This window comes from Bacteroidota bacterium (assembly GCA_020402865.1).
Lineage (GTDB): Bacteria > Bacteroidota > Bacteroidia > Palsa-965 > Palsa-965.
Genome location: JADBYT010000008.1, coordinates 1 through 57671, shown reverse-complemented (window position 1 = coordinate 57671; position 57671 = coordinate 1). Strand labels below are relative to the sequence as shown.

General features: G+C 49.4%; 52 protein-coding genes (1 of these 52 running past the window's edge). 33 read left to right on the top strand and 19 right to left on the bottom strand.

Annotated features, from left to right (window positions below):
- The 9 genes from pcaF to IM638_06055 all read left to right on the top strand — a co-directional run.
- Positions 1–583, top strand: partial view of a 3-oxoadipyl-CoA thiolase gene (gene pcaF, locus IM638_06095; protein ID MCA6362589.1) — the final stretch only. It extends 623 nt beyond the left edge of the window; the window shows 583 of its 1206 coding nt (coding positions 624–1206); its start codon lies beyond the left edge, outside the window; it ends in the stop codon at positions 581–583.
- 206 nt (positions 584–789) lie between these two features.
- On the top strand, positions 790–1083 hold the full coding sequence (locus IM638_06090) for a type II toxin-antitoxin system HigB family toxin (GenBank protein MCA6362588.1): 294 nt from the start codon (positions 790–792) through the stop codon (positions 1081–1083).
- Between the two features lie 206 nt (positions 1084–1289).
- Complete coding sequence (locus IM638_06085) at positions 1290–1643, top strand: helix-turn-helix domain-containing protein (protein ID MCA6362587.1); 354 nt, start codon at positions 1290–1292, stop codon at positions 1641–1643.
- A 16-nt stretch (positions 1644–1659) separates the two neighbouring features.
- Positions 1660–2016 (top strand): hypothetical protein, encoded by a 357-nt coding sequence (locus IM638_06080; protein ID MCA6362586.1) that lies wholly within the window; start codon positions 1660–1662, stop codon positions 2014–2016.
- Positions 2017–2119: 103 nt separating this feature from the next.
- The gene (locus IM638_06075) at positions 2120–4159 is read left to right on the top strand and encodes a T9SS type A sorting domain-containing protein (GenBank protein MCA6362585.1); all 2040 of its coding nucleotides are present in this window, start codon (positions 2120–2122) and stop codon (positions 4157–4159) included.
- Positions 4160–4376: 217 nt separating this feature from the next.
- Positions 4377–6542, top strand: a complete 2166-nt coding sequence (recQ, locus tag IM638_06070) for a DNA helicase RecQ (protein ID MCA6362584.1) — start codon at positions 4377–4379, stop codon at positions 6540–6542.
- Positions 6543–6785: 243 nt separating this feature from the next.
- Positions 6786–7334, top strand: a complete 549-nt coding sequence (locus IM638_06065) for a transposase (GenBank protein MCA6362583.1) — start codon at positions 6786–6788, stop codon at positions 7332–7334.
- Between the two features lie 246 nt (positions 7335–7580).
- The gene (locus IM638_06060; GenBank protein ID MCA6362582.1) at positions 7581–8243 is read left to right on the top strand and encodes a CBS domain-containing protein; all 663 of its coding nucleotides are present in this window, start codon (positions 7581–7583) and stop codon (positions 8241–8243) included.
- 89 nt (positions 8244–8332) lie between these two features.
- Entirely contained in the window at positions 8333–9742 is a 1410-nt protein-coding gene (locus IM638_06055; GenBank protein MCA6362581.1) for a hypothetical protein, read from the top strand.
- A 393-nt stretch (positions 9743–10135) separates the two neighbouring features.
- Here the strand turns inward: IM638_06055 and IM638_06050 are convergent, their stop codons facing one another.
- The 5 genes from IM638_06050 to IM638_06030 all read right to left on the bottom strand — a co-directional run bounded on the left by IM638_06050 (position 10136) and on the right by IM638_06030 (position 15160).
- Positions 10136–10729: a YihA family ribosome biogenesis GTP-binding protein gene (locus tag IM638_06050; protein ID MCA6362580.1), complete on the bottom strand. Its 594-nt coding sequence runs from the start codon at positions 10727–10729 to the stop codon at positions 10136–10138.
- A 33-nt stretch (positions 10730–10762) separates the two neighbouring features.
- Entirely contained in the window at positions 10763–11635 is an 873-nt protein-coding gene (locus IM638_06045) for a sterol desaturase family protein (protein ID MCA6362579.1), read from the bottom strand.
- An 87-nt stretch (positions 11636–11722) separates the two neighbouring features.
- Positions 11723–12658 (bottom strand): GNAT family N-acetyltransferase, encoded by a 936-nt coding sequence (locus tag IM638_06040; protein MCA6362578.1) that lies wholly within the window; start codon positions 12656–12658, stop codon positions 11723–11725.
- Positions 12658–13518: a 1-acyl-sn-glycerol-3-phosphate acyltransferase gene (locus tag IM638_06035; protein ID MCA6362577.1), complete on the bottom strand. Its 861-nt coding sequence runs from the start codon at positions 13516–13518 to the stop codon at positions 12658–12660. The genes IM638_06040 and IM638_06035 overlap by 1 nt, the downstream gene beginning before the upstream one ends.
- Positions 13519–13654: 136 nt before the next feature.
- Positions 13655–15160 (bottom strand): hypothetical protein, encoded by a 1506-nt coding sequence (locus tag IM638_06030; protein MCA6362576.1) that lies wholly within the window; start codon positions 15158–15160, stop codon positions 13655–13657.
- A gap of 615 nt (positions 15161–15775) precedes the next feature.
- Between IM638_06030 and IM638_06025 the strand changes: the two genes are divergently transcribed.
- The 16 genes from IM638_06025 (at position 15776) to IM638_05950 (ending at position 34487) form a co-directional block, all read left to right on the top strand.
- Entirely contained in the window at positions 15776–16255 is a 480-nt protein-coding gene (locus tag IM638_06025) for a division/cell wall cluster transcriptional repressor MraZ (protein ID MCA6362575.1), read from the top strand.
- Complete coding sequence (gene rsmH, locus IM638_06020) at positions 16239–17153, top strand: 16S rRNA (cytosine(1402)-N(4))-methyltransferase RsmH (protein MCA6362574.1); 915 nt, start codon at positions 16239–16241, stop codon at positions 17151–17153. The genes IM638_06025 and rsmH overlap by 17 nt, the downstream gene beginning before the upstream one ends.
- Positions 17150–17578, top strand: coding sequence for a hypothetical protein (locus tag IM638_06015; protein ID MCA6362573.1), 429 nt, complete (start codon positions 17150–17152; stop codon positions 17576–17578). Before rsmH ends, IM638_06015 begins: the two co-directional genes overlap by 4 nt.
- 6 nt (positions 17579–17584) lie before the next feature.
- Positions 17585–19702, top strand: a complete 2118-nt coding sequence (locus tag IM638_06010; GenBank protein ID MCA6362572.1) for a transpeptidase family protein — start codon at positions 17585–17587, stop codon at positions 19700–19702.
- Complete coding sequence (locus IM638_06005; GenBank protein ID MCA6362571.1) at positions 19699–21159, top strand: UDP-N-acetylmuramoyl-L-alanyl-D-glutamate--2,6-diaminopimelate ligase; 1461 nt, start codon at positions 19699–19701, stop codon at positions 21157–21159. Before IM638_06010 ends, IM638_06005 begins: the two co-directional genes overlap by 4 nt.
- A 1-nt stretch (position 21160) precedes the next feature.
- On the top strand, positions 21161–22441 hold the full coding sequence (locus IM638_06000) for a phospho-N-acetylmuramoyl-pentapeptide-transferase (protein MCA6362570.1): 1281 nt from the start codon (positions 21161–21163) through the stop codon (positions 22439–22441).
- A 29-nt stretch (positions 22442–22470) separates the two neighbouring features.
- Positions 22471–23808: a UDP-N-acetylmuramoyl-L-alanine--D-glutamate ligase gene (gene murD, locus IM638_05995; protein MCA6362569.1), complete on the top strand. Its 1338-nt coding sequence runs from the start codon at positions 22471–22473 to the stop codon at positions 23806–23808.
- 21 nt (positions 23809–23829) lie between these two features.
- Complete coding sequence (locus IM638_05990) at positions 23830–24345, top strand: hypothetical protein (GenBank protein MCA6362568.1); 516 nt, start codon at positions 23830–23832, stop codon at positions 24343–24345.
- A 26-nt stretch (positions 24346–24371) separates the two neighbouring features.
- On the top strand, positions 24372–25562 hold the full coding sequence (locus IM638_05985; GenBank protein MCA6362567.1) for an FtsW/RodA/SpoVE family cell cycle protein: 1191 nt from the start codon (positions 24372–24374) through the stop codon (positions 25560–25562).
- Positions 25525–26658 (top strand): undecaprenyldiphospho-muramoylpentapeptide beta-N-acetylglucosaminyltransferase, encoded by a 1134-nt coding sequence (gene murG / locus IM638_05980; protein ID MCA6362566.1) that lies wholly within the window; start codon positions 25525–25527, stop codon positions 26656–26658. Before IM638_05985 ends, murG begins: the two co-directional genes overlap by 38 nt.
- Positions 26655–28085 (top strand): UDP-N-acetylmuramate--L-alanine ligase, encoded by a 1431-nt coding sequence (locus IM638_05975; protein ID MCA6362565.1) that lies wholly within the window; start codon positions 26655–26657, stop codon positions 28083–28085. Before murG ends, IM638_05975 begins: the two co-directional genes overlap by 4 nt.
- A complete protein-coding gene (locus IM638_05970) occupies positions 28082–28906 on the top strand; it encodes a hypothetical protein (protein ID MCA6362564.1) in 825 nt (274 codons plus the stop codon). Before IM638_05975 ends, IM638_05970 begins: the two co-directional genes overlap by 4 nt.
- Complete coding sequence (gene ftsA / locus IM638_05965) at positions 28896–30170, top strand: cell division protein FtsA (GenBank protein MCA6362563.1); 1275 nt, start codon at positions 28896–28898, stop codon at positions 30168–30170. Before IM638_05970 ends, ftsA begins: the two co-directional genes overlap by 11 nt.
- An 869-nt stretch (positions 30171–31039) precedes the next feature.
- Positions 31040–32623, top strand: coding sequence for a cell division protein FtsZ (gene ftsZ / locus IM638_05960; GenBank protein MCA6362562.1), 1584 nt, complete (start codon positions 31040–31042; stop codon positions 32621–32623).
- Positions 32624–32646: 23 nt separating this feature from the next.
- The gene (locus IM638_05955) at positions 32647–33093 is read left to right on the top strand and encodes a GatB/YqeY domain-containing protein (protein MCA6362561.1); all 447 of its coding nucleotides are present in this window, start codon (positions 32647–32649) and stop codon (positions 33091–33093) included.
- 278 nt (positions 33094–33371) lie between these two features.
- Complete coding sequence (locus IM638_05950; protein ID MCA6362560.1) at positions 33372–34487, top strand: T9SS type A sorting domain-containing protein; 1116 nt, start codon at positions 33372–33374, stop codon at positions 34485–34487.
- A 225-nt stretch (positions 34488–34712) separates the two neighbouring features.
- On the opposite strand, the gene IM638_05945 is transcribed toward IM638_05950, so the two are convergent.
- The 4 genes from IM638_05945 to IM638_05930 all read right to left on the bottom strand — a co-directional run bounded on the left by IM638_05945 (position 34713) and on the right by IM638_05930 (position 36909).
- Positions 34713–35306, bottom strand: coding sequence for a T9SS type A sorting domain-containing protein (locus IM638_05945; protein ID MCA6362559.1), 594 nt, complete (start codon positions 35304–35306; stop codon positions 34713–34715).
- A gap of 97 nt (positions 35307–35403) precedes the next feature.
- Positions 35404–35718, bottom strand: a complete 315-nt coding sequence (locus tag IM638_05940; GenBank protein ID MCA6362558.1) for a superoxide dismutase — start codon at positions 35716–35718, stop codon at positions 35404–35406.
- A gap of 101 nt (positions 35719–35819) precedes the next feature.
- Positions 35820–36686 (bottom strand): hypothetical protein, encoded by an 867-nt coding sequence (locus IM638_05935; GenBank protein MCA6362557.1) that lies wholly within the window; start codon positions 36684–36686, stop codon positions 35820–35822.
- A 37-nt stretch (positions 36687–36723) separates the two neighbouring features.
- Complete coding sequence (locus IM638_05930; GenBank protein MCA6362556.1) at positions 36724–36909, bottom strand: hypothetical protein; 186 nt, start codon at positions 36907–36909, stop codon at positions 36724–36726.
- A 275-nt stretch (positions 36910–37184) separates the two neighbouring features.
- Between IM638_05930 and IM638_05925 the strand changes: the two genes are divergently transcribed.
- Positions 37185–38453: a transglutaminase domain-containing protein gene (locus IM638_05925; protein ID MCA6362555.1), complete on the top strand. Its 1269-nt coding sequence runs from the start codon at positions 37185–37187 to the stop codon at positions 38451–38453.
- A gap of 55 nt (positions 38454–38508) precedes the next feature.
- On the opposite strand, the gene groL is transcribed toward IM638_05925, so the two are convergent.
- The 9 genes from groL to miaB form a co-directional block, all read right to left on the bottom strand.
- Positions 38509–40137, bottom strand: coding sequence for a chaperonin GroEL (groL, locus tag IM638_05920; GenBank protein MCA6362554.1), 1629 nt, complete (start codon positions 40135–40137; stop codon positions 38509–38511).
- A 37-nt stretch (positions 40138–40174) separates the two neighbouring features.
- Positions 40175–40453, bottom strand: coding sequence for a co-chaperone GroES (locus IM638_05915; GenBank protein MCA6362553.1), 279 nt, complete (start codon positions 40451–40453; stop codon positions 40175–40177).
- A 202-nt stretch (positions 40454–40655) separates the two neighbouring features.
- On the bottom strand, positions 40656–41036 hold the full coding sequence (gene secG / locus IM638_05910) for a preprotein translocase subunit SecG (GenBank protein ID MCA6362552.1): 381 nt from the start codon (positions 41034–41036) through the stop codon (positions 40656–40658).
- A 14-nt stretch (positions 41037–41050) separates the two neighbouring features.
- On the bottom strand, positions 41051–42742 hold the full coding sequence (locus IM638_05905; protein ID MCA6362551.1) for a hypothetical protein: 1692 nt from the start codon (positions 42740–42742) through the stop codon (positions 41051–41053).
- Positions 42743–42757: 15 nt separating this feature from the next.
- Positions 42758–43279, bottom strand: coding sequence for an LptE family protein (locus IM638_05900; protein MCA6362550.1), 522 nt, complete (start codon positions 43277–43279; stop codon positions 42758–42760).
- Positions 43279–44529, bottom strand: coding sequence for a sigma-54-dependent Fis family transcriptional regulator (locus IM638_05895; GenBank protein ID MCA6362549.1), 1251 nt, complete (start codon positions 44527–44529; stop codon positions 43279–43281). Before IM638_05895 ends, IM638_05900 begins: the two co-directional genes overlap by 1 nt.
- 72 nt (positions 44530–44601) lie before the next feature.
- Positions 44602–44940: a DUF86 domain-containing protein gene (locus IM638_05890; protein ID MCA6362548.1), complete on the bottom strand. Its 339-nt coding sequence runs from the start codon at positions 44938–44940 to the stop codon at positions 44602–44604.
- 2 nt (positions 44941–44942) lie between these two features.
- Complete coding sequence (locus IM638_05885; GenBank protein ID MCA6362547.1) at positions 44943–45227, bottom strand: nucleotidyltransferase domain-containing protein; 285 nt, start codon at positions 45225–45227, stop codon at positions 44943–44945.
- 13 nt (positions 45228–45240) lie between these two features.
- Positions 45241–46677, bottom strand: a complete 1437-nt coding sequence (gene miaB / locus IM638_05880) for a tRNA (N6-isopentenyl adenosine(37)-C2)-methylthiotransferase MiaB (GenBank protein ID MCA6362546.1) — start codon at positions 46675–46677, stop codon at positions 45241–45243.
- Positions 46678–46921: 244 nt separating this feature from the next.
- On the opposite strand from miaB, the gene topA reads away from it, so the two are divergent.
- From topA to gldN, 7 genes are all read left to right on the top strand, one after another.
- Complete coding sequence (topA, locus tag IM638_05875; GenBank protein MCA6362545.1) at positions 46922–49354, top strand: type I DNA topoisomerase; 2433 nt, start codon at positions 46922–46924, stop codon at positions 49352–49354.
- Positions 49355–49461: 107 nt separating this feature from the next.
- The gene (locus IM638_05870) at positions 49462–50649 is read left to right on the top strand and encodes a formimidoylglutamase (GenBank protein MCA6362544.1); all 1188 of its coding nucleotides are present in this window, start codon (positions 49462–49464) and stop codon (positions 50647–50649) included.
- Between the two features lie 133 nt (positions 50650–50782).
- Positions 50783–51775 (top strand): type IX secretion system membrane protein PorP/SprF, encoded by a 993-nt coding sequence (locus IM638_05865; GenBank protein MCA6362543.1) that lies wholly within the window; start codon positions 50783–50785, stop codon positions 51773–51775.
- 207 nt (positions 51776–51982) lie between these two features.
- The gene (locus IM638_05860) at positions 51983–53392 is read left to right on the top strand and encodes an SUMF1/EgtB/PvdO family nonheme iron enzyme (GenBank protein ID MCA6362542.1); all 1410 of its coding nucleotides are present in this window, start codon (positions 51983–51985) and stop codon (positions 53390–53392) included.
- 109 nt (positions 53393–53501) lie between these two features.
- The gene (gldL, locus tag IM638_05855) at positions 53502–54329 is read left to right on the top strand and encodes a gliding motility protein GldL (GenBank protein MCA6362541.1); all 828 of its coding nucleotides are present in this window, start codon (positions 53502–53504) and stop codon (positions 54327–54329) included.
- A gap of 51 nt (positions 54330–54380) precedes the next feature.
- Entirely contained in the window at positions 54381–56033 is a 1653-nt protein-coding gene (gene gldM / locus IM638_05850) for a gliding motility protein GldM (protein ID MCA6362540.1), read from the top strand.
- 25 nt (positions 56034–56058) lie between these two features.
- Complete coding sequence (gene gldN / locus IM638_05845; protein ID MCA6362539.1) at positions 56059–56922, top strand: gliding motility protein GldN; 864 nt, start codon at positions 56059–56061, stop codon at positions 56920–56922.
- 92 nt (positions 56923–57014) lie between these two features.
- On the opposite strand, the gene IM638_05840 is transcribed toward gldN, so the two are convergent.
- A complete protein-coding gene (locus IM638_05840; protein MCA6362538.1) occupies positions 57015–57473 on the bottom strand; it encodes a hypothetical protein in 459 nt (152 codons plus the stop codon).
- Between the last annotated feature and the right edge of the window lie 198 nt (positions 57474–57671).

The following is a 57671-nucleotide window of genomic DNA, read 5'->3' as shown; positions in this document are numbered from 1 at the left end:
GACCATTGCGCAGAAAAAAGGCGATGCGCTGGTGTTTGCGCAGGATGAATTTATAAAGCCCAAAACCACGTTAGAAGGCCTTTCTGCACTCAAGCCTTCGTTCCGCAAAGATGGCACGGTTACAGCCGGCAACGCCTCTGGCCTGAACGACGGGGCGGCGGCTTTGCTGCTGGCTTCCGAAAGCGCCATTGCCACCCACAACCTGAAGCCGCTGGCGCGCATTGTGTCGATGGGGGTAAGCGGTGTGGAGCCGCGCATTATGGGTATAGGCCCGGTTACGGCGGCCAACACGGCACTGAAAAAGGCCGGTCTGAGCTGGAACGATATTGACGTGATTGAACTGAACGAAGCCTTTGCCGCGCAAAGCCTGGCCTGCCTGCGCGCCTGGGGCATTGCCGATGACGATGCCCGCGTGAACCCGAACGGCGGCGCTATTGCCATAGGGCATCCGCTTGGCATGAGCGGCGCACGCATACTCACCTCAGCCGCACTGGAACTGCACGAACAGCAAAAACGCTATGCCGTGGTAACCATGTGTATTGGCGTAGGGCAAGGCTATGCGGTGGTAATAGAGCGCGCCTGAGGATCTGTTGAAAACTTATTTGCCCGCATCCGCCGTATTCTAAAGAATACGGCGGCTTTTTTATGGCCTGTCTGTCAGATTGTTCAGCCGCTTGACTTTTTGGAAAACCGTTGTACGTTTGCGGCCCCTTTGAAAAAAAGCAGGGGGGATGGAAAATAAATTTGTTCCCGTATTGGGAAATTTGTAATTTTGTAAATGGAAAGAAGATGCGAGTAGTAGCAAAAAGAACATTGAGGGAGTTTTGGACACGGCACAGCATTACCGAACAGGCATTAAAATCATGGTATCAGGAAGCGGAAGAGGCCGTATGGGAAAGTCCGGCAGATATAAAAAAAGCATATCCCTCGGCCAGTATTCTGGAAGATAACCGGGTTGTGTTTAATATAAAGGGAAACCATTTCAGGCTTGTTGTGAGAATTAACTATGCTTACAAAATGGTTTGGATTCGATTTGTAGGCACACATGCCATGTATGACAAGATTGATGCGCGAACTGTTTGATGGAGTTTTGTAATTAATTAGAAACCTGTTTTATGAAAAAGAAGAAACAAAATAAAAAACGCATAACTGTGCAGCAGGATTTACCCGCACCTGTTTTTTGTGGTGTAATGGCTGTACGTTCAACCCCCCGAATCGGCTATGGTCCGGGAGTAACAAGAAGTTCGGAAAAAAGAAGGCCGAAACCAAAGCCAGAAACAGATTTTGCAATGATAAAGCCCATAAAAACCGAAGCTGATTACCAGCTTGCCCTTGCCCGGCTGGAGCAAATTTTTGATGCCAAACCAGGCTCCGCAGAAGGTGATGAACTTGAAGTGCTAGGCATCCTTATAGAACACTACGAGAACCAGCATTTCCCGATAGATTTACCTGACCCGGTAGAGGCCATTCAGTTCAGGATGGAGCAACTTGGGCTGAAGCAAAATGACCTTGCAAAGCTGGTGGGCAGCAAAAGCCACATGAGCGAAGTGCTTAACCGTAAACGTAAACTTACGCTCGAAATGATACGCCGGTTAAGCAAGGCGCTGGCAATACCGGCTGAAGTACTTATTCAAACGTATTGAAAAAGCGGTGAAGGAATTGGACGATAACGAATCGCTCACGCTTGATAATTTCAGGAACGAGCTTGAGGAAGCAGTGCTTGAACGTGGCTGGTTTTACTTTAGCAGCGGCTGGGTAAATGCACCGCGCGAAGTACTGCCCGGTTTTTTTGAAGTGCGGGTGGAAGAGGTAAATCCGCATGCCGTTTCGTTTTCATTTGAAGAAGATAATTTTACAGATGTGTTTTGTACCTGCGAGGATCGCTTGCACTTGGTATGCAGGCATATGGCCGCAGCCTTGTTTTATTTTGAAGCCGAACGTAACAAGCAATCAAAACCCGTTGACTGGGATGCACTTGAAGAGGAGGATTTGAAGCGAAGGAATGAGGCGCGATGATGCTGCAACGGTTGTATATCTGCTTTGTCCTTGTATATGTGTATAACGCCGATCCGTTTGTAAATTAAATTACCTTTGCAGCCCAAATCATTTACACCCAGCTATGAAGAAAATTTACTCACTCCTCCTGAGTGGCTTATTGTTATTTTCCGCACTGTGTTTTTCCTTTACCGCCAAAGCACAGGTGTTGTATGATAACGGTCCAATCTTTAACAGTGCCGGAACAGGTGCTGGCGGAGCCAACGAAAGTGTGCTTTACACTGGTTCGTTCTCGATGGCCACTATCGGGTTTGGTCACCAGCAAACCACATTCAACCATGTGGCTGATGATTTTGTAATTAGTGATTGTGCCTGGCGGATTGATTCAATTGCTTTTTTTGCCTACCAGACCGGTTCCACTACTACCTCCACAATTAACGGTGTTTACTTCCGGATCTGGGATAACATTCCTGATGCAGCCGGTGCCAATGTGGTATATGGCGATACCGTAACCAACAGGCTGACCCGCACAGGATGGTCTGGTGTGTACCGGATTACCGAAACCACCACAGGCGCCTCAAACCGGCCTATTATGCGCAGTGTATGCAGCGTAAACGGGCTTGTGCTTCAAGGCGGCACGTTCTGGCTCGACTGGAGTGCTACCGGTACGCTGGCTTCCGGGCCTTGGGCGGTGCCGCGTGTACCGGTTATGGTAGCCATTACGGGCAACGGCCGCCAGCGCACTGGTACAGTTTGGAATAATGCATTGGATGGAGGAACCAATATACCCGCTCAGGGATTCCCGTTTATTATTTATGGTACCGCACTGAATGCTACGGCTGATGCCGGACTGGGTGGTGCATACTGCGATACCGGATTAATCACCCTTGGCGGTTCGCCTGCCGGAACGGGCATGGGTACGCTTGCATTCAGTTGGTCGCCGGCAAACGGACTGAGCGATTCTGCCATTGCCAATCCTGTGGCTTCGCCCTCAACCACCACAGCTTACGTGCTTACCGTTAGTGATACAATGGGCTGTGTGGTCCGTGATACGGTTGAGGTTATTGTAAACAATACTCAAACAGCGACACTTACCGAAGTAGCTTGCGGCTCATACACATCTCCCGCAGGAAATATCTATACCACTTCGGGCATTTACACCGATACACTTGCCACTGCTGCCGGCTGCGACAGTCTGATTACGATTAATCTTACCGTAAACCAAATTGCCACACTGACCCTGAATATCACCGAGTGCGGAACAACCTATAATTCGCCTGCAGGAAATGTGTACACCACTTCGGGTACCTATATTGATACTGTAAGTTCTGCATCCGGCTGCGACAGCATCATTACCATCACCCTCAGCTTTCAGTTGCCCACGGCATCAACCATTGCACCTGTAGTGTGTAATAGCTACACGTCGCCCGGCGGGCAAGTACTAACTGCGTCCGGCATGTACATGGATACTATTCCGAATGCGGCCGGCTGCGACAGTGTAATCACCATTAACCTTACGGTTAATTCTGCCACTACTTCATCAATCACTGTAAATACCTGCGGCGTATATACTGCACCCAGCGGCGCTACCTATTCCGAAACCGGCATTTACACGGATACCATTGCCAATACAAGTGGTTGCGACAGTATCATTACCATTAATCTTAGCACTGTAGTATTCAACCTCGGAACCATAATCGGTAGTAATGGTTATGAAATTACTTCGCTTGATTCACTTCCCGGTACAACCTGGCAGTGGCTGTATTGCGATAACAATTTTTTGCCGGCACCCGGCGGAAACATGCAAACATTTTACAATAGTTATGTTACCGGAAACTTTGCGGTACAGGTAACCAATGGTAATTGTGTGGACACATCGGCATGCGTATATGTGATCGCATGGGGCATCGAAGAATTCCTCCGCGGACAGGCCATTCAGCTTTACCCTAACCCGAACAACGGTTTCTTTATGCTTGATCTGCTTTCGCCGGCACAGGATATCCGCTTAACCATTTCTGATATTACCGGACGTGCAATCTGGACAAACACTGTTTCAAATGCACAGTTTGTTCCGGTTAATTTCGAAGGCCCGGCCGGGATGTACATTATCCGTATTGAAACTGAAACCTACAGTGCAGTGAAGAACTGGATGAAGTCGGAATAAGTTTTTTGTTTTTCGAGAAGAAAGCACACGTGAATTTTTGCGTGTGCTTTTTTTATGCAACCGTTTGTAAACGACTACACCCGACTACAAGCAACACCAACGGCTTCCGTATCTTTGTACAAAGTAGTTTTGCTGCCCGATAATCTTTATCCCAATTAATCTGATTTTACCCATGAATTTATTTACCGACACAGCAGCACACACACAAAGCCTCCCGATGCAGGAGCGCGCACAGCACGTATTGAAAGAGTATTTCGGCTATGAACAGTTCAGGCCGTTGCAGCAGGATATTATCGATTCGGTGCTGGCCGGGTGTGATACGGTGGTGCTGATGCCCACAGGCGGCGGCAAATCAATATGCTTTCAGGTGCCGGCCTTGCTGAAAGACGGTGTATGTATTGTGATTTCGCCTTTGCTGGCGCTGATGAAAGATCAGGTGGATGCGTTGCGGGCGGCTGGTATTGGCGCGGGCGCACTGAACAGCGCGGTGTCGCCGGGCGAGCAGCAGGATCTTGTAATGCGCTGCCGCAACGGCGAAGTGAAACTGCTCTATCTCTCGCCCGAACGTATGCTGAGCGATTTGCCCTGGCTGAAGCAGCAATTTCCCATAAGCTTTGTTGCAATAGACGAGGCGCACTGCATTTCGGCCTGGGGGCATGATTTCAGGCCGGAATACACCCAGCTTCATCAGCTGCGCACTTTGCTGCCGGGCATTCCGGTAATGGCGCTCACCGCCACAGCCGATAAAATCACCCGCCGCGACATAATCCGCCAGCTTGCGCTCAACAATCCGAACGTGTTTGTAGCCTCGTTTGACCGGCCCAACCTCAGCCTTGCCGTAAAACATGGCCTCAACAAAAAGCAGCGCGATACAGAAATAGCCGATTTTATTGCCGACCGTCCGGGCCAGCCGGGCATAATTTACTGCATGAGCCGCCGCCTTACCGAAGAGCTGGCCGAAACGCTGAAAGCAGAAGGTATAAACGCCGCCTGCTACCATGCGGGTATGGACAATGCCTCGCGCGAACGCACCCAGCTCGATTTCATTCACGACCGCATTCAGGTGGTGTGCGCCACGGTGGCTTTTGGCATGGGTATCGACAAGTCGAACGTGCGCTGGGTGATTCATTACAACCTGCCGAAGAATCCCGAAAGCTATTACCAGGAAATAGGCCGTGCCGGCCGCGATGGTGCTCCGGCCGATACGCTGCTGTTTCACACCGTGGGCGATCTGGTGCTGCTTTCGAAACTGGCGGCCGAAAGTGGTCAGCCCGAGCTGAATGCCGCCAAGCTGCAACGCATGCAGCAGGTGGCCGAAGCCAATATTTGCCGCCGCCGCATTTTGCTGTCGTGCTTTGGCGAAGCGGCGCAAAACGATTGCGGGAACTGCGATGTATGTAAAAATCCGCCTGCGTTTTTCGATGGCACAGTACTGGCGCAGAAAGCCCTGTCGGCTGTGGTGCGCACAAACGAGGAGGCGGGCATTAACATGCTGGTGGATGTGCTGCGCGGTTCATCGCGTGCGGAGGTGCTGGAGCGGAATTACCACCAGATTAAAACCTGGGGGGCAGGCCGCGATGTGTCTTTTGCCGACTGGCAGCAATACATGCTGCAGTTCATTCACCTTGGCCTGCTCGAAATTGCCTACGACGAAGGCTTTGCGCTGAAGATAACCGAGGCCGGCCGCCAGGTACTGAAAGGCATGGGCAAAGTGCAGCTGAGCGTGCTTGTGCATGAAACACCGCAAGAGAAAAAGCAAAAGAAAGAAGCCCGGCAGAAGCAGCGCAGCATGCCGGCGCAAACTACAGATGCAACACCCGAAGAGCAGTTGTTTCAGCAGTTACGCCGTTTACGCCTGAACATTGCCAACGACGAAGGGGTGCCGCCCTACATTGTATTCAGCGACCGCACCCTGCGCGAAATGGCCGCCGAATTGCCGCAAACGGAAGAAGACATGATGGCTGTATCGGGCGTTGGACGGCATAAATTTGAGCTTTATGGCGAAGTATTTATTGAAGCGATAAAAAGCTTTGCGGGGGGCGGAAGCGATGAAAGCAGCGCGGCACCCGCAAAGAAAAAAGCCCGCGGCGACAGCTACCGCGAAACACTGGAAATGTACCGGCAGGGGTTGAATGTGGAGGAAATTGCACAGCGTCGTCAGCTTAATCCTACCACTATCTGGAGCCATATTGCCCAGCTTTATCTCAATGGCGAGCCAATGAATATCAGGGATTTTGTGACAGACGGGGAAATTGCGAAGGTGAAAATTGCATTGGAGAAATTGGGCAAGGTAACTGCGCTCAAGCCGGTGTTTGATGCGTTGGGGGGAGATGTGCCTTATCATAAAATTCGTTTGGCGCTGGCCTGGCTGGAAAAGAACTAAGTATTGGTTGAAAAAGTTGCAAACTTTTTCAACCAATGCAGAAAGTTTAATCAGCGAAGCTGATTGAAACTTCCCGCAGCTACCAGCTGCCGCAACGCGGCAGCCATGTACTGCTGCGTCCGGTTTACTTCGTCGCAGACGAACTAAACCGGACGCCAGAATTGAAAAAGTTTGCAACTTTTTATAAAGATGCTTCAGGAAATCTGACCATATTTTTTTACAATCAATTCAATATTTACATACATGAGCAACTATAAATTTCATGATTCCCGTTTACCATATTTCGTCACGTTCACCGTTGTACGCTGGGTTGATATTTTCACCCGAAAAGATTATCGAGATATTATCGTGGAAAGCCTTAATTATTGCATAACACATAAAGGCCTTAAAGTGCATGCTTGGTGTTTGATGTCGAACCATCTGCACATGATAATGAGTGCAGAAAATAACACACCAGGTGCCATTATCCGCGACTTTAAAAAGTACACCGCAAAGAGAATCATTAAACACCTTACCACGCATCGTGAAGAAAGCCGCCGTACATGGCTGCTCTGGATTTTTAATAACGCTGGAAAAGGAAACCCCGACAATACTTACTATCAACTCTGGCAAAATGGAAGTCACCCGATTGTGTTGTATTCACCACACGTTACGGCGCAGAAAATGAACTACATCCATCAGAATCCGGTAAAAGCGGGTATTGTATCAAGCGCCGAGCATTACCTGTACAGCAGTGCGTTGGATTATTCAGGAATTCCCGGATTGATACCACTGGAAGTTGTGGCGGCATAACCTTTACTTCGAAGCACACTGGTAATCCGTTGTCTAAATCCGGCCTTCTGCTAAAATTTAGCCGCCACTTACCGTTCCGATTTAACTTTTTGCCGCTTCCGGCGTTATATTTCTAGAAGCCGTTTTTCGCGGTCTGGTTTTTGCAGTTAAAAAATGGAACAAAATGCCAGACCGTGACTGCGGCCCGAAAGAAAGTTTACATTTGTAAGACCCGCTCCGGCAAACCGGGGCACAGCGTAGAGAAAAATGACAGCAAACGACCTCATTACCGACGATATACCGCCGCTTCGGATTGACGATACGGCTGAAAAGGCTTTGCGCTGGATGGACGAATTTCGTGTGTCGAATCTGGCGGTGATAAACGGCACCGAATTCGTGGGCATTATCTCCGATTCTATTCTTCTTGATTTCAACGACCCTGATGCACCCATCGGTTCACAGCGTATTTCGCTGGTGCGGCCGGTGCTGCTGGGTACGCAGCATGTATATGATGCATTGAAACTCATGGCCGAACTGAATCTTGATGTAATTGCCGTGACCGATGAAAACGGCCATTATTCAGGCACCATAAGCATACAGCGACTGGCCGAACGCATGGCAACACTTGCTGCAGTGCGCGAGCCGGGCGGAATTCTGGAGCTGGAAGTGAACAGTGTGGACTATTCGCTTTCGCAGATTGCGCAGATTGTAGAAGGGAATGATGCCAAGATTCTGAGCGTGTATGTTTCACCGTTGGCTGATAACTCGAAAATTCTTGTCACGCTGAAGATTAACCGCGAGGATTTATCGCGTATTCTGCAAACTTTTGCACGTTACAATTATACCGTGCTGGCCACGCACCATCAAAGCGAATTTACCGAAGACCTCAAGCGCCGTTACGACGAGTTTATGAATTTCATAAATATGTAACGGTTACGCCAAATAAGTGCAACGCCCCGCAACTTAAAAGTCTGCGGGGCGTTGTGCGTTTAATTGTATCTTAGTTTTTACCAACCACGATGCCTCGCCTACGTTTGCTGCTTTTGTTTTTTATGTTGCACTGCGCCGCTTTAGTTGCTGCGCAGGATAGTGTGCGTGTGGTGGTGCGTACAATTGTAATACGCGGCAATACGCAAACCAAAGCGCCGATTATTCTGCGTGAGCTCACCTTTGCCGAAGGTGATACGCTGGAGGCTGCCGCAGTGGTGCAGGAAATGGAGCGCTCGCGGCAAAACCTCATCAATACATCGCTGTTTAATACGGTGAGTGTGGGACAGGTGTGTATGCCGGGCGATACGCTTTGCCGCGTGGTGATGGTGGAAGTAAATGAACGCTGGTACACCTGGCCCACGCCGCTGTTTGAAGTGGCGGAGCCCAATATCAATACATGGTGGCGAAACGGGCACAACCTGGCGCGGGCCAGCATTGGCGGGTATCTGATACGCAACAATTTCCGCGGCCGCCGTGAAACACTGCAGCTCAAAGTGCGTGTGGGTTATGCGCCGCAGCTGGGTCTTACCTACAGTGTGCCCTACCTGAACAAAAAGCAAACGCTTGGCTTTTCGGTAGCGGCGGCATACTCGCAGGTGAAGGAGGTGGCGTTTACCACGCAGCAGAACAAATGGAAGTTTTACCGCAGCTATAACGATCCGCTGCGCACCGAAACAGCAGCCGCAGCGGCGCTGGCATGGCGCAAAGGACTGTATCTGCGGCAAACGTTTGAACTCCGCTTCACCGACCTGCGCATTGCCGATACGGTACGCACATTGGCGCCCGACTACATTGCCGGTCGCAATTTGCGTATGCCGTATTTCAGTTTTTCGTGGCGGCTGGTGTTTGATAACCGCGATTACCGGCCGTATGCTTTACGTGGTACATATGTGGAACTGGAAGCGGGGCGCATAGGTTTTGCCGGGCGCGGCGAGGAGTCGCCGGAGGTAAATTTGCTGGTAGCGGGTGTGCGGAAATATGTGCCGCTTGGCAAACGCTGGTTTGCGGCAGGCATGCTGCGCGTGCGCTGGATGCCCGGCCCCGTGCAGCCGTATTATATGCGCCGGGCGCTGGGCACAAGTGTGTATGTACGCGGCTACGAGTATTACGTGATTGACGGGCAAAGCTATGCGCTGGCCAAAGCGGCGTTGCGTTTCCGGCTTTTGCCTACGTATATGCTGCGGTTTAAATGGATTCCGCTGGAGAAATTTAATACGGTGCCAATAGCTATTTACACCGGCATTTTTGCCGATGCCGCTTATGTGGAAGACCGAAGCAGTAAAGCTGCCGACAATAATTTTTTGGGCAATACGTGGCAGCGAAGCGTGGGTGCGGGTGCTGATCTGGTGACGTATTACGATTTGGTTTTCCGCGCGGAGTTTGCATTTAATCACTTAGGCGAGCGCGGCTTGTTTTTACACGCCGTAGCTGCGTTCTAGCTTATTCCCGTTTGGGCGCGATGCTCGCGCCCTAGCTAAGATCGCTAGCTAAGATCGCAAGCTAAGATCGCAAGCTAAGATCGCAAGCTAAGATCGCAAGCTAATATCGCAAGTTAATATCGCAAGCTAATATCGCAAGCTAATATCGCAAGCTAAGACTCCACGCTAAGATGCTCTGCTTGATGTTCCCGCCCCAGACACTCCCACTACATATACATCTCCCATGCAAACAGACATTTTAATGCACCAGACGGAATGAATGTATAGCCCTGATACCTGCGGAAAGCCCGGACCTGCGGAGATGCAGCCATACATAAAAGCCGGGAGGACTTGGAGCAGGTAGCAGGAGCCGAACGGTTTTTTATTGCTCCCTGCGTTTCGCTCCATCAATTTTTACAGTACACTATTCGCTTCTACAAACTTCAGCAGTTCATCGCGGCCGGTTCCTTTTTCGGAAGAGGTGATGAAATGTGTGGGAAGTTCTTCCCACTCGGCACGCATGTGGTTGTGATAATCGGCAACGGCTTTTCTTACGGCTACTTTCCCGATTTTGTCAGCTTTGGTAAAAACCATGCAGAATGGAATGCCGTTTTCGGCCAGGTTGCCCATGAAAAGCAGGTCGATTTCCTGCGGAGGAATGCGTATGTCGATAAGTACGAATACGCAGATAAGATTGCTGCGGCCGAGAATGTAGCCGCTGATCATTTTATCGAAGCCCGAACGTTTTTCTTTAGAGACTTTGGCGTAGCCGTAGCCCGGTAAATCAACAAGGTACCACTGCTTGTTGATGAGGTAGTGATTGATGATCTGTGTTTTTCCGGGGCGCGCCGAGATGCGGGCCAGTCCGTTTATTCCGCACAGCATATTGATGAGTGAGGACTTACCTACATTGGAGCGGCCAATGAAGGCAAACTCAGGCTTATCGGCCGGCGGGCATTTTTTTACGTCGGCGTTGCTGGAAATATAAACGGCTGAGGAGATTTTCACGGCACAAAGATAGGCTTTGTGCAGAAACCGGAATCAACGGCGGCGGAAGGGGTAAAGCAGCTGGCCGAGGAAACTGCGCGGAAACTGATTTACACGCTCGAAACCCAGCGGAATATCGCGTCCGTTGTGCGGAATAACGGCAGTGCCGAAAAGATAATCCCACACACTGAGTGTGAGCCCGAAATTGATGCCGTTTTTGTGTGTGGGCGGCATTTCTTCGGCATGATGCCAGATGTGCATTTGCGGCGAATTGAAAATGTATTTGAGCGGGCCCAGCGGCAAATAAATGTTGGCATGATTGAGATGACCCACGGCAAGTGTGAACAAATGCACAAGCAGAAAATCGCTGATACCGAAACCGATCATGGCCAGCGGAATGTATTCGAGTGTGCGGTACACTACATTTTCCATCCAGTGATAGCGCAGGTGTGCCGCAAAACCCATTTGCTGCACCGAATGATGTACTTTATGCACTTCCCACAACCACGGCACACGGTGCAGCAGACGGTGAATATTCCACTGCACAAAATCGCGTACAATAAACAGTGTGAGTAACTGTGCCCACACCGGCCAGCTGCCGGTTTCAAAAGCCACTAAATTTTTCAAGCCAAACAGCCCGATAAAATCATTGAACAGCTGTACACCTACATTAGACACGCCATTGAAGATGACGAGCGAGAACAGAAAGAAATTGAAAAACATGTAAAAGACATCGAGCCAGAAATCATCGCGTATGGCTCTCTGTTGTTTGCGCCACGGGAACACAAGCTCCAGCGCCCACACCACAAACGATAAGCCAATGAGCCAGTAGAAATAATTGCCCCAGTGCGGATGGAGAATTTCATTCCACAGATAGCGGCCGTAATCGCGGAAGCTTTGCAGAAAAATATCAATGTAGTTTTTCATGCCTGCTGCAAATTACGTAAACCACCACCTTGCCGGATGTGACCAATGTCACCGGAATACAATGAGTGGTAATTTTTAATCTGCGATTTATTTGTTTTTCTCCGCGAGGTACGAACTCACATGCCGCTCTTTTTTCGAGTCATAAATATCGGCAATGGTTACCAGAATGCCGGTTTCATCCACATCGCCGAAATGATCATTTATGGCGGTGCCGAAATTGCGCATGCTGGCACTGAGGTTCATGTAAGCATTGACCAGCGGCGGAATGTTCTCATCGAGCGCGCGCACGTGCTGGTTGAGAATGCGGTGGCCGTCTTTGTAATTCTGCCCGGCCAGTTCGTTTTCCAGTTCGGTTACCGGCGTATTGCGCAGTACAGGGCGGTGCGGCCACACCAGGTTTTCATGATCGGGGAAATAATGATCCATGAATTGCAGAATGTAATCGCGGGCGGTTACATTGTAGTGGCGGTACATGGTTACTTTGCCGAAGAAGTACCTGATGTCGGGATTGTCGATAACAAGTGCCCCGAGTCCGTCCCAAAGATTATCGAGCGAGAACAATCCTTTGCGGTTGGTGGCCGAAGGCTGGTAAGCGGGCTGCACAAACGAGCGGCCCAGCTCAATGGTATAGGGGAGGTATTCGTTTTCGAATTTCGAACTGAAGGCAAACAGCTCCATGGTGGCCAGGTTGTATTTGCCTTCGGCATCGCGCGCATCGGCGCATCGGATGAAACGGTAACCACCTACAATTTCCTTATCGGCCGGGTTCCACACCAGCAACTGCTCGTAGCATTTCTCGCAGGTATCCAGCTCGTCGAGATCGCAGTCGAGCCCTGTGCCTCCGCCAGCCGCACGGAAAGTTACTTCGCGCAGGCGACCGATTTCGCGCACGGTATGCGGGGCGTTGTGAATGTTTACAATGTAAAGCAGGTTATCGCCATTGTTGGTATGGCGGATAAATGTGTTCTTATTGAGTTCCTGCTCAATCAGAGCACGGTCAACAGGAGGAATAACGGGCTGCATCATGCAGAAGCGTGTTGTGTGTGTGCCGCCGGCTTAAACTCAAGATCGTGTTTCCCGCTTCCAATAGCATACACATGCGCTTTTAATCGGGCCGACCATTCCACCGGACTAATCTGGGGGGTGAGTGTTTCGGGCATTACCGGCTTGCCAAATATAATTGTTATTGTCTTGCCTTTCTGCTTATACATTTCATCCACCAGATAAAACATGCCGATATTGGCTTTTATTCCCAGCCTGCGCCGCCATACTTCTATGTTGTAAAAGAATTTTGAGTTTTTCCCTTCAATAAATGTGGGCACAATTGGCGACTGGTTGCGCTGCGATTGGGTAATGAATGATTTTTTCCAAACCAGATCTTCAATACCGTTTTCCTGTTTACGCGAAACTAATCCGGCAGGGAAAATGAGCACAGGTCTGTCTGAAGCGTATGCGTTGTTTATGGAATCCATGGCATACTGCGCACCATGTTTGTTTACCGGTACAAAAAGCTCATCGAGACTTTTCAGGTTCATCAGAATATCATTCACCAGAAACTGAATATCGGGTCGTTTTTGTCCGGCTGCTTCCATCAGCGCAAGCCCGTCGAGCCCGCCCAGCGGGTGGTTGGCGGCAATGATACATTTGCCGGTGGCGGGAATATTTTCAAGTCCTTTCACTACCAGTGTTACGCCGAATTCCTCAAGCACGGCCCGCACAAACTCGAAGTTTTTGAGGTGGCCGTTTTGCGCCATAAACGCATTCACATCCTTCTCATGCAAAATGCGTTTGATGTAGCGCAGCAAAAATCCGGGCAGCCATTTAAGCAGTTTGGGATTTTTGGAAGCAATAACTTTTTCTATATCAATAAACTTGTCTGCCATTGCTGCAAAGGTAAGCAGCCATTTTAAAACAACATACAGGGCGGCTCCTGCTCCGTTGATTCAGTTTGCCGGGAATCAACGGGCAGAAGCCGCCTGCATTGTGTTAACCAAACAAAAAACAAATTTTACACAGGCTCTAATTCTTCGGCTTTTCAGCTTCCTGCATCTTCACGCTGCGTGGCTTTCGTGCGGTGGACGTGTCTGTAACCGCATCGCTGAGCAGGAATGTGAAAATCTGATAATTCTGCGCCAGTTTCTTGTCGCCCGGAAAAGCCTGCGGAAATCCAAAGGCATGACAGCTTACGCAGTTTGTGGCGCCAAAATTTGCGTTGGCTGTTTGCGCATAAGTTTCCATGGTAATGTTGGGCAGCGGGAACGCATTTACATAAACGCCCGGCGCATTAGGTACTGCGGTGTTTGAATTACCCGTGGGCACCTGATTGAGTACGCCAATCATGCGGAAATACTGCCATACTGTGCCGCTGAACAGTTTTTGATACACCCCGTTAAGCGAGTCAACCAGCGGATCAATCGGATTTACCCGCGATACATTTACCGGTGGCTGCACCGGAAGTCCGTTCATGGAAGGGGTGATAATTGCAGGCAGTCCGCTTGAAGAACAGTCGTTTGTATTGAAACAGTAACCCAGCGGATAAGGCGGAGCAGGTGTGCCGCCCGGCCCCGGATTGAAGGTGGGTTTCATGGACGAATTGCCGCCGTAGGATGCCATGATGGTGTCGTTGTCCACATGCTCAAAGGTGGCCCAGATCCAGGTATTGTGTGTAGAGCGGGTGAGACGAAGAATGTGCAGGCCTACCAGTCCGATTTCTACGTTTTCAGTGGCTCCGCCCGGCAGCGTACGCACTGCCTGACGGCAGTAGTAACGTGCCTTTTGTGAAGCGGGCATATCGGCCGGGATGATGCGCCAGGCGGCTTTTATTTCCGTAGCACCATAGCGGGCATCAGGCGGAAGCGTATTCATAAGCGTGGTGTCGGCATCTGAATTCGGGCCTTTGGGGGGTATCACAAATGCCGAGTTGTGTACATCGTTTTTCTGATTGATACCATTGTAGTATTGGTTTTCGCGGATGTATTCATATTCCGATTCATTGATGAGAATTTCATAGGTCACATAGTTGCCGTTCTGATCAATGAGCGGATAACCACCATCGGCCTGGTCAAATTCATCCACATTTCCGCCGGTGCCCAGCGTATCCAGGTTGATGGTGTCGTTATTGGTTTTCGAGAACAGACTCAGGTTTTTCTTGGTGAGGTCTTCGCCCGCTGTTGCCCACGGACCCGGATCGGCTGCCGAAGGGAGGAAGGTTTGCTCTTTACCTTTAAACGTTTCCCACACCACCGGACCGCTTTGCCCGAATTTCTTATTCGTATCGGGCAGTCCGCGCTGATCTAATCGCGCAGGCCAGTTAAGCGCCACAAACGATTGCCACCCGAACAACGTAAACTGCACCTGCGTAGCCGGCGAATCGGGCAAATCAACCGGTACTGTCCATGTCAGCGACGGAACAAGAGGCGCAGGGCTGGAAACGTTGGTCGCCGTGTGCTCTTCCGAACACGATGGCTGCAATACAGCTGCCAGTATCGCGGCGCTGGTAAGTAAATAGAACAAAGTGGTTTTCATGGTGCTGGTGTTTGATGACTAACCTATATCAACTAATCAGGTTTACCCGGCATCTGTTAATAAATCTGCAAAATCGCGCAGAAATACGCCCGAATAGTTGCTGTTTCCTTTAGTTCATCAGTTCCGGAGCAGATAATTCTCTCCCACCATTTCCCACCTCAGTTTTCTATAACTATTTAGTTGTTTTTATAGAATGCTGATTTTCAATATTTTATTACTTGTTCAAGCGGTTTTAATGTGATTGGATTTTTAGATGAATAATTATTTGATTAATAAAAAAGATAGTTATTTTATAGCATTTCATAATTATATATTAATCAGTATAATAATTAAAATATCTAAGATAAAATCAGAGAAATAGAGATGTACTAAATATAATTTTTTATCCACCCGCTACTTTTTCTGTTTTTCCGGCTTTCCGGATTTTCTCCCACCGGGTTTTAAATTCCCGAATTCGCCCTAATTCACAGAAAATAAAGGCATTATTATCCCTCACTTTGTTAATTAACCTGTCAGTTTAGGGCGTTTGCGGGAAAGTTTTCAACAAAAGTGGGGTAAAGTGGGGAAATGTGGGGAAGATTCCGCTATTTTGCAGTTCTGAAAACCAGAAATCTCATGTTGAATCTCATCGGCGTGTATGAATGTAGCTTGGATGCAAAGGGGCGTTTGCTGCTCCCTTCTGCGTTCAAAAAGCAGCTGCAGCCTGTGCTCGACAAGGGGTTTGTGGTAAAGCGCAGTGTGTTTCAGAAGTGCCTGGAGCTGTACAGTATGGACGAGTGGACAGCGATGGTGAAGGATGTGAACAAGCTGAACCGCTTTAAGAAGAAGAATGTTGACTTCATCCGCATGTTTAACGCCGGTGTGAAGCCCGTTGAGCTGGATAATACCGGCCGTTTGTTGTTGCCTAAAGATCTGATGACGTTTGGCGGAATCTCCAAAAACATCGTGATGTCGGCAGCGGTAAACATGATTGAGATCTGGGATAAGGACCGCTACGAGCAGGCTATCAACGATCCTTCAATCGACTTTGGCGATCTGGCCGAAGAAGTAATGGGCAGCATGGGTAATCGTAACGAGGATGTTGACTTACCATAAACCCGTTCTTTTCCATGAGAGTCTGGAGGCGCTTGCGATCCGTCCCGACGGTGTGTATGTAGATGTCACCTTTGGCGGTGGCGGTCACTCACGCGGTATTCTGGCGCAACTGAATGAAAACGGCCGCTTGCTGGCTTTTGATCAGGATGCCGATGCCGAAGCAAATGTGATTGATGATGCCCGGTTTACGCTGGTGAGGCAGAATTTCAGGTACCTGAAAAACTTTCTCCGCCTGCACGGCATATCGGCAATAGACGGACTGCTGGCTGATCTCGGTGTGTCGTCGCATCAGTTCGATGTGGCCGAGCGTGGTTTCTCTACGCGCTTTGATGGTCCGCTGGATATGCGCATGAGTCAGGCACAACCGCTTACAGCTGCCGATGTGTTGGCCACTACGGAGGAGTTTCAGCTGCGCAGCATTTTTCGTCAGTATGGCGAAGTGGATAATGCGCCGCAGCTTGCCCGCCGCATTGTGCAGGCCCGCAGCGAAGAGCCCATTGCCACAATTGCGCAGCTCAAAGCCGCCATTGCACCGTGCATGAAACGCGGACGCGAGAATCAGTACCTCGCTCAGGTTTTTCAGGCACTGCGCATCGAAGTAAACGGCGAACTGGAAGCATTGAAAGCACTGCTCACGCAAACTGCAGAAATGCTCAAGCCAAGCGGACGAATGGCCGTAATCAGTTACCACTCGCTCGAAGACCGGTTAGTGAAACATTTCTTCCGCACCGGAAACTTCGATGACGACGCCGAAAAAGATTTCTACGGAAATCTCATCCGCCCCCTCGAACCGGTAAACCGGAAGCCGGTAACTCCGGGCAAAGAAGAACTCGAAGAAAATCCGCGCTCACGCAGCGCAAAATTGCGAACCGCAGAAAAACCGCAAACAGCGGCATGACAAAGAATACGATAAAAGAAAAATCCCAGGCGCAACAGCCCGAAGCCAAGGCCACCCGAACGGTGAAGCCCGGCCGTATGGTCCGCACCGTTGGCTCAGTAATGAGCGGGTCTTTCCTGAGTCGAGAGTATGTGATCCGCTCACTGCCCTTCATCTTTTTTGTAACACTCATCACGCTGCTCTACATCTCAAACGGCTACTACGCCGAAGAACAAATACGCAAAACCAACCGCATTGCCAACGAAATAAAAGAACTGCGCTCAGCCTACATCATTACAAAGTCTGACCTCATGTTCATCAGCAAACAATCAGAAGTGGCGCAGCGCACTGCGGCCATCAACCTTAAAGAATCACTCGAGCCACCGCAAAAAATAGTAGTCAATTACCCGCTCGTTCCCGACACCGCCAACACCGAACGCAAATAAATGGAAATGCAAAAAGACATACTTCGCCGCGTGTACCTTGTGTACATCTTCAGTGCCGTTTTTGCACTGGCGGTGATTGGGCGTGTCTTCTATATTCAGTTTGCGCAAGGCAGTTACTGGAAACAGGAAGCGCAAAAGTTTACCGTGCGTGAAATGGATATTGAAGCTGTGCGCGGAAATATTTTTGCGGTTGACGGAAGCCTGCTCGCCACTTCGCTGCCGTATTACAACATTGGCGTGGATACCCGAGCCAACTCGTTTATAAATGATGCCGAGTTTGAAGACAGTGTTTCGCGGCTTACCCCGCACCTCGAACGACTGCTTTCACCATACCAGCGTAAAACCGCCCGCGAATACACACGCGAACTCCTGCGCGCCCGAAACGACAGCGACCGCTATGTAGAAATTTGCCGCGGTGTTTCTTACAACACGTTGCAGGAACTCAAGAAACTTCCGCTTTTCCGCTGCGGCCGCTATCGTGGCGGCTTCATCTACATTCAGTCAAACCGCCGCGAACTGCCTTTCCGCACGCTGGCTGCGCGCACCATCGGCTACATTAAAGACACACTGAAGGTTGGTCTGGAAGGCGCCTACGATTCACTGCTTACCGGCGTGGGCGGGAAACGACTGATGCGCCGCATTGCTGCCGGCGCCTACATGCCCATTAACGACGAAAACGAAATTGAGCCGCAGGATGGGAAAGACATTGTCTCTACCATCGATATCAATATTCAGGATGTGGCTGAAAATGCGCTGATGAATTCGCTGGCCGAACACAACGCGCGCTACGGCACCTGCGTACTTATGGAAGTGGCCACCGGCGAAATACGCGCCATTGCCAACCTTACCCGCGCCGACTCAGGCGTGTACCGCGAAACTTACAATTACGCAATAGGCGATGCACGTGAGCCCGGTTCAACATTTAAAATGGCCTCCCTGCTGGTGGGTATGGACGAAGGACTTATTGATCTCGACGATCAGGTTGATCTGAACGGTGGGCAATACAAGTTTTTCGATCGTACGATGAAAGATTCGCATGCACCCAAGAAAAATCTGGTAACCACTGAAGAGGCATTCTGGGAATCGTCAAACGTTGGTATCTCTCGTTTGATAAATAAAGCATTTGGACGGAATCCTAAAAAATTCACCGACGGTTTGCGCCGTATTGGTCTTGGACAGAAACTCAATGTGTCAATTCCCGGCGAAGGCCGTCCGCGTGTGAAAGATCCGAAAGATCGTGACTGGTCGGGCGTTTCGCTGCCTTGGATCAGCATTGGTTATGAATCGCTTATTACACCAATGCAAACACTTACGCTTTATAATGCTATTGCCAATAATGGTAAAATGGTGAAACCTATGTTTGTGAAGGAGGTGCGCGACAAAGGCCGGGTCATCAAACGCTTTGAACCTCAGATTATCAATCCGGCAATTGCCAAGCCGCAAACCATTGCCAAGGCACGTCGATTGCTCGAAGGTGTGGTGCAAAATGGTACTGGCAAAAGTATGGGCAGTATCATATACAAAGTGGCCGGGAAAACCGGAACCGCGCAGATTGCGCAGGGCAACAGCTACCGGGGCGAAAATGGTGTAACCTATCAGGCGTCGTTTGTGGGTTATTTCCCGGCCGATCAGCCCAAGTATTCGTGCATTGTAATTGTGAATGCACCTTCGGGCGATGCATACTATGGCGGTGTGGTGGCTGGTCCCATTTTCAAACAAATTGCCGACCGCATTTACGCCACCGAACTCGATATACACAAAGCTGTAAACGCCGGGCCGATGCTTACCTCGCTCCCAGCTGTACAGAAGGGTTTTGCCGAACCTACGCTTACTGCCCTCAAACAACTTAATCTTCCCGCACCGCAACAGGCGCCGGGTACAATAACCGCGCTTAAGGTTTCGGGAAACAGCTATGCCGCTACAACCATAAAGCCCGAACAAAAACTAAGCGCGGGTATAATGCCTGATTTAACAGGAATGACAGCAATAGATTGTCTGGCATTGCTCGAAAACAAAGGGATTCGTGTACGAATAATTGGTTCGGGTATAGTTAGCCGCCAGTCGGTTGCACCCGGGTCACCAATCAAAAAAGGATCGGAAGTAATTCTGGAACTCACGCTATGAAACTGCTCCGCGACATACTCTATAAAGCCAGTCTGCTCGAAGTAACGGGATCAACCAACGTGGCAATCACCTCATTGGCTTTTGATTCGCGTCTTGTGGAAAAGGACGGACTTTTTGTGGCCGTTCGCGGAACGCAGGCCGATGGGCATGGCTTTATTGAAAAGGCTATTGCTTCGGGGGCTGCTGCAATTGTGTGCGAAGAACTTCCCGAAGAAATAAATCCGAAAATTACCTATGTAAAGGTGGCCGACAGTGCGCAGGCGCTGGGCATAATTGCCGGTAATTTTTACGACCAGCCTTCGTCGCAGCTTAAGCTCATTGGTGTAACCGGCACCAACGGGAAAACAACCACGGTTACTTTATTGTTCCGCCTTTTCCGCGCACTTGGCTACAAGGCTGGTATGCTTACCACCGTGGCCAACATGATTAACAACGAGGAAATTCCATCCACGCATACCACACCTGATGCCATTACGCTTAATGCGCTGCTCCGCCGTATGGTGGATGCCGGATGTAAGTATGCATTTATGGAAGTAAGCTCACATGCGCTTGTGCAGGGACGTGTTGCTGGTATTCAGTTTGCCGGTGGTGTATTTACCAACATCACACACGATCACCTCGATTATCATAAAACATTTGATGCTTACATCAAGGCTAAGAAAATGTTGTTTGATATGCTGCCCTCCGATGCGTTTGCACTTGTGAACCGCGACGATGTGAACGGTGCGGTAATGGTGCAGAACACACGTGCACTTAAGCGCAGCTATTCTGTAAAAAATGTAGCCGATTTCAAATGCCGTGTAATTGAGAATCAGTTCTCCGGTTTGCAGCTCAGCATGGACAGCACCGAGTTCTGGAGCAAACTCATCGGCAGTTTTAATGCTTACAACCTCACGGCGGTGTATGCCACAGCCATGTTGCTGGGCAAAGACAAAATGCACACGCTCACCACGCTCAGTACTCTTGGCCCCGTTGAGGGCCGCTTCCAGTATGTGCGCAGCAACAATGGTATTACCGGCATTGTAGATTATGCACACACGCCAGACGCACTGCTCAATGTGCTTAAAACCATTGCCGACATCCGCACCGGAAACGAACAGGTAATTACAGTGGTTGGTTGCGGTGGCGACAGAGACCGCGCAAAGCGTCCGGTTATGGCACGTATTGCCTGCGAAAACAGCGACCGTGTACTGCTCACTTCCGATAATCCCCGCACTGAAGATCCGGCCGCAATTCTGACCGAAATGCAACAGGGCGTGGAAATTCAATACCAGCGCAGCACGCTTTCCATCATAGACCGCCGTGAAGCCATACGTACTGCAGTGGCACTGGCAAAGCCCGGCGACATTATTCTGGTGGCGGGTAAAGGACACGAAAAATACCAGGAAATCAACGGGGTGAAACATCCTTTTGACGACATGGCCATACTTAAAGAAACACTTAATACCGAAGACTGACATGCTGTACTATCTCTTCGACTGGTTGAACCAGGGTTTTGATTTTCCGGGTGCGGGTGTATTCAAATACATCTCGTTCCGTGCGGCCATGTCAGTGATAACCTCGCTTATTATTACTGTGCTTTTCGGTAAACGGCTTATTCGTTTGCTGCAGAAAAAGCAGGTGGGCGAAATTATTCGCGATCTCGGTTTGCAGGGACAGAACGAAAAACAAGGGACTCCCACAATGGGCGGACTCATTATTCTTTCGGCTATTGTGATTCCTACACTGCTGTTTGCCAAACTTAGTAATGTGTATATCATTCTCATGCTCATTACCACAATCTGGTTGGGTGCAATTGGTTTTATTGATGATTATATCAAGGTATTCAAAAAAGATAAAAAAGGATTGCACGGCAAGTTCAAGGTAATGGGACAGATTGGTCTCGGACTTATTGTTGGGCTTACGCTTTACTTCAGTGATGCTGTTGTGGTGCGCGAAAAAATTTCGACAGACAACAAGCAAATGCTTTCGCTTACCAGCGATCCCGGAAAGCTTGATGATGGATGCGCCGATCTTGGTTTCCCCGAATATTCGAAAACCGAAACCAAATCACTCACTACCACTATTCCTTTTGTAAAAAACAATGAGTTTGATTACAACGATATTCTGGGTGTGTTTGGTGATGCCGCCCGGCAGTACGGCTGGATATTGTTTGTGCTTATTGTGATATTCATTATTACTGCAGTGTCAAACGGTGCTAACGTAACGGATGGTATAGACGGGCTTGCAGCTGGAACTTCGGCCATTATCGGAGTTGTGTTGGGGATTCTGGCTTACGTATCGGGTAACACCATTTTTGCCGATTACCTCAACATTATGTACATCCCCGACACCGGTGAACTTGTAATCTTCATAGGTGCATTTGTGGGAGCCTGCATTGGTTTCCTCTGGTACAATGCCTATCCGGCGCAGGTGTTTATGGGCGATACCGGAAGTCTGGCCTTGGGTGGCATCATTGCCACGTTTGCCATAGCCATTCGCAAAGAGATGCTGATTCCGATTGTGTGCGGAATTTTTCTGGTAGAAAATCTTTCAGTGGTGCTTCAGGTGGCGGTGTTTAAATACCGCAAGCGCAAATACGGACTCGATTATGCGAAGGCTAACCGCTTGTTCCTCATGTCGCCGCTGCACCATCATTACCAGAAAAAAGGGTTTCACGAATCAAAGATTGTTACGCGGTTCTGGATTGTGGGATTACTGCTTGGTATTGTTGCCATTGCCACACTTAAGCTTCGCTAAATAAATAAAATAATTAAATAAAAGTTTTGATGAAACGAATGGTCATACTTGGCGCAGGCGAAAGCGGAACAGGCGCTGCTCTTCTGGCACAACAGAAGGGGTATGACGTATTTGTTTCCGACAAAGGGCCGATAAGCCAGAAATACAAGGACGTTCTTTCACAACATGATATTCGCTGGGAAGAGAAACAACACACCGAAAATCAGGTACTTAATGCCGATGAGGTAATTAAGAGTCCGGGCATTCCCGGAACCGTGCCGCTGGTGAAGCAGCTCCGTGCAAATGGTATTCCGGTGATTTCGGAAATCGAGTTTGCCGGTCGTTACACGAATGCGAAAACGGTTTGTATTACAGGAAGCAATGGTAAAACTACCACATCCACACTTACGCATCATATTCTCACCAAGGCCGGTGTGAATGCGGCATTGGGTGGAAACGTAGGACACAGTTTCGCCAAGCTCGTGTATGAGGGCGGGCATGAGGTGTATGTGCTTGAACTGAGCAGCTTTCAGTTGGATGATATGTACGACTTCCGTGCCGACATCGCCGTGCTGCTCAATATTACCCCTGATCATCTCGACCGATACGAATACCAGCTTGAAAAATATGCCGCCGCAAAGTTCCGCATAGCGCAGAATCAGCGACCCGAAGATGCTTTTGTGTATTGTGCCGACGATGAAGTGACACTGAATGAAATACACAAGTATCCGATCAATGCAAAAAAATATCCCTTCAGTATCAAACAGCAGTTAGAGCAGGAGGGAGCCTGGTTACACCACAATGAAATCATTTTTAACATCCATAAAAACCAATTTACTATGACCATCGAAGAACTCGCGTTGCAAGGCAAGCACAACGTTTACAACTCGATGGCCGGCGGAATCGCATCCCGCCTGCTGGAAGTTCGTAAAGAAGCCATCCGTGAAAGCCTTTCCGACTTTCAGAGTGTTGAACACCGACTCGAATTTGTATCGCGCATCAACAATATCGACTTTATCAATGATTCGAAAGCGACCAATGTAAACTCTACGTGGTATGCACTCGAAAGCATGAATACGCCGGTGGTGTGGATTGTTGGCGGTGTGGATAAGGGTAACGATTACAGTGCGTTGTTTGAACTGGTACAGGCAAAGGTGAAAGCCATTGTGTGTCTCGGAACTGACAACAGTAAAATTCTTGCGGCATTTCAGGGCCGGGTGGAAAACATTGTGGAGGCCGGTTCGGCGCAGGAAGCTGTGGCGCTTTCGTATCGTTTGGCCGGAAAAGGCGATACCGTACTTCTTTCGCCCGCCTGCGCCAGCTTCGATCTGTTTGAGAACTACGAAGACCGTGGCCGCCAGTTTAAAGCTGCGGTGCGCGCACTCTAATCTTTAACTGTTTCCGTGCAAATGGCAACTCACGAAAATAAAATCAAACCGCAGGATATTACGCTGCACGAGGAAATGCTCCGCATGCGCATGAAAGCGCAGGGCGACAACGCCCATCACCTCGAAGTAATAACCGAACATCAGGGCGTAAACTGGATTAACCACTCAATGGCTACGAGTGTTGATCTGGTATGGATGGCGCTGCGCGATGTGCCGGGCAATGTGGTATTGATAATGGGCGGAATTGACCGTGCTGAAGATCACGATAAACTTACTTCGCTTGCCGCTGAAAAAGTAAGTGCCGTGATTTGCCTCGGCTCTACACCATGGAAATATTTCAAGGCATTTGCCGATGCAGTACCCATGGTTATTCAGGCTGCCGATTTGAAAGATGCTGTGGATAACGCCGCCATTCTTGCACGTGGCGATGTAAAAACAGTGCTTTTCGCACCCGGATGCCCCAGCTACGATCCGTTTGATAATTATAAAAATCGTGGCAACCGTTTCCGGGATACCGTTCAGGTAAAGTTTAGTTAATCACACTTACACAGCAGGCAGTAAAAATGAATCTGTTCAGTTATTTCAAAGGCGATAAGGTGATCTGGATGATCGTCGTATTGCTTTCATTGCTTTCGCTGCTGGCTGTGTACAGTTCAATTGTAACGCTTGCCTACAAGCATCATGAAGGTGATACGGAATATTATCTGTTTAAGCATGGCAAAATTATTTTGCTGGGCATGATACTCATGTATTTCACGCATCGCATTCGTTACACTTATTTCTCACGCATCTCGCAAATTCTGCTGATTCTCTCACTACCGCTACTGCTTTACACACTGGCCGGCGGTACCAACCTGAATAATGCCGATCGCTGGATTGCCATTCCCGGCACCGGTCTTACGTTTCAAACATCAGACTTTGCCAAACTGGCACTTATCATGTATCTGGGGCGTGTGCTTTCGCAGAATCAGAACGAGCTCAAGGATTTCAAAAAAGTACTCATTAAAATTATGGCGCCTGTGGCAATCGTTTGCCTGCTTATTCTTCCGGCCAACTTTTCCACATCGGCGTTGCTGTTTACTACCTCTTGCATACTCATGTTTATCGGCGGCGTGTCGCTTAAACATATTGGTAAAGTGGCCGGTATTGCAGCAGCTGGTTTTGCGTTGCTTATCCTTCTTGGAGCTGCGTTCCCTAAAGCACTGCCACGTTTGGAAACATGGAAAAATCGAATTGTAAATTTCGTCACCGGAAACGAAGCCGCCAACGACGATAAAAACTTTCAGTCGAATCAGGCTAAAATAGCTATTGCCACCGGTGGTGTTACTGGTAAAGGAGCTGGCAACAGTACACAACGAAATTTTCTGCCACATCCGTATTCTGATTTTATCTATGCCATTGTAATTGAAGAATACGGTTCTGTGATTGGCGGTGTGGGCATTGTGCTTTTGTATCTTATTCTTCTGTTCAGGGGAATAAAAGTGGCTTCAAAAAGCAAAAAAACATTTGGTGCCTTGCTGGCTTTCGGACTATCGTTTCAGCTGGTGTTTCAGGGACTGATAAATATGGCAGTAGCCGTTAATCTTTTCCCGGTTACCGGCCAGCCATTGCCATTTCTGAGTATGGGCGGAACCTCACTCCTTTTTTCGAGCATTGCCGTGGGGGTAATTCTCAGCGTAAGCCGCGAAACTGAAACGGGAGAAGATGCCCAGCCCGATGAAACTGAGAAAGGAGGTGAGCTTGCCACCGCTTAAATTTATTCTCAGTGGAGGTGGAACCGGCGGACATATTTTTCCCGCTATTGCCATTGCCAATGCATTAAAAGTGATGTACCCCGATGCCGAGTTTTTGTTTGTAGGTGCAAAGGGGCGTATGGAAATGGAAAAAGTACCTGCTGCCGGTTACAAGATTGAAGGTCTCTGGATAAGCGGTTTGCAGCGCCGCTTTACTCTCGAAAATCTTTCGTTTCCCTTCAAAGTAGTCAGCAGTATTTTGCGCGCTCGCCGCATACTGCGCAGCTTTAAGCCTGATGCGGTTATTGGCACCGGTGGTTACGCCAGCGGCCCAATGTTGCGTGTGGCTGCGCGTGCAGGTGTGCCTACGCTTATACACGAAGGCAATTCGTACCCGGGTATCACAAGTAAAATTCTTGCTTCAAGTGTGGATCGGATCTGTGTGGCATATGATCACATGGAGCGATTTTTTCCGAAAGAAAAACTCCTTGTAACGGGCAACCCGGTTCGTCAGGATATTTTAAAACTCGATGGCAAACGGACACGTGCGCTCGAAATGTTCAAGCTTGATGGCGAGCGCCCGGTAGTGCTGGTAATTGGCGGAAGTCTCGGTGCGCGTACTGTGAATGAAGCCATTGGTGCGGGTTTGCAGCGTTTGAGTGAAGCCGGCATACAACTGCTCTGGCAAACGGGTGAAGCCTGGGCGCCAAAAGCAAAAGAGCTTGCTGCAAAATTCAACGGCAATATTCTTCCGCACGCATTCATCCGCGAAATGGATTATGCCTATGCAGCTGCCGATGTAGTTGTATCCCGCGCCGGAGCAAGTTCTATTTCCGAGCTTGCCATTGTAAATAAACCTGTTGTGTTTGTGCCTTCTCCCTTTGTGGCCGAAGATCACCAAACCAAAAATGCAATGGCGCTTGTAAACAAAGGTGCCGGACTACTTATAAAAGATGCCGACGCCCAGACGCACTTAATCACTGAACTTATAAAACTGGTGAATGATGATGAGCGTCGCCATCAGTTTACCGTAAATATTGCCGCATTGGCTATACCCGATGCTGCACAACGTATCGCTTCCGAAGTAATGTCGCTCGTTAACCGCCGCAAGTCATGAACCTGAATGCCTGCACACATATTCATTTCCTCGGTATCGGTGGTATCGGGATGAGTGCGCTTGCCCGTTTTTTTAAAGCGATGGGCAAACGTGTGAGCGGCTACGATAAAACAGAAACAGCGCTTACCCGCATGTTGCAGCAGGAAGGGATTGATGTGTACTACGAGGAATCGGTACAGCGTATTCCGCTTGAGCTTAAGCATGCAGGCGCAAAAGAAACAACGGTAGTTGTGTACACGCCTGCCGTTCCCGCCGATCATGCCGAGATGCAATGGTTTCGTGAGCAGCAGTATGTAATGATGAAACGCGCACAGGTACTTGGCCTCATCGCCGAAGCTACACGCACGTTTGCCATTGCGGGTACGCACGGAAAAACCACCACTACCACGCTTACCGCCCATCTCATGCGCAGCGCCGGAATTGACTGTTCGGCTTTTCTTGGCGGAATTTCGGGCAACTACGGCACAAATCTTTTGCTGGGCAGCACGCTGGGCAAAGCCGGTGCAAGTGCGTTTGACAATGTAGTGGTGGCAGAAGCCGATGAGTACGACCGCTCGTTTTTATGGTTGCATCCGGCTTATGCGGTGATCACTTCGGTTGATGCCGATCATCTTGATATTTACGGCAACACGGAAGAGATGTTTGCCACTTACCGGAAATTTGCTTCGCAGATTCAGCCCGGAGGATTACTGGTAACCAAGCCCGAGGTAGTTGAAAAGCTGGGCATCCGGGATTTGTCTGGTGTAGCTACTTATTCGCTCGGCAATACCACATGCAATTATTACGCATCCGATATCCGCATCGAAAACGGATACTATGTGTTTACGCTTAATCATCATGGGAAGCAATGGGAAGAGCTTACATTGGGTTTGCCCGGACGACATAATGTAGAGAATGCTGTGGCGGCAGCGGCGCTGGCAATTGCTGCCGGAGCCGGTGAAGATGGTGTGCGTCTCGGTCTTGCTTCGTTTAAAGGTGTGGGCCGCCGGTTTGAATACCGCTTCCGTTCCGAGCAGAAAGTGTATATCGACGATTACGGCCATCATCCGGCCGAGCTGGCTGCGGCCATTTCTTCCGCGCGCGAACTTTTTCCGCAGCAGAAAATTATGGGCATCTTTCAGCCACATCTTTTCAGCCGCACGCGCGATTTCATGCAGGAATTTGCCGATGTGCTGGCTACACTCGATGAAGCGTTGCTGCTTGATATTTATCCGGCACGCGAAAAACCGATTGCCGGAATTACTTCGGCGGCATTGGCAAACCTTGCAGGCAGCAAAGTACGCGTGGCTGGAAAAGCCGATGCAATTGATGCTGCTGTAAACACGTCATGCGGCGTAGTGCTCACACTTGGAGCCGGCGATATCGATCAGCTTGTGCAGCCCATCGAAAACGCATTACATAAAACCTATAATTCCGCCAGGCCATGAAACGCATTCTCAGCATTACACTCTGGGCATTGCTGGCCGTAATTGCGGTGGCAGGAACTGGCTTTGCACTGAAACGTCACAACGCCCGTGTGTGCGAAAAAATAAACATCACCATTAACCGACAGCCCCGCGCAGCCGATCAGTTGTTCATCACCAACGATGATGTGCAGCGACTGCTGGCCGAAAAAGGCGATGTGCCCGTAGGCAAACCCGTTTCCGAAATCAGTATTCCGGCGCTCGAACACTGGCTCAACTCACTGCCTGCCGTGCAAAGTGCCGAAGCATTTATGGGTGTTGACTGCGAAGTGAATATTGTAATTCAGCAACGCCGACCTATTGCACGCATCATTACCAAAGCAAACGAATCGTACTACATTGACGATCATGGCATGGTGATGCCGTGGATGGCAGAATACACTGCAGCTGTGACACCTGTTACCGGCCACATTACCGAAACCTACGGCCGTTTGTTTGAGCGCAACCTTATGGTAATTTCGGCCGATTCGGCCCTGCGTTCGCCCATCATTACCGATGATATCTGGCATCTTTGCCGGGTTATTGACAACGATACGTTACTACGTTCACAAATTGCTCAGGTTTACATTCGTGAGGATCGTAACTTTGAGCTCGTTCCGCGTGTGGGATCCCACCGCATTGTTTTGGGGAATATTGCCCGGCTTGACGAAAAGTTTGCCAAGCTGCGCGTGTTTTATACCGAAGGATTACGGCACACCGGTGCGTGGGACAAATACACAGTAATCGATCTCCAGTACGATCACCAAATTGTTTGCACTAAAAAGACCATAGCCAATGGAATCTGAAATTGTTGTAGGCCTTGATATCGGAACCACCAAAATTGCCGTGCTCGTAGGGCGCCGCACCAATCACGGGAAAATAGAAATTCTCGGTATGGGTAAGGCAGAGTCGCTGGGCGTGGCACGTGGTGTGGTGCTTAACATCGACGAAACCGTGCGTTCGATTAAGGAAGCCGTGGCCGAAGCCAGCAACAAATCGGGCGTGGATATTAAAGTCGTAAATGTGGGTATCGCCGGGCAGCATATTAAAAGCCTGCAACATCGCGGCATGAAAACACGCCGCAGCATCGACGATGAAATCAGCCAGAAAGATATCGACGAATTAATCGACGATATGTACCGGCTTGTAATGTCGCCCGGCGAAGAAATTATTCACGTACTTCCGCAGGAATATATCATCGATGCTGAAGTAGGTATCAAGAACCCCATTGGTATGGCAGGCACACGTCTCGAAGCCAATTTCCATATCATAACCGGACAGGTTGCTGCGGCAAAAAACATTTACAAGTGTGTAAATAAAGCCGGGCTCGAAGTTGCTGATCTCACACTCGAACCGCTTGCCTCGGCCGATGCTGTCCTGAGCGATGAAGAGAAAGAAGCCGGCGTAGTGCTTGTGGATATTGGCGGCGGTACAACGGATGTGGCCATTTTCCACGATGGAATTATCCGCCACACGGCTGTAATCCCTTTTGGTGGCAACATTATTACCGAAGACATCAAGGAAGGTTGCAGCATAATTAAAACGCAGGCTGAACTTCTGAAGGTAAAATTCGGTTCGGCGCTGGCCAGCGAAAATCAGGAAAACGAAATTGTGTCAATTCCCGGCTTGCGTGGCCGTCCGCACAAGGAAATTTCGGTAAAAAACCTTGCGCACATCATTCAGGCACGTATGGAAGAAATTGTGGAACACGTGTATTACGAAATCCGAAATTCGGGTTTCGAGAAAAAACTCATTGCCGGTATTGTGGTCACAGGCGGCGGCTCGCAGCTTAAACACATCACACAGCTCATCGAGTTTGTAACCGGGATGGATACACGCGTGGGGTATCCCAACGAACACCTCGCCAACAGCTCCGAAGAGATTACAAGCCCCATGTATGCCACCGGCGTAGGGCTCGTAATGCGCGGATTCAGCGATGAGCCACTGCAAACCAATAAAGAAGAAGAAAAACCGAAAGTGAGCACACATTCTAAGAAAACAAAAGGCAATTGGTTTGATCAGATTTTTACCAAAGGGAAACAATGGTTTGAAGAAGAATCAAACGGTTAAATGCAAGCCTGAACGCCTCTGTTTACCGTATTTTATAGCTTAGGTATGAAAAGCGGACTGATTGTAGTCCGCTTTTTTTGTGATTTGATGTGAGTGAAAAGGAGTGATGGATTGAATGAGAAAGAATACTAACCGTGGAAATGAACAATTGCCGGTTAGTAAGTTGGTGTAACCTTTTGCAAAGCGAAAATAGAGTAGAACTAATTTTCCACAATTTTCTATACGAACGCAAAATGGACAACTACAGCATATTCGACACCTTCGACGACGAGCAGGAGCAATTCCTGAACGAAAGCGCACAGGAGCAGTCGGCAGCCGATGCTTCGCAACCTGCTGCTGTGGCTGATCAGAACGTGCCTGTGTCTGAAAATGAAGGCAGTGTTTTTTCATGGGACATTACCAGCACCGAAGCTTATGCCGAGGAGCCTGATATGAACTGGGATGGAATTCTTGCCGCAGAGCAGGGCAGTGCTGCCGAAAATTTTGCTGTAGCCGAAAATGTGGAATCGCCTGCTGATGCCGCGTTTGAAACCGTTTCAGAAACTGTTGAATCGTTTAATGAGAATTACGAAACAGCGGCTGCAACGGAGTTTGTTACCGATGCAAATCCGGTAACTGATGAATTGTTAGTAAAGATAATTACCGAAACACCCGCAGAAACTACATCACAATTCACAAACGAAACAGACCTCATGGCACAGGTTAGCATCGAGCCTGCAGCCGAAGCTGAGCTGGCGGAAGAAATTACACCTGTTTCGTCCGCACCTGCCGTTGATCCGGCAGCCTCATTACCCCTGGAAATATCACCTGCAGCAGTTTCCGAACAAGAAATTGTGACAGACACCACACACACACAACACACAGAAGCTATGAAATTTGATCTTCCCGAACAGTCTTCTATTATTAAAGTAATTGGCGTAGGCGGCGGCGGAAGCAACGCCGTAAACCACATGTACCGTCAGGGCATTCGTGGTGTTGACTTTGTAGTATGTAATACCGATAAGCAGGCGCTCGACATGAGCCCTGTTCCGAATAAAATTGTACTCGGTGCTGCGCTTACCGAAGGTCGCGGTGCCGGCTCGATGCCTGAAGTAGGCCGCAATGCCGCTATCGAAAACATCGAAGACATCCGCAACCTGCTTGCCAACAACACCAAAATGTGTTTCATCACCGCAGGTATGGGTGGCGGAACAGGAACCGGTGCGGCTCCTATCATTGCAGGCATTGCGCGTGAGCTCGGTATTCTTACCGTGGCTATTGTTACCGTGCCGTTTGCCTTTGAAGGTAAAAAACGCCGCCAGCAGGCCGAAGACGGTCTCGAACAACTCAAGCAGAATGTGGATACACTGCTTGTGGTGTGCAACGATAAACTGCGTGAGATGTATGGCAACCTGAAACTCAGCGATGCCTTCTCGCACGCCGACGATGTACTTTCGACAGCTGCAAAAAGCATTGCCGAAATCATCAGCCTCACCCAGCAGATTAACGTTGACTTTGCCGACGTATGCACGGTAATGCGCAACAGCGGTGTGGCTATTATGGGTTCGGCAAACGCATCGGGCGAAAACCGCGCCACACGTGCCGTAGAAATGGCCCTCAGCTCGCCGCTGCTTAACGATAACAACATTACCGGCGCACGCTACGTGCTGCTCAATATCATTTCCGGCGCTACGGAAATCACTATGGATGAACTCGGCGAAATTACCGACTACATCCAGGAAGCAGCCGGACAAACCGCCGAAATCATTAAAGGTTACGGCGTGGATGAAACGCTTGGCGAATCGGTAAACGTAACCATCATTGCCACCGGTTTCAATTCATCAAATCCGGTTGCTTACGAATATTCGAAAAAGCCTGAGGCGTCTAAAGTGGTGCTCAATCTCGCTACCGAAACACCCGTGCTGCAGCAACCTGTGGCGAATACCGAGCCCAAAGCCGAAACTGCCAATCCGCTTGAGCCTTTTCTGGTGAAAAAAGAAGAGCCCAAGGCCGAAGAAATTCAACAGCGTTACGTGGCCGAGCCCGCACAGCCGCAGCAATCCATCACCTTCGAAATTACAAACGCCGAAGCTGTAGTGGAAACTCCGGTCAACGACCTCTTTGCCGAAACACCCGCGCAAAACACCACTCCCGAGCCTGTGGCCGAAAAAATGCCCGAGCCCGAACTTAAAGTAGTGGCCCAGCCCGAAGTGAAAAAAGTAGAGGCCGAAGAACAGATGCGTAAAGCTCAGGAACGTATTCAGAAACTGAAAGAACTCAGCCTGAAACTCAAAACATCGCAGGGGCTCAACGAACTGGAAAACGAACCGGCCTACAAACGCCGCAACATTCAGCTCGACAATGTGGCTCATTCGTCAGAATCGCAGGTGTCGCGCTTTACTCTCACCGAAACCGAAGACAAGAAAATTGAAATCCGTCCCAACAACTCTTTTCTCCACGACAACGTGGATTAATCGTTGAGACAATACAAACTAAAATGCAACTCGAAGAACAAATTCAGGCCGATATGAAAGCGGCAATGCTGGCCAAAGACCAGCCCCGGCTCGAAGCCATCAGGGCGATCAAGTCGGTATTGCTCCTGCTCAAAACATCGCCCGAAGGATTAACCGAAGAATCGGCCATCAAGGCGCTGCAGAAAGAAGTAAAGAAGCGCCGCGAAACCGCCGAAATATACATTACGCAAAACCGCCCCGAACTGGCAGAGGTAGAAAACTTTCAGGCCGGCATCATCGAAGCTTATTTGCCAAAACAAATGAGTGAAGACGAAGTACGCGAAATTCTCAACACCATCATTGCGCAAACCGGAGCCGCATCACCCGCCGATATGGGTAAGGTAATGGGCGTTGCCACAAAACAACTCGCCGGAAAAGCAGATGGTAAAATGATTTCTTCCCTTGTGAAGGATTTACTGAGCAAGGTATAAGTGTGTGAAACACCTTGCTTGTGTTTGTGTGTGAAAACGTCCGGCGTGTGTGGCCGGACGTTTTTTTTATCGATTCGCCTATTTCATGAACTCATAAACGATACAAGATCTAATGCCGGTGTGAATGCGTGCTGGCTGAATAGTTAGCAGTGAAAAGCTAAGGGAGGAGCCGGAACGTATAGTTTGTTCGGGTGCTTGGAAATATAGTATATGATGGGTGTTTTTATGGCGAAGAGTTTTTTTCACTAAATTTAATCCGTCTTAACCAAACTAATCTCATGACTAAAACCTTTACCCTCCTTGCAGGTGCTGTGCTTGCTTTCGGTACACTTGCTGCACAAACACCTTCTGTTCCTTCTGCCGAAACTTCTCCGGCTACAGGTAACAACAATCCTCCTCCCACCGTTCAGACCCCCTGGCAGATACTTTTCAGCTACGACATTACAGCTGCTGGTGCTGGTACAGGTAATGCCGGTGTAACTCCGGTTGGCCTTAACTTCTGGGTGTCTCGCTGGGCTTCCGATACCATGTGGGTTGTTTCTGCAACCGGCACAGTTACCGGTAGCTTCACCGTACCCGGTGTAACCGGTGTTCGCTCACTCACTACAGACGGTTCTTTTGTATATGCCGGAGCTAACAACTCCAATATTTACAAAATTGACCCCGCCACACAAACACTTGCTTCAACCATCAGCGTGCCCACAGTACCCAACATTCGCTACTGCACTTACGATCCTACTGCAAACAGCGGTCAGGGTGGCTTCTGGGTGGGTACCTGGACAACCGACTTTACACTGGTTAGCATGACCGGTACAGTACTTTCATCAGTACCTGCTTCATCGCATGGTCTCACAGCTACATACGGTCTTGCATTCGACGGCACTTCGCCCGGCGGTCCTTACCTGTGGGCTTTCCACCAAACCGGTGTAAGCGGAACTGACCTCGCTGACCTCATTCAGGTAAACATTGCCAGCGGTGCACAAACTGTACTGCATGACGTTACTGCCGACATGGGTACTCCCGGCGACCTCGCTGGTGGGGTATATGTAAACGCTTCGCCGCTTGCACTTGTGGGTGTAACTCAGGGCGCTGCCAACCTGCTTTTCTCTTATGATATTGCTGGCATCAACAGCATTGGTAATGATCCCAACCAGACTTCAATGGTTGGTGTGTATCCCAATCCTGCTAACAACATGGTAAACATTCAGGTGAACCGCACCAACAATGCACCCATGCAAATTCAGATCATCAATGCACTTGGTCAGGTAGTTTCGGCCAGCCAGAATGTAGGTGTAAACAATGTGTACAACCTCGAAAATTTCGAAGCGGGAGTGTACTTTGTACAGGTTACTGAAAACGGTCAGGTGTACACCACCAAATTCGTGAAGCAGTAATTTTTCCTGCTCTATAAAAAACACCTCCGGTATTTTCCGGAGGTGTTTTTTATGGTAAAATGTATGGAAATGAGTGAATGAATGAGATACAGAATTTGTATGCGCTGAGAAAAGGAAAAACATCCGATTTACTTCTTTATTCCCTCTATTGAATGAGATAGTACATCGGATTAAAACAAAGAACGCCGCCCGAATTCCGGGCGGCGTTCTTTGTAAATTAAATACTTACTGTTTAATAATGCGGCGGGTAATAATTGCATCACCGGCCTTGAGACGAATAAAATAAACACCTGCGTTTACTTCTGTAGCCTCCCAAACCACGTTGTGGGTGCCTGCGGTCATGGCGCCGTTTTGCAGTGTGGCTACACGCTTACCGGTAATGTCGAATACTTCAATTTCCACATCGCTGTTTTGCGAGAGTGTGTATTTGATGTTGGCCTCATTTACAAACGGGCTGGGGAATGCATTCATGGTGGTAAGCAGCTGTGCTGTTTCGGGCACACCTACAGCTGTAAGTGTAATGGTTGTGCAGGCAGTGGCCTGGCAACCTGCAGTATCTGCTAAATCAAAAAAGTATGCGCAGATGTTATAGGTGCCTGCAGCTGTGTAAGTGTGCGATTGTGTCTGGCCGACACCAATTTGTGTATCACCCCAATCCCAGCCATAGGTAGGGAATGTGGCAACACCAGTACCGGTTGATGTTACGTTTACCGTTAAGCCATTAACGGTAAGGCTGGTAATAGCCACGGTGCACTGGGCGTTAAGATGCAGTGTTGCCCCGGCTGTAAGGGCAAGAAGGAATGCGTAGAGTTTTTTCATTGAACAGTGGTTTTGAATTTGTATAACACGAATATACATAAATGAAAAAAGCGGCCATGAGCCACTTTTTGTTTTTCTTACCTGTTCAACTGATGTGTTAATCAATCCGGTCTTCAAAATGCGAGCGGTCAATCAGGGTTCCGAAGGGCACAAAATGGCCTACAGGAATAACATCAAATTCAATCACACCGGCTTTTACAAGCGGGAAAGTCTGCAGAAGTTTTTTCGCTTCTGCGGCGTCGGCGCATTCCATTACCAGCACCGTACCGGGGCGGTCTTTGCGGAAATACACTTCACGCACAATATCTTTTGTATAAAGCATCCACACGTGTAATGCTTCACGTATAACTACTCCCCTGATTTTGTCTTCCGAAGCAGTGGGTAATATTCGGTCGATAGCCAGAATCTTCATGCGATAATTTTAGGCAATGTAATAATTAATCGCCGAATTCATTCCGACGATATTACCTAACGACCAATAAGTCCAAAATTGTATTTACAGACTCGTATTTTTCAGCGGGGCAAGCGGCCTTTGTGCACTTTGCCAAGCGGAAACTGAAAACCGGCATGTCCAAGTACCATAAATGCACCAAAGCGGTGGCTGATGAGCACATCGTCTATTGCCAGCACGGAATTGAAATTGGCAAATGCGCCTTTGATGGTAGGCTCAATCCAGAAGTACTTCATTAGTTCAATGCGCAAACCGGTTTCAATACCGGCCACCTGCCCGGCCACGTGGAAGCAATGGTTCCAGCGCTGCCCGAAAAGCGTAACATCAGTGCGCGGAATCACAATACCGCCTCCCGCTTTGGCAATTGCGCTGATTTGCAGAAAACGTTTTTGCACAAGCGGCTTACGAAACATAAGATTAAGCATCAGGAAGTTGGCCCCGTCAGTATGCTCCATGTCGAAAAACCTGATCGGATCAACCAAGGTGTCCTGATCGTAAATTTTGTCCTCAATGCGGCCGGTTAGCCTCACGGTCTGGTATTCGTCAACCACATATTTCGCGTGATCGAAATTCAGTTCAATACCAAAGCGCGAAGAGGGCAGCCAGTAGCCGATACGGTATCCGTATTGTGGAATGGAAATGGCCACACGGAAAATTTCGTTGAATTTGGGGCGGTCTTTGGCCGTCATCTTGTGCAGCACAAAATCATAGTCGCCCGATTCATCTTTTACATGAATGTTTGATTTTGTGTACCATTCTTTATTGTAACCAAAGCCAATGTAGAACTGACCTTTTGAGTTAAATGTACAGATGGCAGGCAAAGAGTCGTTCTGATTGCGCGGTGTTCGTTTGAGGCTGCGGTTTGCCACAAACTGAGCCGATGCCGCTGAGGAAAGCAGCAGCACAGCGCCGAGGAAAAATGATTTCATATAGTTTCTGAGGGGAGCAGTGGTTTGGGCGGGCGTGCTATTGTGGTTTTTGATCACTGCTTTGGCGCGAACGCCTGTGTGTAAGATCAATGAGCAGCAGCATGCAAAACGGCAACGCATGCACGGCCACAATGCCGGGGTGAATGCCTGCAATTTTCAATGCAACGGATGCCACTACAACAACTCCGATTCCTCCTAATGCAATTTTGCGCATCTTGCTCATGGTCTTGCTTTTTTGATGAATTACAAAGATAAGATTTACTCGACGAAAGTGCATCCATTTGTCGGGTATGCCGTTTTCATCAGTATGCCCCGATTCTGTGTTTTAACGCCGTTTCAAACATTGGGTAAGTTCCGGTGCCGGATTAAATTTTCAACTCCGGCTGTGTATGCTTTTCTTTCTGCCGGTATATCTTTGGCCGTTAGTTAGCAGAAATCTGGAAGGGAAGTAGCCTGTAACTTAAGAGGCAGTACGTTCGTCGTATATAAAACAATACTATGCAAAAACGCATTTTTCTACAGGCGGTATTCATTTTTGCGCTTGTAGTGCTGGCCGCAGGCTTGTTCGGGTTTTCAGGCAAGCCCGGTAAAAAGAACTTCGAAACATTTATGCATCGCCAGGATAGTCTGGTAATGGTGGCGTATGAAAAACGAGATGTGCCGGGATGCCATAAACTGATTGTGGAAACCGAAGCGGAGTTTCATGCTTTGAAGCAAAGTGAGCGCAATAAATACATGTGGATGATGGCCTCCGTATATTATAATTACGCCTGCCTGCTTTCGCTCGAAAACAAAAAAGAGGATGCTGTTAACTTTCTTGAAATGTCAGTGAAGTACGGATATTCAAACTATAGCCACATGCAAGCGGATACAGATCTTGATAATATCAGAAGCATGCCGCGCTACGCTGTAATAGTAAAGCAGGTCCGTGCTGTTGGCGACTATCTCTACATGCTCAAAAATGCCGGGGCATACAATAATTCTGAGAATATGCCCATGCCTGCTTTCACTTATCAGCCTGCATCGGATTCAAACCTTACGGCATTGCGGCTCACCTACAAGCTTGATTCGGTGGCCGGAAACGGTAACGAGGTTTCCCGTATCATCAGTCTCATGCACTGGATTCACGACCGGGTTCCCCACAACGGGAACATGGGTAACCCTTCAAAACGTAACGCCAGCGATCTATTACAGATTTGCAGCGCCGAAAAACGTACACTCAACTGCCGCGGTCTGGCTACCGTGTTGAATGAAATGTATCTCTCCATGGGTTTTGCTTCGCGGCTGGTGACGTGTTTGCCCAAAGACAGCCTCAATAATGATCCCGATTGCCATGTAATCAATGCCGTGTATTCGGTTTCGCTGCGCAAGTGGCTGTGGATGGATCCCACAAACGATGCGTATGTGATGGATGAAAACAACAATTTGCTGAGCATTCAGGAAGTAAGAAGCCGGTTAATAGCCGGACTTCCGCTTAAAATAAACGAAACCGCAAACTGGAACCATCGCGAGAAAACCGATATACAGCATTACCTCTACAACTACATGGCTAAAAATCTGTACATGTTGCAGTGTGCCACAAGCAGTTGTTACGATTACGAAACAGCTGTACAAGGCAAAACTACGTCGTACGTGCAGCTTATCCCGTCGGGCTTTTACAAATTAAAGCCGGGGCATAATTCGAAAAAACTAAAGAATAAGCGCCACTACGAACTCTGGTTTACCTGCAATGAAAACCAGTTCTGGGCTGCACCGGAGAAGCGATAATAAAAACGAACGGCTGCCGGATAAGGCAGCCGTTCGTGTATAAATTTCAGGCAGATTACATCATGCCTTCCATTCCGCCGCCGCCGGGCATAGCCATAGGCTTATCTTCTTTGATTTCAGAAAGTACGCACTCGGTGGTGAGGAGCATACCGGCAATTGAAGCGGCATTCTCAAGGGCCACACGGCTTACTTTGGTGGGATCAATCACACCGGCTTCGAAGAGTTTCTCGTAGGTTTCGGTGCGGGCGTTGTAACCGAAATCGGCTTTGCCTTCGCGCACTTTTTGCACAACGATTGAGCCTTCCACACCTGCGTTTTCGCAGATCTGACGAAGCGGTTCTTCAATGGCGCGGCGAACAATCTGAATACCGGTGGTCTCGTCGTCGTTGTCGCCTTTGAGTTTATCGAGCACATCCTGCGCGCGGATGTAAGCCACACCGCCGCCGGGTACAATGCCTTCTTCCACCGCAGCACGTGTAGCGTGCAGGGCATCATCCACGCGGTCTTTCTTCTCTTTCATCTCCACTTCGGTTGCAGCACCTACGTAAAGAACAGCTACACCGCCGGCGAGTTTGGCCAGACGCTCCTGCAGCTTCTCACGATCGTAATCGGAGGTGGTGCTTTCGATCTGTGCCTTGATCTGGTTTACGCGTGCAGTGATGTCGGCTTTTTTACCGGCACCGCCCACAATGGTGGTGTTGTCTTTATCGATGCTCACTTTCTCTGCTTTGCCGAGGAAAGAGAGATCTGCATTTTCGAGTTTGAAGCCGCGCTCTTCGCTGATGAGTATGCCGCCGGTAAGGATGGCAATATCTTCGAGCATGGCTTTGCGACGATCGCCGAAACCGGGGGCTTTTACTGCTGCAATGCGCAGTGAGCCGCGGATTTTGTTTACTACGAGGGTAGAGAGGGCCTCTCCGTCAATGTCTTCAGCAATAATCAAAATGGGCTTTCCGGTTTGTACGGCCTTTTCAAGCACCGGCAGAAGCTCTTTCATGCTCGAAATCTTCTTGTCGTAAATCAGTACAAGCGGATTATCCAGCACTGCTTCCATTTTGTCCACATCGGTTACAAAATAGGCCGAAATGTAACCACGGTCGAACTGCATGCCTTCTACCACTTCCACGGTGGTTTCTGTGCCTTTGGCTTCTTCTACGGTAATTACACCTTCTTTTTTCACACGGCTCATTGCATCGGCAATGAGTGTACCGATGTTCATGTCGTTGTTGGCAGAGATTGAGGCAACCTGTTTGATTTTCTCGTTATCGTCGCCTACTTTCTTCGACATTTTTTTGAGGTTATCCACCACTGCGGCCACAGCCTTGTCGATACCGCGTTTGAGGTCCATCGGGTTTGCTCCGGCGGCCACGTTTTTCAAACCTGCGCTAACAATAGCCTGAGCCAGTACGGTAGCTGTGGTGGTTCCGTCGCCGGCTACATCAGCCGTTTTCGAAGCCACTTCTTTAACCATCTGAGCCCCCATGTTTTCAACCGGGTCTTTCAGCTCAATTTCCTTGGCTACTGAAACACCGTCTTTGGTGATTGAAGGAGAACCAAACTTTTTATCAATAACCACGTTACGGCCTTTGGGGCCGAGGGTAACTTTCACGGCATTGGCCAGGGCATCTACGCCGCGCTTCAGCGCGTCGCGTGCTTCAATATTGAAAGTGATATTCTTTGCCATAATAAATTTGGATGTGTGTGATTAAAACAAAACCTGATTAAACGATAGCGAAAATGTCTGATTCACGCATGATGAGGTAATCTTTACCGTCGATCTGGATTTCAGTGCCGGAATATTTGCCGTAGAGCACAGTATCGCCCACTTTTACGGTAACCGGTTCATCTTTTTTGCCGGGACCGGCAGCTACCACTTTGCCGCGCTGCGGCTTCTCTTTTGCGGTATCCGGGATGATAATGCCTCCTGCGGTTTTTTCTTCGGCAGGTGCAGCTTCAACGACCACACGGTCGGCCAGCGGCTTGATGTTCACTTTTGCCATTTTTAAACTATTTATTTGATGGTTTTTTTGGTTCAACGGGTTGCAACATTGTCTATAGCTGCAACTCGTGCGCTTCTTGTCAGATTTTGTGCCAAAGGCACTATTAATGCGCTTTTCAGCCATTTTTGCAGTTGTGTGCAAATAAAAAATGTCAGGCTGACATCCTGACATTTTTTATCAAACAGGTAAAATCCTGTAAATATTACTGACCGGGAGCGGGCGCCGGTGCCGGGGGCTGCTGTCCGGGAGCCGGAGCAGGTGTTACCGGTTTAGCGGCAGGCTGCTTGGATTTTGCATCCAGTTCGCCGGCTTTATCAATGGTTTTTGAGTTCGTGTCTGTTTCTTCAGGCGTTTCTGCATTCGAAACCGTAAGGCTGGTCGATAAAATGCTCATCAGCATAAGCAAACCGGCAAGGCCCCAGGTGGCTTTTTCGAGAAAATCGGTAGTACGGCGGGCGCCCATAACCTGATTACCGCCACTGAAACCGGACGCAAGTCCGCCGCCTTTGGGGTTCTGTACAAGCACAACGAGGATGAGCAGCAGGCTCACCAGGAGAATCAGAATGGAGATGACAGTTGTCATTTCAGTGAAAGGATTTATTTAGGTGTTCGCTTCAGTTCTTCAATAAGGGCTGCAAAGTAACTGCTTTTTTCCGGAAACTTCAAACTCAATTTTTGATAGGCCCGTATTGCCTTCGAAAAATTGCCCTGTTTTACGTAAATTCTGGCTAAGGTTTCGGTAATGAAATCATCGCTCTCCTGTACACTCTGGCGGGCCATGTTTACAGGGTTGTAGAACTTGTTTTTATTGGGCTTGATGCGCGGTTCCTCGCGTATAAACTTGTCGATAATCTGCTGCTTTCCGGATGGAATAACTTCTTCAGCCGGGGGCGTATTTTCGGTTTCCGGATCGGGGGCTGGTGCAACTGCTTCTGTTTCGGCCGTAGTAATTTGCGGTGAAACAACTGTTTCGGGAGACTTTGTTTCCCGCTCAGTGGGTTGGATTGTTTCGGCTGCAGGTTCGGGCGCTGGAGCCGCGTTGTTCAGTTTTTTCAGCCAGCTGCTGAAACTCAGTTCGTTGGTGGTTTCATCAGGCTCAGCCACCGGAAGTGTTTCCGTAGTTTCTGTGGCTGTGCTGGTTGAAACCACTGTTGTATTGTCTGTTGCGCCGGTGGTTGAGTCGCCGCTATGTGCTGCGGGAATCGGAATTTCGGTTGTACCGGAGGTTGAGCTTGTCGAAACCACCGGTACAACAGCTTCTGCTGTTTTGCGTGGCTGCAGTTCTTCGGGCGAGGGCCAGTGATCGTCAACTTCCTGCGTTATACTGGCGTTCACAGCGCCGGCAAGGATGAGTTGTTCTACCGGATCGGCGGGCAGTGTGGCCGGAAGTTCGAGCTGGTCGGGGGCGGTTATGACGGGTATTTCAACCTCATCGGCCGGGACTTCGGCAGCAGGTTGTATTATTACTTCGCTTACAGTCAGGTCGGCCTCATCAACCGGCTGCACCTGCCAGGTGGCGGGTTCGGTGGCGTTGTCTTCGGCTGTAATTTCCTCTTCCACCGTGCTTTCGGGCAAATCGTCCCAGTCCGAAGGTTCGGCCAGCACGTAAAGCAGTGTGTTTATTTCGTCGGCCGCAGTAGGGGCGTTGTTTACGGTGGCTGATGTTGTTTCGTTTACTGCCGTTTCGGTAACGGCGGGCGTTTCGTCTTTCGGGGTGTTTGCTGTTTCCGGCGTCTGTGGCTGAACCGGTTTAATTATTTCCGGCTGATTGCGCCAGTGGTGGAGGAGTTGAAGCTGGCGCATCATGCCGGCTTCCCATTCATCGTTTCCGGCAAAAAGTTTTTTGGGGAAGTCGGGATGAATGATTTCGTTTTCCTGTACCGGAGTTTCGGCCGGAAAATTTTCGTCAGCCACGGGCATTTGGGCCGGGGGCGAAGTTTGTTCGGCGGCCGGTTCGGGCGTGGTAACGGTGTCCTGTTCGGGTTCGGGCGCAGTTGCAATGGCGGGTGCCGGAGTTTCGGCTAAGGGTGTAGTTTCGGTAAGTGCGGGTGCGGGGGCTTTGCGTGTAATGAGTTCATACAGCATCCTGCGGTTGGAAGCATACACGGCGGCCGCTTTCAGCTGGTTGTTGTAGAGGAAGCTGTTTTCGTTGTGCAGTGTTTTGATGTAAAGCAACTGCGCGGTTTGGAAATACGGAAATGTCCGCGTCAGCGCATCGAGTTGTGCACCCGCTTCGCGGCCCAGTGTTTCGGGGGCATTCAGCCACGATGTGAGGAGTTTGGCGTTCATAGCGTGCGCGTGCGGTTACCAGGCGTTTATCGACCTGTTCATGATGTCCTGAATAAGCTGGTCGGTAATTTCCTTAATCAGCTGATCTTCTACCGCACTCAGTGTACTTGTGGCCGGGAAATCGGCAAAGCGGCTGAAATTGGTTTCAAAACTGTATTGCTCTTCAATTTTGTCCACATAATTCACGCTCACCGTAATGGTTAGCCGGTTTAACTGGGCCTGATCGGTCTGGCCGCCACCCTGAATAGCAACTGGCGCAACGGAGTAACCGGTAATTTCGCCTGTAAATTCAAGATCGGCGTTACCGGGTACAAATGTAAGGCGTGTCTGGCGCTGAATGGCGTCGCGCAGGGCTTCCGAAACGGTTTGTGGAACGGTGGCTTTTGCCAGTGGTGCTGTATTGGTAAACGTAGCCACTGAAACGGTCACTGAATCATCAAACTTCCGGCCGCCGGTAAAGCTGTAAATGCCGCAACTCTGCTCCTGAAATGCGAGCAGCGTAAGCAACAACACTACAAAAAATCCAAGCCTGCGCATCAGCCTTTTATATCGTATTCGTTTATTTTCCGGTACAGCGTGCGCTCCGAAATGCCAAGCTCACGGGCTGCGCTTTTGCGTTTGCCACGGTGCTTTTCCAGCGCACGGCGTATGAGTTCAATTTCTTTGTCCTGCAAGGATAATGAATCTTCCGTCACATCCTCGTGCAGCAGAATATCCTCGTTGGCAGGCGTCCAGCTGTTTGCATGCTGAATCACCACCGGATTGTCTGAAATCAATGAAGGGGTGTGTGCGGGTGCAGGAAGTTCGGCCACGTATTTTTGGATGCCCGGTGTTTGCTGCACCAGATCAGTATTAATTCGCCCGCCCTGAATGAGTTGTGCGGTAATGGCTTTAAGTTCGTTGAGTTCTTTACTCAGTTGCTGAATCATGGAGTAAAGAAAATCGCGTTCAGCCGGATCGCCGGCTTCGGGGCGCGAAAGCACGGGCAGGGAAGAGGACGAGGTTTTGTAATCGGGCAGGTATTTCTTCAGCGTTTCGGCATCAATCTCGCGGTTTTTTTCGATGATGGAAAGCTGTTCGGTTACGTTCTTCAGCTGGCGGATATTGCCGTGCCAGTAGTAACTGCTTAAGGCCTGTTCGGCTTCGGGCAGAAGTTTGATTACCGGCATGCGGTACTTGGTGGCAAAGTCGCTGGCAAACTTGCGAAACAGCAAATGAATATCGCCGCGTCGCTCGCGCAGGGCAGGCAGCGAAATGGGCACCGTGCTGAGGCGGTAGTATAGATCTTCGCGGAATTTGTTGCGGCTTATGGCTTCCATCATGTTCACGTTGGTGGCCGCCACCACGCGCACATTGGTTTTCTGCACTTTCGAGGAACCCACACGGATAAATTCGCCGCTTTCCAGCACACGCAGCAAACGGGCCTGTGTGGCTAACGGCATTTCTGCCACTTCATCGAGAAAAATTGTACCGCCATCAGCCACTTCAAAATAGCCCTTACGTGCTTCTGTTGCGCCGGTAAACGAGCCTTTTTCGTGTCCGAAAAGTTCCGAGTCAATCGTACCTTCAGGAATGGCACCGCAGTTTACGGCAATATACTGCCCGTGCTTGCGGCTGCTGAGCTGGTGAATGATTTTCGGGAATACTTCCTTACCGGTTCCGCTTTCACCCACAATCAGCACACTCAGATCAGTTGGCGCCACCTGCGTGGCTATATCAATGGCACGGTCGAGCTGCGGAGTGCTGCCGATAATGCCGAAACGTTGTTTTATTTCCTGTGTGGTCATTTTGTAAATCGTTCGTAGCGTGCTGTATTAGGTAAAGTCTGTTGAGGCATTGAGATTATTGTACATTCGATATCATAATTGACCCGGCAATAGTTTAGTGATTTCCTTGTGCAGTCGGGGCAAATCAGACTTAACAGTTTCCCACACAATTCTTTTATCCACTCCAAAATAATTATGAATTAATCGATCTCTCATTTTTGCCATGTATCGCCATTCAATTGAAGGATACTGTTCAGTAAAGTCTGAAGAAATATTTTTTGTGGCCTCTCCCATTATCTCAAATTGTCTTATTACTGCATCCTGTCGCATCCTATCATTCAGGAAGTCATCCCTTTCAACCTGTTCTGTATATAAAAGAATCTGGTTAATCGCATCAAGGATATGTTCAATATAAATCATATCATCCTTCATAGTCATATCAGTGATTGGAAGTCTTTAAAAATATATTCTTTTAGTCTGGAATTATGAATTGAAGCCAGTGTAACAATATCAAAACGTTTTCCGGTTTTTTTCGATAATTCCTCTTCCAGTTTTATCAGATCAAAAAGCGTGATGGGCATTCGTATATCAATCAATAAGTCAATATCACTGTCTTCACGCTCCTCGCCGCGTGCATACGAACCAAAGAGCCCTATCATACTTGGCTGATAGGGTTTGAGTGTTGTAATGATTAGATTATTCAGTTCGTTACGTGTCATTTTGGTTTGGTTTTCACTCCACCACCGTTCCAATCAACGTCGTCTTCGTGCAGCGATCCACCAGCACATTCACATACTCACCGGGCTTATGATTTCCTTTCGGAAACACCACCACGGTGTTCTGTGTGTTGCGGCCCATCCATTTATCCTCGTCGCGTTTGGAGGTGTGTTCGATGAGTACGCGGTGCACTTTTCCAACCTGCGCTTTGGTGCGTTGCTCGGAATGTATTTGCTGCATGTCGATAATCTCGGTAAGGCGGCGTTTTTTTACTTCTTCCGGCACATCATCCTCAAACTGGCGCTCGGCCATGGTTTTGGGGCGCTCGGAATACGCAAACATGTATGCGAAATCGTATTTCACGATTTCCATGAGCGAAACTGTTTCGCGGTGCTGCTCTTCGGTTTCGCCGCAGAAACCGGTAATTACATCGGTGCTGATGGCGCAATCGGGCATGATGCGGCGGATGGACTCGATGCGGCTGATGTACCACTCGCGTGAGTAGCCGCGGTTCATGCGCTCGAGCACTTCGCTGTTGCCGCTTTGCACAGGCAGGTGAATGTATTTGCAAATGTTGTCGTACTTCGCCATCGTGTACAGCACCTCGTCGGTCATGTCTTTCGGGTGCGAAGTACTGAAACGGATGCGCAGGTCAGGATGCACAAGGGCAACCATTTCAAGCAGTCGGGCAAAGTTCACAGCTGCGGCACGCTGTTCGTCGGTAAGAATTTCTTTTTTCAATCCGCCCCCGGCCCAGAGGTACGAGTCCACATTCTGACCGAGCAGCGTAACCTCGCGGTAGCCGCGTGCAAAAAGATCGCGGGCTTCTGCCACAATGCTTTCAGGGTCGCGTGAGCGTTCGCGGCCACGGGTGAACGGCACTACGCAAAACGAGCACATGTTGTCGCACCCGCGCATAATGCTGATGAAGGCGGAAACGCCGTTGCTGTCAAGGCGCACAGGGGTAATATCGGCGTAGGTTTCTTCCTTCGAGAGGATCACGTTCACTGCCTTATGTCCGCCTTCCACTTTGCTGATCAGGTTGGGCAAATCGCGGTAAGCATCCGGCCCCACCACAATGTCCACAATCTTTTCCTCGTCGAGGAATTTATGCTTGAGTCGCTCGGCCATGCAGCCAAGTACGCCCACCACCATGTCGGGCTTGTTTCGCTTGGCGGCTTTAAACTCGCTCAGGCGGTTGCGCACGCGCTGTTCGGCGTTTTCGCGGATGGCGCAGGTGTTTACAAAAATTACATCCGCCTCGGTATAGTCTTTTGTGGTGGTGTAGCCCTGATCTTTCAGGATTGACGCCACAATTTCACTGTCAGAAAAATTCATCTGGCAGCCATAACTTTCCAGAAACAGCTTGCGTGTTCCGGTTTCGGCCTGGCCGTCGAGCATGAGTGCTTCACCCTGGCGGGTTTCGTCGATCACTTTTTCTACTTCGTTCATTTTTTTGCGCTTCCCGGAAAAACGGAGAAGGGGTGCAAAAGTAGGGAAAAATACCCGATCTGCCAAAATGTCAGTTAAGGTGTAAAAAAAATTATTTGCGGGGCTTTACGTAGTAAAGGGGGGTAAAAACAGGAAATAAGTGAGGGATCAGATTTGCAATTTTGGTTTTGCTTTGTTTTTCTTTGCACCCCCCGGCTGAAATCCGGGGCACTAATTTGTTGAATGTTTAAGTAACACATTTTGTATGGCAAAGAATCTTGTAATTGTGGAGTCGCCTGCGAAAGCCAAAACCATAGAAGGCTTTCTGGGCAAGGATTTTTTAGTGAAGTCGAGCTTTGGCCATGTGCGTGATCTGGTGAAGAAAGGACTTGCGGTGGATACCGAAAAGGGATTTACACCGCATTACGAAGTATCGCCCGACAAGGAAAAAGTAGTGTCTGAGCTTCGCAAGCTGGCCAAAGACGCCGAGGTTGTGTGGCTCGCAACTGATGAGGACCGCGAAGGAGAAGCCATTTCATGGCATTTGTTTGAAACACTTAAACTCAGGCAGGATAATACGCGCCGCATTGTATTTCATGAAATTACCAAGCCGGCCATTCTCAAAGCCATCGAACAACCGCGCACCATTGATCTGCATCTGGTTGATGCGCAGCAGGCCCGCCGTGTGCTCGACAGGCTGGTGGGTTTTGAGCTTTCGCCCATTTTGTGGAAGAAAGTAAAACCCTCACTCTCGGCCGGCCGTGTGCAAAGTGTGGCCGTGCGTCTCATTGTGGAGCGCGAACGTGAAATTATCGGCTTTGAAAGCACTTCGGCATTTCGCGTTACTGCTATTTTCGATGTAAACGGCCAAAGCATGAAGGCCGAACTGGGCACACGTTTCAGCAATGCAGCAGCTGCACAGGCATTTCTCGAAAAATGCCGCAATGCGCAGTTTACCGTAAGCAGTCTCGAAACAAAGCCTGCACGCCGTTCGCCCGCCGCACCGTTTACCACATCCACGCTGCAGCAGGAAGCCAGCCGCAAATTAGGCTTCTCGGTAAAGCGCACCATGACCGTGGCCCAGCGCCTTTACGAAAGCGGTAAAATTACTTACATGCGTACCGACTCAGTAAACCTTTCGGACCTTGCCATGGATGCGGCGGCCGGCATGATCGGACGCAATTACGGGGAGAAATATTCTAATCCGCGCCGTTACAAAAACAAAAGCAAAGGCGCGCAGGAAGCACACGAAGCCATACGCCCCACATACCTCGAAAACAGTACGATTGACGGTGAGCGCGACGAGCAACGCCTCTACGACCTGATCTGGAAACGCACGGTGGCCTCGCAAATGGCCGATGCCGAACTCGAAAAGACTACTGCGGTAATTACCATTTCAACCACCTCAGAAACCTTCACCGCGCAGGGCGAAGTGCTCAAGTTCGACGGTTTTCTGAAAGTATATATGGAAGGCACCGACGAGGAAGGCGAAGAAAAACAGGAAGGCATGCTGCCCGCACTGCGCGAGGGCGAAACGCTCAATGCCCGGCACATTGCGGCCACACAGCGTTTTACCCATGCCCCCGCCCGCTACACGGAAGCCAGCCTGGTGAAAAAGCTCGAAGAACTTGGCATTGGCCGTCCTTCTACCTACGCGCCAACCATTTCAACCGTGCAGGACCGCGAGTATGTGGTGAAAGAAGACCGTGAAGGGCGTGAGCGCGGCTATGAAGTAATTACGCTCGAAAAAGGGCAGATTACTTCCGAAACCAAAACAGAAACCACCGGTGCCGAAAAAGCCAAACTTTTCCCCACCGATATCGGTATGGTGGTAACCGACTTTTTGCAGCAGTATTTTCCGAAAATCATGGACTACAATTTCACCGCATCGGTGGAGGAGGAGTTTGATGAAATTGCAGAGGGGAAAATGGACTGGCGCAAAATGCTCGATCAGTTTTACCGTCCGTTCCACAAGGATGTGGAGGAAACTGCCGAAACATCGGAGCGCGCCAGCGGCGAACGTTTGCTGGGCACCGATCCGCAGAGCGGCAAAAACATGTATGCCCGTGTAGGCCGCTATGGCGCGCTGGTGCAAATTGGCGAGAGCGACGACCCGGAGAAAAAGTTTGCCAGCCTGCGCAAAGATCAGCGCCTGGAAACAATTACCGTGGAAGAGGCGCTCGACCTGTTTAAGCTGCCGCGTGTTGTGGGCTTGTTTGAAGGCAAGGAAATGAAAGCCAATATCGGCCGCTTTGGTCCGTACATTGTACACAACAGCGCATTTGTATCCATCCCGAAAGGCGACGATCCGATGTCGATTACCGAGGAACGCGCTATTGAGCTGATTGAGGCCAAGCGTAAAGCCGATGCGGAGAAGGAAATTAAAGTGTTCCGTGAGGAAGGCCGCGAAGATGTGCGCCTGCTCAACGGCCGCTGGGGCCCGTATCTGGCCATCGGCAAAAGCAACTACAAACTGCCCAAGAATACCGATCCGAAGATTCTGAGTCTGGATGAATGTCTGGCAATGGCTGCCGAGCAGGATAAAAATCCTTCACCCGCCCAGCGTAAAGCCGCCGCAAAAAAAGCATCGGCCGAAAAAGTGAAGGAGAAAAAAGCCCCGGCCGCAAAAAAGAAAGCCCCGGCCGCAAAGAAGGCAGCGCCAGCTAAAAAAGCAGCTAAAAAGGCCACAAAGAAGTAGCCGCACACGTTTTCAACATCCGGTTTACAATATCTCATACAGCCCGCCAACCCGGCGGGCTGTATCTTTTCTCCATCTTTGTGTTATAACCATCAGAACAGCATCTCATGTCAATCGCTACAGACTATTCAGACTTTTTCACGCCGGTCGATTTTGAACGGATCTCGGGCGGGCGGCCTTATCAGGCCTCCCAGTTCGGAAGTCTGATGCGTATTCATACCTCCGAAAACGGCTACCCCACACACGAAGGCGCAAAAATGGCGCTCATTGGTGTATGCGAAGGCCGCCGCACACCGGGCAACGACGGCTGTTCAATGGCGCCCGATACGGTACGCGAATACCTCTACCGCCTGCATGCCGGCCACTGGCCGCTGCACATGATTGACCTCGGCAATATCAATGCCGGGCATACACCGGCCGATACCGATTACGCCCTGAAAACCGTAATGGGGGCACTGCTCCGGCAAAATATCATTCCCATTATTCTTGGCGGGGGACAGGATTTAACCTACGCCCAATATCTGGCCTACGAAGCCATTGAGCAAACGGTAAACCTGCTGGCCATTGATCCCATGTTCGATATCGGTGATTCGGGTGATGAACTGAACAGCAGTTCGTACCTGAGCCGGATTATTCTGCACCAGCCCAATTTCCTGTTCAATTTCAGCAACCTCGGCTACCAGACCTATTTCGTCGAACAATCGTCGGTGGAGCTGATGGGTAAATTGAATTTCGATGTGCACCGCCTCGGGCAGGTGCGCAGCGCCCCCGAACTGGCCGAACCGGTAATCCGCAATGCCGATCTGATCAGCTTTGATATGGGTGCGGTGCGTTTGGGCGAAGCACCCGGCAACGCCAATGCCACCCCCAACGGCTTTACCGGCGATGAAGCCTGCCGCCTGGCCCGGTATGCCGGTATCAGCGATAAGCTCAGCTCGTTTGGCATCTACGAAATAAACCCGGCATTTGATTTTCGCGGCCAGACCGCTCACCTCGCCGCGCAAATGGTATGGTGCTTTGCCGATGGCTTTTATAACCGGAAACAGGATTTCCCGTTTACCGACAAAACCGATTACACCCGTTTCAGGGTTTTCCTGAAGGATCACAAGCACGAAATTGTGTTTTACAAAAGCTCCCGCAGCGACCGCTGGTGGATGGAGGTGCCCTATCCGCCCAATCAGAAATTACGTTTCGAACGGCATGCGCTGGTGCCGTGCAGTTACAATGACTACGAAGTGGCCTGCAGCGAGGAAATGCCCGACCGCTGGTGGCAGACTTTTCAAAAGCTGAGTTGAAAACCGAACCCCGGAAAGAAAAACGAACATGGAAACGTTGAAAAATACTTGGATAATCAAAACGAATAACTATCTTAGCCACCGCCTGAGTACTATTAACACAGGAAAACGTGTGGCAAAACACTTGCGACCTATGAAGAAAACCCTTACTACGCTTGCATTTGCGGTATTTGCACTCACTGCCTCGGCGCAGCAGGATCCGCAGTTTACCCAGTTCATGTTTAATAAAATGTTCATGAACCCGGGCTACGCCGGCATCCGTCATGCACTCTGTTTCTCGGGTATTGCCCGCCAGCAGTGGGCCGGTTTTGACGGTTCACCCCAGAGTGGTGTATTTTCCGGCGACATGTTCCTGCCGAAACTTAGAGGCGGCGTTGCCCTTAACGTAATGTATGATAAGCTCGGTTTCGAGCAGAATATGGCTTACCGTGCAGCTTATTCATTCCATATTCCGATTAAAGGCGGTTATGAGAATGGCGGAAGCACCCTCGGCATCGGTCTCGAACTGGGCGCGCTCAGCAAACGCGTAGGCCCGCAGGGCTCAAGTCAGCAGTGGCTGGCCACTACCAACTGGCAGCAGGACGGCTCTATCCCCCCGCTGATCAAGAAAACCAATTTCGATATGGGCTTTGGTATCTGGTTCCAGCGCCAGAACATGTGGTTCGGCGCTTCATCCACCCACCTCCCGGCTTCGACTATTGACGACGGAAGCGTAACTATTGGTACAACACCTCACTCACTCGCTTACAAGCTGGCCCGTCACTACTTCCTCACCGGTGGTATGAACTTCCCGCTTGGCAACTGGGAACTCCGTCCGTCTTTCCTCGTGAAATCAGACGCTACGGTTACTCAGTTCGATATTAATGCACTTATGGTATATAACAATCAGTTCTGGGGTGGTCTTTCTTACCGTTTCCAGGATGCGATATGCCCGATGATTGGTTTTCAGAAGCAGGTGGGTGATAACCCGGATGCAGGTTTGAAAATCGGTTTTGCATACGATTTTACTACTTCACGCCTGAATGACTATAATAATGGTTCTTTCGAGCTGTTTGTAAACTATTGTATCCCGATCGTTATCAAAACAGTTCGTGAGGGTCATGGTTCTGTCCGAATCTTTGATTAATTTGGGCGCCTGATCGGAAACTAACCATTAAGTAACAAAAAGACATTATCTTCGTAAAAACGATTTCATATATGTAGAAGTCATCATGTGGAGGCACATGATGATTTTCTGCATGATGAGGGCAATTTGGGAAACGTTGCCAGCGTTTTTAATAAAGGAACACCTGAAAAGGAAACTACTTTACAAAGGGAAACTAAAGGAGGCAAAATGAAACGACTATTGTTTCTGGGTTCGATAACGATGCTTGTTGCATCTTCGTGTAATACGGAGAATGGACAGCTGATGGGCGTACAAGATCGTCCGGGATGGTATCCGTTCGACCCGTATGGAATGCTGTATTGCCCGATGGGCAGCTACAACATGGGCCCCAGCGATGAGGACATTCCGTATGCACACACCACTAAGTCCAAAACGATCTCATTGCAGGCGTTTTACATGGATCAGACTGAGATCTCGAACAACGAGTATCGTCAGTTTGTATATGATGTAAGGGACTCCATCGCCCGTCGTCTGCTCTCCGAGGAGTTTGAGGAATTCCTCATTCTCGAAGAAGATTTCCGTGGCTATGAAGACAATGGCCCTGTTTACATTGGCGATGATTATCCTGATCCGCCGCCGCTGAACCGTGCCGAAAAAGTGGACTGGGGTGAAACCACCGTGGAATACAAGGAAGCCCTTGATCCCATGTATCTTCCTGCCAACGAGCGTTTCTGGGGCCGCAAGGAAATTGATACGCGTAAACTCATTTATGAGTATTACCGTATCGACCTGAAAACGGCTGCCAAGAAGGCAAACCGTTTTGTCCCCAAAACCACCCCCGGCCAGAACGGCCGTCAGTGGCCTACCGGACAGGGAAGCTATACTGTAAATGGTAAATCCGGTCTTGATCGCAGTGTGTTCATTATTAAGGATATCATTAACGTATATCCCGACACACTTGCCTGGATTCACGATTTCACCTATTCGTTTAACGAGCCGATGACCAACATGTATTTCTGGCACCCGGCTTACGACGATTATCCGGTGGTTGGAGTAACCTGGCGTCAGGCCCGCGCGTTCTGCGTATGGCGTACCATGCTGCTCAACAACTTCCTTTCGAGCAACGACGAAGCTACGGTTCAGGATTTCCGTTTGCCTACCGAGGCAGAGTGGGAATACGCCTCACGTGGTGGTCTGCAGCTCAGCCCGTATCCCTGGGGCGGTCCTTACATTCGTAATGCCCGTGGCTGCTTCCTCGGTAACTTTAAGCCGATGCGCGGTTCGTATATCGACGACGGTGGTTTCCACACTGTAAATATCTTCGCTTACAACCCGAACGACTGGGGCTTCTATTGCATGGCGGGTAATGCTGCTGAGTGGACCTCAAACGCTTTCGACGAGTCTGCTTATGACTTTATGCACGATTTGAACACCAACTACGAGTACGAAACCACTGTACAGGATGAAAATGTACCTGTACTGTGCCGCAAAGTAATCCGCGGCGGTTCCTGGAAAGACGTTGGATTCTATCTGCAGAACAGCTCACGCACCTATGAATATCAGGATACCGCAAAATGTTATGTGGGTTTCCGCTGCGTGATGACTTTCCTTGGTCGTTCAAAAGACGACGCCCTCTAAACCGGACACACTCCTCTACCAAATAGTTTAATATTTAACCTTAACCAAACAAACAAGCACACCAATGAGCGGTAACAGTCTCTTTGCAAGTAAGAAGTGGAAAAACTTCATGGCCAAGCTTTACGGTTTTGGCGCAGCAGTTGTAATCGTAGGAGCTCTCTTTAAAATCATGCACTGGCCTTTTGCAGGTCCTATGCTTGTAATCGGACTTGGAACGGAGGCCGTAATCTTCTTCTTCTCTGCATTTGAACCTTTGCATGAAGACGTTGACTGGACGCTTGTTTATCCTGAACTTGCCGGAATTAATGACGAGGAAGGTGGACGTGGACGTGAACTTGCTTCTGCTTCGAAAGAAGGTGATTCAATCACCGGTCAGTTAGACAAGATGCTTGAAGAAGCGAAAATAGGACCAGAGCTTCTCGAAAGTCTTGGTCAGGGCTTCCAGCGTTTGAGCGACAGCACCCAGAAACTTGGAGAAATTGCTGATGCCAGCGTGGCTTCTAAAGAGTTCTCTGACAATATGAACAAGGCTTCGGGCACCGTATCTGCGTTGTCTCAGGCTTATGAGCGCGCCAACGAAAGCGTGAGCAGTTCAGTTGATCAGCTTGCCGGTGCTTATGGCCGTGCAGCCAAAACGCTTGAGTCGTTTGCACTTGCCAACGAGGAGTCGCAGAACTACAACGATCAGCTTGGTAAAATTTCCAAGAACCTGTCGGCTCTCAACGCAGCCTACGAACTTCAGCTGCAGGGTTCGAACGAGCACCTCAAAGCCACCAACACCCTTTACGAAGGAATTGGCCGTGTACTGAGCAACCTCAACGAATCACTCGACGATACTCAGAAGTACCGTCAGGAAATCAACACGCTCGCTACAAACCTCGAGCAGTTGAATACCGTGTACGGCAATATGCTCACCGCAATGAATGTTCGCCGCTAATTGCGGCTGTAACCAACTAAACGTCAAACGTAACCAAGGAGGTTTACAGCAATGGCAGGTGGAAAACAAACTCCGCGTCAGAAGATGATCGGCATGATGTATCTCGTGCTGACCGCGCTTCTCGCGCTTAATATCTCGAAAGAGATTATCAACTCCTTCATCGTAATTGAAGAAGGTCTGGTTAATACCAACCGTGGTATTGACGGCAAGAACGGTCTGCTTTATCAGCAGTTTGCTTCAGCCATGGCTAACGATGAAAAGAAGGCCAAACCGCTTTACGACAAAGCCATGAAGGTAAAAGAAGAAGCGAACAAGCTCTTCAAATACATTCAGGATCTTAAAGCAGAGCTTAAAGCTCAGGTTGAATTCGGTCTTGCTCCCGGCGATAAAGATCCGGCTAAGATTAAATCCGGTGATACGCTGCGTGCGAAGTGGCTTACCAAGCCCGATGATTATGATATCCCCACCAATTTTATGATTGGTGATGATCCGGCCTCAATTGAAGCGACCAAGCCTTCTGCCGTGCTCAAAAAGAAACTTGCTGAATACAAGAAGTTTCTGCTGGGGCAGCTTGATGAAAAGGCCAAAGCTTCAATTGGTAAAAACCTGAGCATTCTTGATACGCCCGATCAGTATTCAAAGGATAACGAGAAAATGGTTTCGTGGGAATGGTACAATTTCTACCACATGCCCGTATCGGCCATGCTTGCCAACCTTGCACGTATTCAGAATGACATCAAAAATACCGAAGGCGACGTGGTGAACGAGCTTCTCAGCTCAATCAACAAAAACGACTTCAAATTTGATGCTGTGGCTGCACGTGTAATTGCTCCTACAAGCTATGTACTTACCGGTGAGAAATACACCGCCAACATCCTTGTAGCTGCTTACAACTCCACACAGGCTCCGTCTGTATGGCTGTGCAAAGTGGATACTGTAACCGGCAAGCCTATTGGTCCGATTGACTCAACTACCGTGAAGCCTGGTGCTGACGGCATGAGCCTTTACGAAGTGAGCGCCGGTTCAACCGGTTTGCAGCAGTGGTCAGGTCTTATCCGTGTGAAAAAGCCCGATGGCACTTACTCTTCGTATCCGTTCAAATCGGAGTACATGGTAGCTGCGCCTTCGGCTGCGGTATCACCCACCAAAATGAACGTGTTTTACATTGGTGTGGACAATCCGGTTAGTATTTCAGCTGCCGGTGTGGCTCCCAGCGATATTACACCTTCAATGACAGGCGGAACAATTACCTCTGCCGGTAAGCCGGGTGATTATATTGTACGTGTATCACAAGGTGCAAAAGCAACCATCAGCGTAAACGCCAAACTGAACGGCGCCAGCAAGTCGATGGGTAGCTTCGAGTTCCGTATTAAGCGTGTACCGGATCCGGTAGCTTACCTCGGCAACATCAAAGGCGACGGACAGATGAACAAAGGTGAGCTCAATGCAGCCAGCGGTATCTTTGCCCGTATGGAAAACTTCGATTTCGACCTTTCGTTCAAAGTGGTATCGTTCGTGATGTCGATGAACGTAAACGGCGTATTCGTGGATAAAAAAGCCAACGGTCCGGCGCTAACACCAGAAATGAAAACACTTCTTGCCAGCGCGAAGCCCGGCGGGAAAGTGTTCTTTGAACAGATTACGGTTCAGGGCCCCGACGGATCGCTCCGTAAAATCCCTGGTGTGAATATTAAAGTGAAGTAAACAATCTTCTGAAGGAGGATTCATCATGAGAACCATCAAGTTTGCTTTGTTACTGATTGTTGCCGCAGCATTTTTTGCGCAGATCGGTCATGCTCAGGTACTTGATCCTACTTTCCCTGATCAGATCTACAACAAGGAAAATACGATCAACCGCCGCCCGATTCCTTACACCCATCTCCGCGAGGCTGATGTGATGTGGTCGAAGCGCGTATGGCGTACCATTGAACTTCGTGAGAAGTTCAACCACCCGCTGTACTATCCTGAAACACCGATCAACAACCGCAAAAGCCTGTTTGACGTAATCAAAAAGGCACTGCTTGATGGCGATATCTTTGCCTTCGACAATGCGGCACTTGACGATGAGTTTCAGGTGAAAATGTCGAAAGCCCAGCTGCAGGATCTTTTCGTGCAGGTTGACTCGACACAGCAAACTGAAGACCCGAACAACCCGGGCACTTACATTATTTCGCCGGTTCGTACGGAACTTACCTCGATTGATGTAAAGGCCTACTGGATTAAAGAAGACTGGTTCTTCGATAAACAGCGTTCGGTGATGGATGTGCGCATCCTTGGTTTGTGTCCCCTTCAGGAAAAGAAAGACCCGTCGAGCGGCGAGGTGGTAGGTTACAAGGCCCTTTTCTGGGTTTACTTCCCGCAGTGCCGTCCGGTATTTGCCCGCAGCGAGGTGTACAACACCAAGTCTGATGCCGAGCGCCGTTCACTCGACGATATTTTCTGGAAGCGTATGTTCCAGAGCTACATTCACAAAGAAACCAACGTGTTTGACCGTACCATCCGTGGCTACACACAAGGTCTTGATGCCTTGTTTGAGTCGGAGCGTATTAAGAACGACATCTTTGTGTATGAGCATGATCTCTGGCACTTCTAATACGAAAACAGTATAAGCAAAACGGGCGATGAATTTTCATCGCCCGTTTTTTTTGATCAGTATGTGAATGTGTGAGTACAAACGGATGCGGTTTATTTATTGATGCGCTTTTTACCTTCTTCGGTGAATGTAATTTTTTTGCCGCGTGTCATCACCTTAATGTGTTCGACACGGCGGAATCGTAGGGCCGACCAGTCTTCGTCGATAGCTACCATGCGTACCGGTTCGAAGCCTTGATCGCCCACGCTGTTCCAGCCGGTGTCGCGGTTAAAATCACATTTGTAGCGTTTAGAAGTGCCTTTGGGATAGGCAAACCAGATCATTCCATCGCCATCGAGCAACTGTGCGAGTTTGGGAATGAGCTGGTCGATTTCGGTTTGTTTGGTAACGAATGCGAGGGCGAATTGAAGCGATTTTATTCCTGCGAGTTTTTCGCGGATGGGGGTGAATTCGTTCATCGCTTCGATGTGTGTGCGGAAGCTGTCCGGGGCGTTGAGGACGAGGAGTTCGGGTTGGGATTTTACGTTGAGTTTTTTGAAGATCGGATCCATGTGATCTGTTTTTTATTCGCTTTGTGATTGATTGTTCGCTGCGCTCACTGTGATTGATTGTTCGCCGCGCTCACTGTGATTGGTTGTTCGCTGCGCTCACTGTGATTGGTTGTTCGCTGCGCTCACTGTGATTGGTTGTTCGCTGCGCTCACTGTGATTGGTTGTTCGCTGCGCTCACTGTGATTGGTTGTTCGCTGC

Excerpts from the sequence above, each read along its gene's own strand:
- IM638_06090 (MCA6362588.1), top strand. The coding sequence starts at position 790 with ATGCGAGTAGTAGCAAAAAGAACATTGAGGGAGTTTTGGACACGGCAC.
- IM638_06085 (MCA6362587.1), top strand. The coding sequence starts at position 1,290 with ATGATAAAGCCCATAAAAACCGAAGCTGATTACCAGCTTGCCCTTGCC.
- IM638_06075 (MCA6362585.1), top strand. The coding sequence starts at position 2,120 with ATGAAGAAAATTTACTCACTCCTCCTGAGTGGCTTATTGTTATTTTCC.
- recQ (MCA6362584.1), top strand. The coding sequence starts at position 4,377 with ATGCAGGAGCGCGCACAGCACGTATTGAAAGAGTATTTCGGCTATGAA.
- IM638_06065 (MCA6362583.1), top strand. The coding sequence starts at position 6,786 with ATGAGCAACTATAAATTTCATGATTCCCGTTTACCATATTTCGTCACG.
- IM638_06060 (MCA6362582.1), top strand. The coding sequence starts at position 7,581 with ATGACAGCAAACGACCTCATTACCGACGATATACCGCCGCTTCGGATT.
- IM638_06055 (MCA6362581.1), top strand. The coding sequence starts at position 8,333 with ATGCCTCGCCTACGTTTGCTGCTTTTGTTTTTTATGTTGCACTGCGCC.
- IM638_06045 (MCA6362579.1), bottom strand. The coding sequence starts at position 11,635 with ATGAAAAACTACATTGATATTTTTCTGCAAAGCTTCCGCGATTACGGC.
- IM638_06040 (MCA6362578.1), bottom strand. The coding sequence starts at position 12,658 with ATGCAGCCCGTTATTCCTCCTGTTGACCGTGCTCTGATTGAGCAGGAA.
- IM638_06035 (MCA6362577.1), bottom strand. The coding sequence starts at position 13,518 with ATGGCAGACAAGTTTATTGATATAGAAAAAGTTATTGCTTCCAAAAAT.
- IM638_06030 (MCA6362576.1), bottom strand. The coding sequence starts at position 15,160 with ATGAAAACCACTTTGTTCTATTTACTTACCAGCGCCGCGATACTGGCA.
- IM638_06025 (MCA6362575.1), top strand. The coding sequence starts at position 15,776 with ATGTTGAATCTCATCGGCGTGTATGAATGTAGCTTGGATGCAAAGGGG.
- rsmH (MCA6362574.1), top strand. The coding sequence starts at position 16,239 with ATGTTGACTTACCATAAACCCGTTCTTTTCCATGAGAGTCTGGAGGCG.
- IM638_06015 (MCA6362573.1), top strand. The coding sequence starts at position 17,150 with ATGACAAAGAATACGATAAAAGAAAAATCCCAGGCGCAACAGCCCGAA.
- IM638_06010 (MCA6362572.1), top strand. The coding sequence starts at position 17,585 with ATGCAAAAAGACATACTTCGCCGCGTGTACCTTGTGTACATCTTCAGT.
- IM638_06005 (MCA6362571.1), top strand. The coding sequence starts at position 19,699 with ATGAAACTGCTCCGCGACATACTCTATAAAGCCAGTCTGCTCGAAGTA.
- IM638_06000 (MCA6362570.1), top strand. The coding sequence starts at position 21,161 with ATGCTGTACTATCTCTTCGACTGGTTGAACCAGGGTTTTGATTTTCCG.
- murD (MCA6362569.1), top strand. The coding sequence starts at position 22,471 with ATGAAACGAATGGTCATACTTGGCGCAGGCGAAAGCGGAACAGGCGCT.
- IM638_05990 (MCA6362568.1), top strand. The coding sequence starts at position 23,830 with ATGGCAACTCACGAAAATAAAATCAAACCGCAGGATATTACGCTGCAC.
- IM638_05985 (MCA6362567.1), top strand. The coding sequence starts at position 24,372 with ATGAATCTGTTCAGTTATTTCAAAGGCGATAAGGTGATCTGGATGATC.
- murG (MCA6362566.1), top strand. The coding sequence starts at position 25,525 with ATGAAACTGAGAAAGGAGGTGAGCTTGCCACCGCTTAAATTTATTCTC.
- IM638_05975 (MCA6362565.1), top strand. The coding sequence starts at position 26,655 with ATGAACCTGAATGCCTGCACACATATTCATTTCCTCGGTATCGGTGGT.
- IM638_05970 (MCA6362564.1), top strand. The coding sequence starts at position 28,082 with ATGAAACGCATTCTCAGCATTACACTCTGGGCATTGCTGGCCGTAATT.
- ftsA (MCA6362563.1), top strand. The coding sequence starts at position 28,896 with ATGGAATCTGAAATTGTTGTAGGCCTTGATATCGGAACCACCAAAATT.
- ftsZ (MCA6362562.1), top strand. The coding sequence starts at position 31,040 with ATGAAATTTGATCTTCCCGAACAGTCTTCTATTATTAAAGTAATTGGC.
- IM638_05955 (MCA6362561.1), top strand. The coding sequence starts at position 32,647 with ATGCAACTCGAAGAACAAATTCAGGCCGATATGAAAGCGGCAATGCTG.
- IM638_05950 (MCA6362560.1), top strand. The coding sequence starts at position 33,372 with ATGACTAAAACCTTTACCCTCCTTGCAGGTGCTGTGCTTGCTTTCGGT.
- IM638_05945 (MCA6362559.1), bottom strand. The coding sequence starts at position 35,306 with ATGAAAAAACTCTACGCATTCCTTCTTGCCCTTACAGCCGGGGCAACA.
- IM638_05940 (MCA6362558.1), bottom strand. The coding sequence starts at position 35,718 with ATGAAGATTCTGGCTATCGACCGAATATTACCCACTGCTTCGGAAGAC.
- IM638_05935 (MCA6362557.1), bottom strand. The coding sequence starts at position 36,686 with ATGAAATCATTTTTCCTCGGCGCTGTGCTGCTGCTTTCCTCAGCGGCA.
- IM638_05930 (MCA6362556.1), bottom strand. The coding sequence starts at position 36,909 with ATGAGCAAGATGCGCAAAATTGCATTAGGAGGAATCGGAGTTGTTGTA.
- IM638_05925 (MCA6362555.1), top strand. The coding sequence starts at position 37,185 with ATGCAAAAACGCATTTTTCTACAGGCGGTATTCATTTTTGCGCTTGTA.
- groL (MCA6362554.1), bottom strand. The coding sequence starts at position 40,137 with ATGGCAAAGAATATCACTTTCAATATTGAAGCACGCGACGCGCTGAAG.
- IM638_05915 (MCA6362553.1), bottom strand. The coding sequence starts at position 40,453 with ATGGCAAAAGTGAACATCAAGCCGCTGGCCGACCGTGTGGTCGTTGAA.
- secG (MCA6362552.1), bottom strand. The coding sequence starts at position 41,036 with ATGACAACTGTCATCTCCATTCTGATTCTCCTGGTGAGCCTGCTGCTC.
- IM638_05905 (MCA6362551.1), bottom strand. The coding sequence starts at position 42,742 with ATGAACGCCAAACTCCTCACATCGTGGCTGAATGCCCCCGAAACACTG.
- IM638_05900 (MCA6362550.1), bottom strand. The coding sequence starts at position 43,279 with ATGCGCAGGCTTGGATTTTTTGTAGTGTTGTTGCTTACGCTGCTCGCA.
- IM638_05895 (MCA6362549.1), bottom strand. The coding sequence starts at position 44,529 with ATGACCACACAGGAAATAAAACAACGTTTCGGCATTATCGGCAGCACT.
- IM638_05890 (MCA6362548.1), bottom strand. The coding sequence starts at position 44,940 with ATGAAGGATGATATGATTTATATTGAACATATCCTTGATGCGATTAAC.
- IM638_05885 (MCA6362547.1), bottom strand. The coding sequence starts at position 45,227 with ATGACACGTAACGAACTGAATAATCTAATCATTACAACACTCAAACCC.
- miaB (MCA6362546.1), bottom strand. The coding sequence starts at position 46,677 with ATGAACGAAGTAGAAAAAGTGATCGACGAAACCCGCCAGGGTGAAGCA.
- topA (MCA6362545.1), top strand. The coding sequence starts at position 46,922 with ATGGCAAAGAATCTTGTAATTGTGGAGTCGCCTGCGAAAGCCAAAACC.
- IM638_05870 (MCA6362544.1), top strand. The coding sequence starts at position 49,462 with ATGTCAATCGCTACAGACTATTCAGACTTTTTCACGCCGGTCGATTTT.
- IM638_05865 (MCA6362543.1), top strand. The coding sequence starts at position 50,783 with ATGAAGAAAACCCTTACTACGCTTGCATTTGCGGTATTTGCACTCACT.
- IM638_05860 (MCA6362542.1), top strand. The coding sequence starts at position 51,983 with ATGAAACGACTATTGTTTCTGGGTTCGATAACGATGCTTGTTGCATCT.
- gldL (MCA6362541.1), top strand. The coding sequence starts at position 53,502 with ATGGCCAAGCTTTACGGTTTTGGCGCAGCAGTTGTAATCGTAGGAGCT.
- gldM (MCA6362540.1), top strand. The coding sequence starts at position 54,381 with ATGGCAGGTGGAAAACAAACTCCGCGTCAGAAGATGATCGGCATGATG.
- gldN (MCA6362539.1), top strand. The coding sequence starts at position 56,059 with ATGAGAACCATCAAGTTTGCTTTGTTACTGATTGTTGCCGCAGCATTT.
- IM638_05840 (MCA6362538.1), bottom strand. The coding sequence starts at position 57,473 with ATGGATCCGATCTTCAAAAAACTCAACGTAAAATCCCAACCCGAACTC.